Genomic DNA, 57671 nt, shown 5'->3' with positions numbered 1-57671 from the left:
GACAGGTCTTGCCGCCGTATTCCCATGAAACGGGGGAGGTCTCAACTGTCGGGATCCAGGGAACGCGCTGGGCCGAAACGGGCCGTTGTCAGGGCCTATAATAACAAGGCCTATAATAAGGTGTGGCAGGCCCGCAGCCGGCGGCTGTGGTATTTTGCCCCTCCAGGCGGTTGAAATGCCGCTTCGCTCCCTATAGACCGGCTGCGACCAACGGGAATCTGCGGTAGCCAGTTCTTCCGCCCCGTTCCGTTGGTCATCCTGTTGGGGCGTAGCCAAGTGGTAAGGCAGCGGATTTTGATTCCGCCATTCGGAGGTTCGATCCCTCCCGCCCCAGCCAGCCAGTCCCGCGGCTAGCTAAACTTTGCAACCTGCGCCTCACGAGCCCGGAAATCCGGGCTTCTTTTGCATTCCACTTCGGTCTCCAGGCTCCTGGTCACGCAATCTTCGGGGCTGAATGGCGGAAAGTCTCCGGCTGTTTCCCGAAAAACTCCCGTTTCGCAGAGACTATCGGCGGAGACTGGTTCGACCGCCACTGCCACCCGGCGTACCAGGAGTTCGAATCCCTCTCGCTCCGCCAGCCATCAAAATCACTTCGTACTTTGTAGTGAAGATAGACCGAAAATCCGGCCGTTTTCCTGCACGGCGTGCCGTGGATCCCGTAGCCATCTGCCGAGAGATTGATCCACATTGAACCGACCGGATTGTTCGGGCCCGGCTTGATGACGAACGGCTTGCGCGAATGGACGCCCTTGAAGTGGTAGGCCGGGTTATAGCGGTAGATCGGATTGCCATCGATCTCCGTCACCTTCAATGTGCCCGAGGGAGATGGCTTCTCCTCACTGCCGATCGTCGCGGGATAGAATCCAATCAGGGCGTTCGACTTGTCGAACAGTTTCACCGTCTGGCGAGACTTGTCGACTTCGACCTTGGCCGCCTTCTCGGAGCTCTGCTCGGTCCCGGTGTCGATCACGACGATTGACTCGCCGGCCCGGTCGAGGTTGCGCCCCGGATTCAAGGCGGACAGCAGGTCCTCGCTCATATGAAACTTCTCGGCCAAACCTTCGCGCGGGCTGGCGTAGGACAGCTTCGGGATGTCCTTCATGTCCTCCATCTTCGTGGGAAGCTTCTTGAGGAACGGTCCTGCGACGTCCTGGTCCGCGATGGTGTAGTTCATCGTCACGGGACGACCGTCCGCCGCGAGCTTCCCCCAAACCTCGGGACTGACGTCGTCCGAGGCCGGCAATTGCTGCGCCTCCTCATAGGCGCATAGGGCCTTCTTCGCATTCTCTCCGAACCTGCCATCAACCTCGCCGGGGGAGAAGTGCGCCCGATCTAGCAGAACCTGCAGCCTCACCCCCGCCGGGGTCGGCTTCTCGCTCGAGAGCGTCTTCCTCGATGGCTCCGCCGTGTCGATCGCCGCAGCCTTCATTTCCTTGCCGAATGCGGAGCTCGTCGCCAGCGCTAGGCAAATAAAGATACCTCCGAAAGCCGCGCTCCGACCCGGCGCGCGAAGACGCAAGCCCATCACTTCCGATCCACAGGCGCCTGAGCGTTTGCCTTGTTGGCGTCGGCCTTGTTCGCTTCGTGGTGACCAATGGCGCAACCCGCGGCGGCGCCAAGCTTGCCATGTCCGGCCATGTGGCCAGCGACGCCACCGACGATGGCGCCTTTGATGCAGCCCTTGGCGTCGGCGGCGGGTGCTAAGACGAACGAAATCGCGACCACTAAGGCCACCGACATGAGACATTTCATTTGCATTCTCCGAATCTGGATCACTGCCTGGTCAACGCGTCCCGTACAAATTCCGTTCCGACGCATATTTCCCGCCACTCCTTCCGGGCCAGGCGGAGAAGCATCTGTGCCGGCGGCCCAGGTCTCCAGCGCCGCCTTGATCGAGGGGGCCGCGATGGCGAGGTCGTAAATGCCAACCGATGTCCGGTAAGTCTTCAGCTTTCGTGGCATGGAGACTGCCGCGGCCGCGACGTTGATCTCAACGCCGCCGAGCGAACCAGACTCCCAATACGAAGGCCGCCAACAGCGAGCGCAGCGGCGCCTCCACCGTCGCCTTTCGGAGCCGCTCGGCCAATTCATTCACGGACTGCCGGAGGTCCGTTTGCTTCCTCATCCCCGACGTTTCCCGAGGAGGATTCTCAAAGCCGCCCTGATCCTTCGTCAGCCCGGAGGCTTCCGTCATCTCCGAGGTTTCGCGCTCATCCATGCGGTCCTCCTACGTTTGCTGAAGCAAGCGCCATCGAGACCCCCAGGTTCCTATGCCGACCTGCGCCGCGCTCCTGACGCGGGCTTCTTCACTGCAGTTTCCTTGGCCGGCTTCTTGCCGGCGATCGGCATCAGCATCTCCTTCTGGCCGGCCGCTGCCTTCTTGGCCTTCTTGACCGGCTTCTTGGCAGCCTTCGTCTCGGCCGCCGCGCCGCCGACGCTCTTGCGTAGCGCGTCCATCAGATCGACGACGTTCTCGCCTTTCGGCCGGTCCTTCGGCACGATCGGCTTGCCGGCCCGCTTCTGGTTGATGAGCTCGATCAGCGCCGCCTCGTAATGGTCCTCGAACTTCTCCGGCTCGAAGCTGCCCGCCTTCTGGTTCACGATGTGCCTGGCCAGATCGAGCATGTCCTTGGTGACTTTGACGTCCTGGATCTCGTCGAAGTATTCGTGTTCGCTGCGCACTTCGTACGGATAGCGCAGCAGCGTGCGACGAGACCCTTGTCCATCGGCTCGAGCGCGATGATGTGTTCGCGGTTGGTCAGCACCACCCGCCCGATCGCCACCTTGTTCATCTCGCGGATGGTCTCGCGGATGACCGCGAAGGCGTCGTGGCCGACCTTGCCGTCGGGGCGGATATAGTAGGGGCGGATCAGATAGCGCGGGTCGATGTCAGTCTTGTCGACGAACTCGTCGATCTCGATGGTTCGCGTCGATTCCAGCGCGACGTTCTCGAGCTCCTCTTTGGTGACCTCGATGAACGTGTCGGTGTCCACCTTGTAGCCCTTGACGATGTCCTCGTTGGGCACCTCGTCGCCGGTGTCGGCGTCGACTTTGAGGTACTTGATGCGGCGGCCGGTCTGACGGTTGAGCTGGTTGAAGGAGATCTTTTCGCTCTCCGACGTCGCCGGGTAGAGCGCGACGGGGCAGGTGACGAGCGACAGACGCAGGAAGCCTTTCCAGTTCGCGCGGGGGGCCATGTGTACGCAACGCTCCAGGTACGGGGACATGGACTCAAGACGAACGGGGCGACACAGTTCCGACAATGCCCGAGGTGTCCACCGCACATTGAGGCCACACCCGGCGGCGCCTTGTCCGCGCGGTCCTCGAGCATCGTTCGCAGGCAACGCCTCGATGGGCCGCGGATGATGTCTTTGGACGAGGACGACGTCCGGATCAAGTGCCCTCGGACGCTTGCTCCTCCCCCAGCGGCCACGGTCCGTCACTAGGGGGAAAAGGTAACGACCTCGACCGGGGTCGAGGTCGCCAACCTATTGGCTAGGTTTCGCTCCCGGCTGGGGCTTGGGGGGCAAGGGGTGCCGAGAGCAAGGATTCGACGCGGCAGAGTGCCGATCGTTCCCTTGCGGAGCGAAGCAGCGCTGGCAGCAGCCCTTCGTACGCGTGATGAGCGGGAGCGCCGCGCGAGTCTGGGCGCGGCAGGACTGGCCTAGTCGATTAAATCCGAAAGGCGCCGCCCCGAAGGGCGGCGCCTGAAGCATCAATCACCAGCGGCCGGTGCCGAAGCTGAAGCCGATGCTCGGCCCGCCTCCGTAATAGCCGTACCCGCGATCGTAGTAGCCCGGACCGCCGTAGGAGCCGTAGCTTCTGCGCACCACGTAGCCGTCGTCGCCGCCGTAATAGCGCTGCACGTATCGTGGGCCACGGGTCCGGTAGCAGCGGCCATACTCGCTGCAGACCAGGCGGACCTGATCGATGTTTGCCGCCTCTGTGGATCCGACCGGGCTTGGGTTGAGCGGCGCTGCCGAGGCCGCCGACGCCAGCATGGCGGTGGCGACAAACGCTCCGAGAGCAATAGTTCTCATGTTCGTTCTCCTTGGTGTGACAAGATCAATCGATCTCTTCGATGACGCGACGTTCCCCTGGTTCGACGATGTAGGTGCGGCTATCCCGGTTGATGTACCGGTACTCCCGCAGGCTCGGCGCCTCGCGGTAAACCTCCTCGGGGAAAGTCTCGACTTCCACGCCTTCCGGCAGGCGCTCCCCCCTGCGGATCTCGGTGCGCACGGTGCTGCCGGTGGTCTGCCGCTCGCGCTCGACAGGGCGAACCTTGGCGTGCTTCCGGATCACCTCGCGATCACGATCGCTGAACGTCGCCTTGCGCTGCTCCGTCCTCGCCGGCGCAGCGGCCGTCGAGCGGCCGGAGTACGGCAGGACCGTCACGATCTTGTAGGTCGACGGTTCGACGATCACGATCTCGTCCTTGACCAGGACGAAGTTGTAACCGCGGTACTGCGGGACGATCTCGACGACCTCGGCCGGCAGCGGCTGCAAGCGGATATCGCGCGGCACGGCCGTGCCCACCGACAACGAGAAGTTCACGTTGTTGAGGGGCTGCACGTTCAGATGCGAAATCGACGTGCTGATCCGGGTTCGCTGCTGGTCGTTGATGTTCACCGACGCGTTCACGTTGGTGTTCGAGGAACGATCGGCCGTGTTCTGCTGATTGTTCGGCTGCTGCGCCGTGTTCGTCGAACCGCTACCCGTCGGCGACTGCGCCTGGTTGGTGCCTGAGGCGGGCGGATTGGCGCTCTGCGTCTGGGTATTCGTGTTCGAAGGAGAATTGGTCTGCGCCTGGTTGGGAGGCGTCGTGGTCTGATTGGACGGCTGATTGGTCTGAGCCTGGTTGGTCGAGTTGTTCGAGGCCGGCGCCTGCGTGGTGTTGGTACCCGTGCCCGAATTGGACGACTGGCCTGCAGCGGTCTGACCGGTCGAGGACGGAGACTGCGTCTGGGCCGAATTCGCCGAAGGATTGGCGGACTGTGCGGATCCCGAAGATGACGACGGCGTCGAAGAGGACGGCGTCGTGGATGTGGAATCCTGCTGACGCGTCGGCAGATTGGAATTCGACGTGCTCGGAGAAGACTGGGCAAAAGCGGAAGTCGCGATCGCGACTGCAGCGGTGGTAGCCAAGAATAATCGCTTGTTCATCTGAACCTCCTTAATGCGGACGTCGAACAACCTCGGGCGGGACGCTGGGTTCCATTGCGGGAAAACTTGGCAATTCCGCGGGAAGCGCGGTTTCTGTTGTCCCGAAATGGTGCAGATCGCGAGAGTGGGAACTTCGGTCGCGCGGCGTCGTTGGCGATGACTACTTACGAGTCATTTTTCGCTTTGAGGAGGACATCATGAAGAAGCTTATCGTGTGCGGCGCTCTCGCCGCCTTCGCCCTCGGCACGCAGGCCGCCAGCGCCGCCGAGTTCTACATCGTGCGCGACGCCACCACCAAGAAGTGCACAATCGTCGACAGCAAGCCGACCACCACCACCACGACGGTCGTGGGCGACGGCGTCTACAAGACCAAGGTCGAGGCGGAGTCCGCGGTCAAGACCACGAAGGTCTGCACCGAGCAGTAATAGCCGCGGCGGCGTCAAGAGCCGTCTGAAGCGTTCTGACAGCGATTGGAGGAGAAATGCCCGTACTGATTTTGTGGGCCGTTCCCGCCGTCCTGGTTGTTGGCGGCGTCGGCTATTTCCTGGTTCACATGCACTGAGCGGATACACCGCACGGATGAACGGCCCGCCCAATGATCTGGGCGGGCCGTTTTGCGTTGCAGTCAGTACACTGGCTCCCAAGGGCACAAAAAAAGGGCCCCGTAGTTGGGGCCCTAATTCGCCGAGAGCACGCGTCGCGCTAGTTGTAGTCCGAGTATTTGAACTGCGGAAGCGCCTTCAATTGCTCCTTGTTGCCACTCATGACGGCGTGGTCGGGGATCCAATCGTTCGTGGTGCGGTTCGTCGTGGTTGTCGACGCGGTCCCGGTCGTGGTCGTGTCGCGCGACGTGGTCGACGTGCCGCTCGAGCTGGTCCGGACCGGCTCTTCAACGAACTTCAGCTTGTCCATCGAGACGGCGATGTCGTGCTCGCCCATGCCGAGGAAGCCGCCGACTCCGATGACCACCGCGTGGATCTTGCCGTTCTTGTCGACGAGCAATTCGTTGATGTCGCCGAGCTTCTCGTTGGCCTCGTTGTAGACGTTCAGGCCCATCAGCTTCGAGGCGCGCCAATTTCCCTTGAGCGCCATCTTCGCATCGGCCGGCTGGGCGGTCGCCGCCGTCGCGGCGCGATCCACGGGCTGAGTAGATTGCGCGAAAGCAGCGCCGCCGATCACGGCAGTTCCAAGCAAGGCGACGGCAAGAAAGCTTTTCATAGATTTTCTCCTCCAACGTGAGCCGCACCCGTCCGGATGCCGGCCTCAACGCCGCCAATTACCGCTTGTTCCCGACCCGGAACGGATCGCCAAGGATTCGATAGGTAGCCGGCTTTTCTAGCGCCCCCAGCGAGCCGCGGAATAGATCTCTCACGTAAAGCGCGCTCCGCGGGCGACCAGCTCGCGATATCGGGTCTCGTAATCGTTCGCCATCCGGCTTGCGACGAAGCGCTCCTCGAACCGGGCGCGGACCACTCGTCTGTCCAGCCGGCGCAGTTCTTTCACCACTCTGATCGCCTGCTCCTCACCGTCGACGATGAAGCCGGTGACGCCGTCCTCCACGACTTCCGGCACCGAACCTGATCGATAGGCGATCACGGGCGTCCCGCACGCCATCGCCTCGATCATCACCAGACCGAATGGCTCGGGCCAATTGATCGGAAACAGCAGGCCCGCTGCGTTGGCGAGGAAAGGCTGCTTCTTCGCATCGTCGACCTCGCCGACGAGCTGGACCTGCCGGCCATCGATGTTCGGCTCGAGCTTGTTCTTGAAGTAGGCCGTTTCCGCGCGAGGGATCTTGGCGGCGATCCGCAGCGGCATCCGCGCCGCACGTGCGATGCGTATGGCGTCCTCCGGTCCCTTGTCCGCCGTCAGCCGCCCCAGAAAGGCCAGGTACGAACCCGGTTCGTAGGAGGGCCTAAACATATCCTTGGGCAGTCCGTGCTGGATCGTCGCGATCCAGTTCGCCTCCGGAAGCGGCCGACGCTGGTCGGCGGAAATCGAGACGAATGGAGCGTCCGCAAAGGCACCGATTACCTGGGGCAGACCGGGAAGATCGAGCCGGCCGTGCATCGTCGTCAGGAAAGGCACGCCGGTCCGGCTCAGCACCGGAAGGGGCAACCAGTCGACGTGTGAGTGGATCACGTCGAAGTCGCGCGAGCGCTCGGCAATGGCCTCGATCAGAAGCGCGCAGGCGGCGTTCGGATCCGCACCCTTCCGCCCCAGGCGCAGCGCGCGCGGCCACACCGCGTGGAGCTTTCCCTTCGTCATCGAGTCACCGCTTGCGAACAGGGTGACCTCGTGTCCGAATTCGACCAGTTCGTTCACCAGCCAGTCGATTACACGCTCGGTGCCGCCGTAGAGCTTTGGAGGAACGCTCTCGGCCAACGGAGCAAGCTGGGCAATCCGCATCGGCTAGGCCCCGAACACGAACTGCAGGACTGTCACGATCCCAGCGGAAATGAGGGACGAAATCGCGAGCAGCGTCCAATTGGGCCTCGTACTTCCGCGGGCCAAGCGCGCTGCGAGCGTCTTCACGACCGTCAACATTCGTCTCGAGGAAGCCGCTGCAGGTAGGCTATCCCGAAGCCAGCGAGTTCTTCGGTATCGCTCTCTCGCGCTTCCGACCTCCTGTGGAGGTGGCGCTCCAGCAGGCAGCGCCGGGTGTCGTGCGCATCGACCTCGGGGTGCCGCGCCCGATACGCCGTCCAGGCGGTCTCCGTGGCGTTCTTCAAGACGACGTCGTCGACCATACTTACTCTCTCCGGAGACCGAACCCAGTCGCTGCCAACTCAAGGCACTCTGGAAAGTTTCCGGTTTTTCCCGGAAGTAGACGAAGGGAGGAGAGTCAGGATGCTTTGGCACGCGCCCGCGCACGTGCCGCACGGCGGCGCTGCAGGCGTTGGCTTCGGCCTGACCTTCTGGTTGCGAGGGGTGCTGGCGTCGGCCCTGCGGCCGTCGACTCCGCCGCTGGCGCTTCGCGTGCCGTCTCCGGCTCGGGGCGCTTGGCTTCCATGAACTCGAGGACCGAGCGCCCTTTGTCGGTGATGCGCCAGCCGCCGTTCAGCCGCTCGATCAGCGCCTGCGAGAAGATGTCAAGATCGGCGACTCGCGCAGCCAAGCGCTTGGTCCGCTCGGCCCAATCCGGTCCGCTCGTCGCCAGGATAGCCATGTCGCGCTTGAGGTCCGCCATGACGGCGAATCCGTCGGGATAACTCACCAGGATCTTGAGCACTGTGACCTGGAAATTCACTCCAACGCTCCGCTATCACCCCATGCTCGGGGCTTGATGGAGCGCCTCGCGACCGACCTGCTTCAGGCTCTCCGGCGTGATGTTGCCCTTCGCGGCGGCTTCCAGAATCCTCGAAGCGACATGGGTGCGAGCACCAGTTTCGAAACCCGAAACCTCTTCGCAGACCTCGTCGAGTACGGCGCGCAAAAGCGCCGTCGTGACCGGATCGAACATGGGAACCCCCAGCGCTAGAAAAGATAGCCTACCGCAAAGACGTATCCCGGCGGAATCAACATTGTTAATGCCCGCAGACATCAGGCGGATGTTCGGGGCGAACTCCCGAAAGCTTTTGCGCCGCAGCGTGGGCCGCGGCCTCGCGTGTTGTGGTCCGAACTCGAAGCTGTCGAGCGACGCTGCCCCGGCGGCGAGGATCCATTGCCCTTCGCCGCCGGGGTCAGCAGCAACCATTGCCTATTTTTCCCGTTATCGGCAGGGCGCGAGCAATGTGAAAGGAATCTCGATGAAGAAGATCGCGATGTCGGCGCTGCTGGTCGGCGCTCTTGGTCTGTCCTCGGTGGCCGCCACGTCTCCTGCCGAGGCTCATTGGCGAGGTGGCTGGGGACCGGGCATCGCCGGCGGCCTGTTGGCCGGCGCTGTGATCGGTGGGCTTGCCTCATCGGCGTATGGATGGGGACCTGGTTATGGCTACTACGGTGGCCCCGGCTACTATGGAGCGGGCTATTACGGCGGACCCTATGCCTACGACGACGGGTATGACGAGCCGTATCGCTGGGGTGGCGGGTACGCAACCACGACCTACTACACGGCGCCCGTGTCCTACGGCTACCGCTACCGTCGAGTCGTGCGACCTGCATACGCCTATTACCGCGGATCCTACCCGGTCGTTCGGCACCGCTGGCATCACCACCACTGGTGAGAGCGGTCCATCTGATCGCAACGAAGGCCGCGCACCCGAAGGCGCGGCCTTTTCTTTTCCGCTTACCACAATCCACCCGAAAACGGGTCGTGCCGTTCGAAGGCAAGGCGTCGTTCGGGCGCTCTCATCGCCGGCTTCGTCGAGCGCTTTGGATGCGGGCGCGCCTGTGAGGCGATGCGTCCGGGCGGTTCTTTCTTGACCTCGGCGGAAGGTGCTGCAGGCATGGCGGCCATAGCCTGGCGCACCTGCTCCTGCGGATCTTCGGGGATCGGATCGGCCTGCGCGACATTCGGCACCTGGGGTCGCGGTCGCGTGTCGAACACGATCTTCTCCGGAAGGCTTCTCGCCGAGCTGATCCGGATGGTCGTCCTGTCGGGATCGGTTGCTGCCGCCCGCTCGACGGGGGCAGGTAGGTATCGGTCCGCCGCGAAGAGCATGGCCAGCAGCAGCCCGCCCACGAATATGAAGTATCTGATGATCGGCATGGATCGCCGCTCGCGAATGAGAAACTGGAAATTAGGCGGGGCCCGACGTGAGATGAGGCGGGCCGCTTTCTCGGCGACCCGCCTCGCAGGACTTAGTCCACCTCTTGGACCACGGTGCGCGTCGACGGATCGACCAGCATCACGCGCTCGCCGGAGTAGACGTACCGATACTTCGTCAGCGAGGGGCCCCACTCAGCGGGCACCGCCTCGAGTTCGACCTCGCGCGGCACTGGCGAGCCGACCACGATCTTCTCGCGGCTCTCGATGGGACGGACCTTGTGTTCGGTCACGTAGGTGCGGATCTTCGTGCGGTATTCCGGCTCGATCTGCACGGCGGCGGCATGACCGTTGCCGGTCGTGGTGACGACCGTAGACTGCGCCATCGCGCCGGTCGAAATCAGCGCGGCGGCCGCGCAGGTCAGCATCAGCTTTTTCATGGAAATCTCCTGCCCGCAGGATGCGGCCTGCGAGAACCCGCCAATGATGGCAAGGTTCCGGATGTGCGGCAGGATGATTGCCAATTTTTCCCGACTTGGTGAACGTCGGGCCGCCCCGCCGAGAAGGCCCTCGGCAGAGAACGGCATGCTCTTCACGATGCCGGCGTGTTCATCCCTTCTGCAGCGCCGCCGACAACGCTGGACCATCGTTCAGGATCGAAAAGATCTCTCGAGACGACAGATGGGCAGCCGCCTGCTCGAGACTATCGCTCGCGTCGACCTTGGCGCGGCCGACCGCCAGATTTGCGTCGATCGTGTCGGGCCGGACGGCGCGGGAAGGCGGCAACTGCGCGAGGTGGAAGGCCAGGAGCGCGGCGTCTTCGCGCAGCTCCGTCAAGGCCGGTTTGCTCCCTGCGCCCGCGGACGCGCTCAATTCGTTCGCTCGACGCAAGACTGATGGCGGTTCTCGATCTTCCGGGGTGGAGAACAATTTGCCGGGCGCGGGTTTGGCAGTCAGGGCGCCTATCGGAACGGCGAACAGAAGCCCTACGATGACCGGCGACATCCAGAGCAGAAGCGGCAGCGAAACGGCGTAGGCGCTTGCGGCCATCACAACTCCGCACAAGGTCGGGACGCCGTACTTCCGATAGAGCTCCCGGCGCTCCACCGTGCCGTCGTCGCGCCTTTGCGTCTGCCAGCCCGCGTCGCGGCCGGCCAGAATCTCGACGACCGCGATCGACTGGAAGATCATTATCACGGGCGCCATGAGCGCGGACACGACAATCTCGGCGAGAACTCCGGCCGAGGTACGCAAGGCGCCGCCGAATTGCCTGCGCACCGACCGTCGCGTCCAGACGAGGATCAGGCTGAGCAGCTTCGGCAACAGCAACAGGCCCATGGTGGCGACGAACACCCAGATGGCGAGCACGGGATCCTGGGCCGGCCAGGTCGGAAACAACGAGAAGCCCTTTGGGAAATATTCCGGACGCACGAAGCGGGCCTGCAGCGAGGTCAGCATTCCCAGCAGCAGGAACAGCAGCCATAGCGGCGCCGTCAGATAGGCCCCGATGCCCACCATGAAATGCAGGCGCGACAACCAGTGGAGACCCCGCGTAGGAACCACGGCCAGATGCTGAAGATTGCCCTGACACCAGCGTCGGTCGCGCGCCGCGAAATCGAGCAGCGAGGGTGGCACCTCTTCGTAGCTGCCCCCAAGCATCGGCAGCATGTAGATGCCCCACCCAGCCCGCCGCATCAGAGCAGCCTCGACGAAATCGTGACTCAAGATGTGCCCGCCAAACGGCTTGCGCCCGCGCAGCTGCGGCAGCGCGGCCGCTTCGGCGAACGCCCTCACCCGGATGATCGCGTTGTGTCCCCAGTAGTTGCCTTCGGAGCCATGCCACCAGGCCACACCCGCGGCGATCAGCGGACCGTACAGGCGGCCGGCGAATTGCTGAACGCGGCTGAAAAGGCTCCGCGCGTTGACGATCATGGGAAGCGTTTGGACCAGCCCGGCGGTGGGGTTTGTCTCCATGGCGTGGACCAACCGGACAATGGTATCCCCGCCCATGAGACTGTCGGCGTCGAGCACGATCATGAAATCGTAGACGGCGCCGAACCGGGTGATCCACTCGGAGATGTTGCCGGCCTTGCGCGCCCTGTTGTCGGCCCGGTGGCGATAATATAGCCGCGTTGTTCCGACGGCCTGTCGCAACGCCAGCAGCGCCTTTTCTTCGGCGACCCAGATGTCCGGATCGGTGCTGTCGCTCAGAACGAACCAGTCGAACAGCTCTCCGTGCGAGGTCGCCTCCAAGGATTCGATGATCGCCCGAAGCCGGGCCGTCAATCGGTGCGGGTCTTCGTTGTAAGTGGGAAGCAGCATGGCCGTGCGGGTTGCGATGACAGGCAGTTCCACACCTGTTGCGAAGGCGTCCCGGTCCGGACCGTGCGCCAGCAGCACGAAGAAGCCTGACACCGCGGAGGCAAAGGAAAAGGCCACCCAGGCGAGCAGGATGAGGAATAGCGCCAGCACCATGGCTTCGAGAACGGTGACGCCGCCGACCTGCAGCACGCGATACATCTCGTACCCGCCGGCCCCCGTGAGCGCGGCCGTCGAGAGGAGGATGAGGCCTCGGCGCCAAGCCATCGTGGTGGCGACGGGCGCAGGAACACGGTCCGGTACGCGGTTCTTCCCGAGATCGCCCGGCGCCATCGGGAGCGGGGTCTCGCGCGGCAGCAGGCGTTGAGTCGCGATATCTCCGGCGATCGATCGAGGGTTCAAGGTGCCCATCGATAGACCCAGACTTCCGACAAGGGCTTGTCGCTTTCGGCCAGAAACGCGCGCAGTTCGATCGGCTCGCCCTTGACCTGACATTGGAAGCTCAGCCGCCAACCACCGGTGTAGGGATTGGGCTGCGTGACGATGTTCTTCGCTTCCGCCTTCTCAGCCGTCACCACGCCTTTGACGCCCACAGGATCGATGCCCTTCAGGTTGTCGCCGACCAAATCAAGGACGAAAAGCCGGGCGTCTTCGCCCTTGGCCCCGATGCCGCTGCGTGTGAAGCGAGCAAGCGAGTGCGGCTTCGGGCTGTCCGGACCCCAATGCAGCCGATAGGTGTAGTTGTGTTCGCCCTTGGCCTGCAGAGGGCTTTTGGGCCGCCAGAAAGCGGCGATGTTGTCGTGAACCTCCTCCTTGGTTGGGATCTCGAACAGCATGACCCCACCCTCGCCCCAGTCTCCGATCGGCTCCATCCAGAGACTTGGGCGTTTTTCGAAGCTGGATTCGATGTCCTGATAGGCGAAGAAATTTCTCTCCCGCTGCATCAAGCCGAACCCGCGCGGATTGAGATCCTGGAAGGTGCTGATCTGGAGGTCACGAGGATTGCTAAGGGGGCGCCATAGGCTTTCGCCCTTGCCGTTGAAGATCGCGAGCCCGTCGGAATCGTGGACGGAGGGGCGGAAATCGTCAACGTCGTTGCGATCGTTCGGACCGTAGAAGAACATGCTGGTCATGGGCGCAAGCCCGGCCCGCTGCATCTCGACGCGCGGGTAGACCGACATCTCAACGTCGAACACCGTCGTGTCCCCTGGCCGTAAGGTGAATCGGTAGCTCGCCGCGCAGCTTTTGCTGTCGAGCAGAGCGTGGACCACCAGCGAGGTCGCTCCGGGCGCCGGCCGCTCGAGCCAGAAGGCCTTGAACAGCGGAAATTCCTCGCCCTTGGGTTCGCCTGTATCGATCGAAAGTCCCCGGGCGGAGAGGCCGTACGTCTGCCCCTTGGCGACGGCGCGGAAATAGCTCGCGCCAAGGAATACGCAGACCTCGTCGTAGTAGCCGGCGCGGTTCATGGGCGCGTGGATGCGGAAGCCGGCAAACCCGAGATCGGTCTCCTCGAACGCCGGGACCTTCTCGCCGAAGGAGAAGTCCTCCTTGCGGTATTTGATTTCGGTGGCCTTTCCGTCCGCGACCTCGAAGATGTTCACGCGGTTCTTGTAGAAGAAGCCGCGATGGAAGAACTGCGCTTCGAACGGGAGATTCTTGCCCCGCCAGAGGGCACGCTCGGGCAGGAAGCGGATCGAGCGGTACCGATCGTAGTCGAGGTCGTTCAATCCGCTCGGCAGCTTCTCGTCCGGAGCCTCGTACGGTTTGCCCGCCAGCATACGGGCCAAGTCCCGCATCGTGGACGGCCCGAACGCGCCGTCGGAAGGACGGGCTGCGGCGAAACCGCTCTGGGGTGCGATCAGCAATGCCGGCAGTAACGCCGAACCTTGAACAAGCTGGCGTCGGTTCACGTGCCCTCCTATGCTGCTGCTGCTGCGCCAAGCAACGACCGCCGCGCCCGCGAGTTCCATCGCCGCGGATCACTGGCGCGAAGACCCGCCATCACAAGGCAAGTGCGGGCGCTGGCCTGTTTCCGACCTCAGTGGCCTAAGTTGATTTTCGCAGTGGCCTGATTTGAAAAGAGGCCCCAGCTCTGGGGGCAAAAGGGAACGAAGGAGCTGGGGCCAATCGGGGTCGCCCTCAAGGAAAGGGCACCGGGAAAACTTGGCAACAGCAGCAACGTTCCTATGCAAAGCGCCGCCGTCTAAGACAGCGGCCCCCTCACGCTTCCGGTTACAATGATTTCGAAATGAAATGGCTCCGCTAGACCCGGGTTGCCAGTTTTCCCGGTTAACAAATCCCCGCCATCACAAATGTGAATCGGGCTCCTAAATTCCGGAAAGAATTTGGAGTCGTTGCGTTGAATCAATCCTTGCCCGGCTGCGCCAGATGGATTGAGCCAATGAGCAAGAGAGCGCCACCGCCCCAAAGAAACCCACCGACGAGGAGCGCACGGAAGGACTGCGCGAGGTCGTCGGGGAGGACATCAAGGAACAGCGCGAGCTTATCGAAAAGCTACGGCGCAAGATGAACTAAGGCCGCCTCAGTGGGCGGCCTCTTCCCTCTTTTTCAGAAAAACCTTCATCGCGCTGACCATTTGAATCATCAGTACCCAAGTGCGCAATCGCAGACAGGAAATTCGGAGCCTCCGTGGCGACGTTGTACTAAATGTGTTAGACCTTGCTCCGCGGCGCCCCTCAAAGGTGCCACACAAAAATAGATCGCCGGGCCGAAAACTCCAATAAAATCAATAGCTGACGGGATTGTTATAACAGTTCAATCCCCTCTGGCAATTGCTACTTCTCAACCGTGCTCTTCGTCCCCCTTTGGGCGAGCTTTCCAAGCGGAAGTTTATGGGCGGGGCGCAGGCTTGTTGATCGCAGCAACCCGCCACAGCATCTGATTTGGCTGCAAGGATAGGATTTGAACAAACCCTATCGATTTTCGTAGCGATCGGGGCTATCGCCCTCGCGCGGCAGTCTAGCCGACGTATTCCCAAGTTTTCCTAGTCGATGCGGGAGAGCCGCTTCGTGGCCCTTTGTCGAGACCCAATAGTACGCAACGATCACACCTTCGACCATGTCGTTACATCCGAATGAAATGAACGTTTACTAAGTCGTAAGGTGTCCGCGGCGCTGAAACAAAAACATGAAAGCCGACTGACAGCGTGATGGTCAGGTCGGCTTATGGCTACCGACACGACGGATAGCATCTGTGTCGCAGATGCGGCTGGTCAAAAATCGGACGATCGTTTTCCACCGCAAGCTCCGAAGTTGCTACCAAAATTCCATAACACTCGATAGCCGAATTTAGCGGATCGAGCCGTGCTGCTCTCGCCAGGCGAGAGGCAGGGATTTTGGGATATGTTTCAGCTCGACAGTGGTTTCTCCGTCCAGGACTGCTCTGGTCAGATCCGGTGACAGAAATGCCAGCCGCAATCCTTGCCGGATGACTTTCGGATGTAGATCCGCTGCTGCGGCAAGAGCTTCGATCGAAGGATGGCGTCCGCTCGACAAGGCCTCGAGCCAGGCATGGGCTCGGACAATGGCCTTAACGAGCTTATGATCCACCATCGCGTCTGCCGCGGCGATTACACGCAGGCTGCCCTTAGGCTTTACGAACCAGGGGATCTCAATCGAACTGCTACGTTTTCCCTTCGCGGGTGCTAGCGTCAACCGAAGCCGTCCGTCCGACACGGTGATTGTTTGGACGTGAGCAAGAGCTTTGACCTTAGGTAGCTGAAGCTTTTCGACAAGCGCGGCCTCTACCAGACTTTCGATCTCCGGGGCTGAGATTCGCGTGACAGATCCAGCTAAGCGCTTTCGCCCACGCAGCGCTGCGCTCACGTAGAAGCGATAGCGAACGCCATTTTTGCTGGAAAAGCTTGGCCCCATACGGTTGCCCTTGTCGTCGAATAGTTTGCCTTGCAGCAGGGCACCGCTTTCCGAGAATTTGACTTTGCGTTTCACGGTGTTGGATTTGAGCAGTTCCTGCACGCGGTCGAATGTTGGGCGGTCCAGGATTGCTGGATGCTCTCCCTTGAACCATTTGCCGGCGTAATGAGTTTCCCCAAGGTAGATACGGTTCTTGAGGAAGTATGCGAGTGGACCATAGGTGAACGGAATCCCGCCTCGAAACTTCGGGACTTTGGTATTGCGACGCTTGGTTACAATCTTCCGACAGTCAAGTTCGTTGACGAGCTTGCTGAACGATCCTAGCTCTAGGTAGAGACGAAAAATCGTCCGGACGGTCTCAGCCTCCGATTTGCTGATGACCAGCTTCTTGTCCCTGGCCTCGTAGCCCAACGGAACGCTGCCACCGGTCCATTTACCCTTGCGTCGGCTGGCGGCGACTTTGTCCCGGACCCGCTCGGCTGACAGCTCCCTCTCAAACTGAGCAAAGGACAGCAGCACGTTCAATGTCAGTCGGCCCATGGATGTCGTGGTATTAAACTGCTGGGTGACAGCGACGAATGAGACGGATCGGGCGTCAAAGGCTTCAACCAGCTTTGCGAAGTCGGCAAGCGAGCGGGTGAGGCGGTCGATCTTGTAGACCACGATCACATCGACCTTGCCGGATTCAATGTCCGCCAGAAGCCTCTTCAAGGCAGGGCGGTCGAGGTTACCCCCGGAAAAAGCCGGGTCGTTATATTGCTGAGGGAGGGCCTTCCAACCCTGAAAAGCTTGGCTCTTGATGTAGGCCTCACAGGCCTCCCGCTGGGCATCCAGCGAGTTGAATTCCTGGTCGAGACCATGTTCGGTGGACTTGCGGGTATAGATGGCGCACCGAAGCATTTTGGAGGATTCAGTTACCAACGTTGCCTCCATCTTCGGAGGTCGATGCTCTCAGACCGAAGAACCGGGGCCCATTCCATCTCGTTCCGGTGATTTTGGTTGCGATCTCCGAGAGAGTATCAAAGGTCTTGCCGTCGTAGGCGAACCCGGTCTGGAGCACCGTCACCCGGTAGGTCTTTCGATTCCAGGTTCGGACCAATTCGGAGCCCGGCTTTATGCGCCGAGGCAGTTCCAGGCGCCCGTCGGGTTTGGCGGCTGCAGCCTTTACAAGCCGGTCCAAAAGCCGCTGGGTGGCAGCGGGAAGGCCGCCATAGGCTTTTTCCTGGATGCGCTGGGCAACGCTGCGGCGAAGTAAGTCCGGGCCGAAGGCTTTGGGTGGGGCAGTCCGGAATAGCTCCCTGTAACGCGTGCGGAGTTGTGCGACCGGGAGTGCTGCGAGCCGATCCAGTTCGGCCTCAACGGCTGGATCGGTCTTCAACGCCTGCGAACCGGACGTCACGCCATGGCCCCCGGCCTGGCAATCCGGTAGACGCGGGCGCCGTCGGTCTTCTCGGACACCAGGGGTAGCTTCAGCTTCTTCTTGACGACGCCGGCAAGGAATCCTCGCACTGAGTGCTGCTGCCAGGCCGTCGCCTTCATGATCGCCGCGATCGTCGTACCTTTGGGCTGGCGGAGCATGCCCAGCACCGTTTCCTGTTTGGAAGACCGGGCCGTGGCCGGGGTAGCCTTCGAGACAGCCATCTTCGCCGGGTTCGGCTTCGCGGGCTGGGTCTTCTTTGCAGTGCCCGATCGGTTCGTAGGGCGCTTTGCGGATTTCGATTTCGATTTGGACTTGCGGGTGGCCATCATTCTCCCCATCGTTGCAACGACAGCATCCTGTGCTGCCACTGATACGAGCCCGGCTTTGGGCCGGGCGAGACTGACCAAATGGGGACCTTTTAGTGTTGCGAGAGCCTGTTCAGCAGCGAAGCGGCATCGTGAAGGCGGCCGGCTTCGTAGATCAATTGCTCAATGTCCATCGAAATCGTAACAGCCTCCGACACGCTGCCGGCCTCCGCGCAGACTTGGGCAGCTTTCGCGATCCGGGCGGCCTCGGACAACCGCCCATGGATCTCGCCTAGGCAGGCGACAACAGCATCATTGAAAAGCGGCTTGGCCATCACGTCCCTCCAAAGTAACGAGGACAGTGACGCTCTGGTGGCTGCTGAAGTCGAGCGAATTCGGAGCAATCTTGTTGCTCGTTTTGCGGACTAACTTGACGAGCGAAGATTAGCTGGCCGACTTCTTTCGGCCTGTTCGTGCCGGGCGTCCGGTCAGGAACGCCTTAAATTGCTTAAGCGGATCGGCGCCAAGCGCCTCGACGATAGCCACGAACTCGATAAGGTCGATGCGGCGCTCGCCACCCTCGTACTTTGCTACAAACGACTGTGGCTTCCCAATCTTTTTTGCCAAGGCTTGCTGGCGGACGCCTGCTTCCTTCCGCACTGCGACAAGAGTCGCAATGAGCCGGGCATATTCGGCTGATTTCAGGGACTTTTGCATGCACCGCCACGGCCAAGGATTTGGCGGCAGGCAATTTGATCCCGGAACAGGATTATCCCAAAACTGGATACTTCAGGAGTTGTGAGCTATTTTCCGCGCTACCTTAGCAGGCAAGGGGTCGGAGATGGATTGGCGAGTCAAAAAAGGCAACTACCTAAAAGTCTCTGGTAGGTCTCCGCTTCGAGACCAATGGCCCGCTGGGCAGACTTTACTTCCGGAGCCCGCAAGACCGCCCATCTCGCCGGTATTGCTCACGTGCATCTTGACGATAGTTACAATCTTCTCGCCCACGGTTGGGAGATGTGGCGACGATCGAGCACTTCACCAGGTGGACGCTGCGCAATCCGAGGCATTTCTCAATTGCGACAGGAGAGCGGAGGCAGAAGCTGCTGAAGCTTCCAAACTGACGCCGGTCGCGCCGGTGTCGGTATTGAATCCAGTATTGCTTCTAAACGACCTGCACCGACGTAAGCAGGAGGAAGAGAACCAGCCAAGAATTCTCGAACAGATCGAGTTGAAGAGACAGCAGTGCCGGAGAGACGTCGTAGCTGCGGTTACGTATCGAGCGCAGGAAGCGCTTGATCAAAAAGCGGATGCGGCGCGGGGTTATCGGCCCATCACATTTGAAGCGTTTGCGCTCGACGCCAAAAGCTGGGCAGCGGCAGAGACCCGAGTTTCTGTGAGGGGCGCCTATCTGCCAGACGGCAATCTTGAATGGCTCTTTCCCGGTCAGACCGAAGCAATCCAAGCGAGAAGTGGAGCACGCAACATCTCGAGGATTCCACTAGTCACCGAGGATGCATCCCGTGAATTTAGAAAAACCCTTCTGCGGTGCAAATCGATGCCTGGTTCGGACCATATCGGCTGCCGAACATTAGTCACAGGTCACGTAAGCCTCTGCTCCATCACAACGCCCCTTGGAGCAAACAACGACATTCCATGCATCGTCGTCGACAATGGTCGGGAAATCAGGTGAACTATGGCTAGACGATCGTTGAGCTTACTGTTGGCCGCGTCACTTTCGATGCTCGGCGCGGTGGCCGCCCACGCAGATGATGCGCGCTGTGCCGTCCCACCCTACGGAGCTTCGGTCCATTCATTTCAGGCCTTCGCGAAGAACTTCGGACATCTCGTCACGCCGTCGAAATTCTTGCCGAGCATGTGCCAGATTAAATATGGCGGAGCTGACCGGACGTCCATGTACAACTTGGGCTTCACCGACCAGGACATCGATGGGAAGCCACTGGAAGACCTTTGGGTCGAAGTATTGACTGAGCTGCACCGACTGGCACGCCAAACGAAATAGCGATGAGCCGTTCCCGCCTCGGTCGGTTAAAAGCCTTCACTATTTCCGAGTGCGATCGAAATCCCATAGCAAAAAGTATCCAGGAGATCGTCTTCGCGGTCGCTGTCCTTGTCTCCGATGCGAAAGCTCTCGACTTGGTCGACCAAATGGTTGCGCGAGTTTCGCTTGTAGATCGAAATTTTATTGAAGGCATGCTCGGAGTATTTCACCTGTTCCTTGTAAACGTAGCCAGACACCGAGAGAGCGCGCTCGTCTTTACCCATCGCTGTAAGCTTGGTGTCGATGGCGTGGACTGGCATATTTCGTCGCAGGGCCTGTTGTATGAGGACGGTCCCTGAATTCTTGTCTTCGATAAAAGCGCCGACCGCGCCATTCCTAGCTCGGGAGACCCGGGCCAGTTCCTCAAGTCTGGTAAAGACGGATGGAAGCCATGTTTCCAAGGTCGCGCCCTCGATCTGAGCGATGTCCCAATCGAGGATCGTCAGAGGGGCGTTGCCTGTATGGTGGCCGATAGCAAAATATGTCACGGCCGTTGCGTCGTGCTCCGTACCCGTCTTTGACGCGGTATCGATCACTGCGAATACGCCGTCACAGAAAGCAGGGTAGGGCACTGGCTGGCCCTGATTGAGCAGCTTCTCACGACTAAAGAACGCAACGCCAGACCAATCCACGAACTCCGCAAGATACTCCTGGGCATAGACGAGTGGATCGTTGTTCTTCATGAGATCAGCTTGGAACATCTCCTTGCGAGTTAGCCACTCGTCGATGCTTTCATCCTGCAGGCGCTTCGGCAGCAGGGGGTTATCCATCGTCCGGGCATGGAATTCCCTGAAGCCATACTGGGCGTCGGTACAGATATTGTAGAAGAAGTTATCGGGGTTCTTGCCGGCCGAATTTGAACAGACCAACGCCTCTCCGCCATAGTCGTAAAGGGTCGGCTTCACGGACTTTTCCCAAATCTCCATGGCGGAGCCATCGGTCTTATTGTCACCGCTCTTCCCGAATGCGGCCTCATCGATCACGATCCGATGATATCGGCGTCCACGGCCTGCGATCGAATTCTCTAGCGACCAAAAGTCTAACCGGCCACCGGTCTTCAGTCGCATCACACCGGCAGTTTTGGAGGTGTGTTCAATCAGGCCAGCCATCGCCGACGCCGTTTCTGAGTAGACCTCTGCCCAGGTCTTATGTTGTGGCGCGAACCAAGCGCACTCGAACCCTTGCACAAGACCTTCCTTGATCCAGGTTTTGGCAAAGTCGGTCTTTCCAAAGCGTCTGCCACAGCGAAGCGCTTTGAAACGGTGCCCGCGGAGCGCCAGAAATGCTTTGACTTGCCCGGCATGAAGGGTTCCGAGCGAAAGGTTTTGAGAAGGGGACAGAATCCGTCGTGTCATGTTGAGCCTTAGTCGTTCTTAAAAGGAGTCGTTCCAGCCTGCGACCACCATTCGATCGTGGCGGCGCTCCGTTTTCGTGCGAAGTCGCGGGTTTTCTGCTCGGCGGTCTGGCCTGGATAGTCGGGAAGCCAGTCTTCGACGACCACGCGCTGCTTCCCAGATTTGGTGCGCTGGGCCTGGGCCAAGAACTTTAGTACCGCCATCGCAGCGTCAACGTCACCACGGACAGCGCTACGAACAAGCAGTTTTAGATTGAGTTCCCACGCAGGGGTTATCTGTTCTTGACCGTCTTCACGATGGCGAACAGAAGAGTGCATGACGCGATGAATTACGCTCGCTAAATCAGATTTGTGACGCTTCGGACGCCCCTTCCGGTTTCCGGAGACTCCGGGTTTGAACTGTGAAGCTCTGGGGGGCTTACCGTATCCAACCTCGTACTCAGGCATCTTTCGGCTCCGGGGAGGCTGCGAAGGCCCGGGTGTAGTCATTGTCGACGAACACGAGCTGCAACTCGGAAACACTGTTCCGATCAGCAAAATCTGTGAACTTCTGCAGCGCGCGATCGGCCCTTTTGTCGCCGGCTAACGATTTTTGGAGGAGTTGAAATACAATTGCCTCCAGTGCAGACATTTTCGTGGGCTGTCCGTCCTTCACAGTGTCGACCGGCTTGTGCAATAGGCGCTCGACCACCTCAAGCGGGCTGTCAATCTGTTTAGTTCGTGCCTTGGGGCGTCGATTGGGCTTCAGTTTCCGTGGGAGTACGGCCCCGCTGTCCTTTGGGTCAGTCATTGGCCCTGCGCCTAGACTTAAGGAAATCGAAGCTCTCACCCAAATGGTTATGAGCCTTGCGGCCGGTCATCTGCTGCCAGCGTTCAATGGTGGTGTCGACGTACAAGGGGTCCAGTTCAACGCCATAGCAGCGCCGTCCCACACGCTCCGCCGCAAGAAGCGTCGTTCCGCTTCCTAGAAACGGATCGAGGACGATATCGCCGCGGTTAGTCGAATCCTGAATAGCATCTGCCACCAACAAGAGCGGCTTGACGGTCGGATGCAGCTCGAGATTGCGCTTCGAGCCTTTCCGCGCAAATGCATTGCTGCCGGCATAATTCCAGACGTTCTGGCGGTTGCGCCCAAACTTTCCAAGCTGGATATTGTTCAGATGTGGTTCCGGTCCGTTCCTAAAGACGAAGACGAGTTCATGGCGGGACCGATAGAGCGAACCCATCCCGGCGTTGCTCTTGACCCAAACGCAGAGGTTCATATGCTCGCAGCCGGCCGAACGACCTGCGGCAAGCGTTTCCGACATATGCCGCCAGTCCATGAATGTGTAAATGAGGGCGCCAAGGACAGTGTTCTGGCAAATGCATGACAGGGCCGAACTCAGGAACGCCGTGAATTCAGCCTCCGACATCTCACCCGAGCCCATTGGAAACTCGCGATGGTGCACGGCTCCTTTGCCGCTCACGTGCCCGTCAATCTTGACGTTGTACGGAGGATCGGTGAACGCCGCTGCGGCCTTTTGGCCGCCGAAAAGTTTGGAAATAGCGACTTGATCGAGAGCGTTACCGCAAAGGAGTTTATGCTCTCCGAGATGCCAAATATCGCCCAAAGCTGACACGGGTTGGCCACCGGCAACTTGGAAGTCGTCGGCCCGGTCGATCGATTCAATGTCGTCAAGAGATTGAATGCGGAAATCGATCTCGGGTAGGTCGAAACCAGTGGCTTCGATTTCGAAGTTGAGGGCCATCTCAGACATGTCTTTGAGCTGAATGGCAAGTTTGTTGTCATCCCAGCTCGACAAGTCGGTGAGCTTATTGTCTGCCAGCATATAAGCTTTGGCTTGTTCCTCGGTCAGGTGCTGCAAATAGACCACCGGGACCTGAGTCATTCCCAGCTCTTGTGCGGCCAAAAGTCGCCCGTGGCCGGCCAGAATGTTCCCACCTTTGTCTGCGAGCACCGGAGCATTGAAGCCGAAGGTTTCAATGCTTGCCTTCAGCTTCCTTATTTGTGCGCGGCTGTGCTTACGAGCATTATGCGGGGATGGATGCAGGTCGGTCAGGTTCACAAGCCCAAAATGACTTGTAACATCACGATGGGTCTCAGAAGGGGGACTCAAGTCGCGCATAGGGATCTCGCCTTTAGCTCCCCACCGAATTCCGGCTAAGGGGCAGACGAATCCTAAGGACTTCTATTGCTAGCGAGCAGAGCGCCTTTTCTGCAGCTTTGGCTCCGTTAAGGCGGATCGTGATGTGCGTGGGGTCGTTTCGACATCCAACGCCACGCTCGTCAAGGTCGCTGCGGTCCCGTCGAGGCGCTCCCCAAACTGTTCCGCAAGCTTAACGCCGATCATAATCTGGACACCCCGCACGATCGGGTCGCCGCGATGTCTGTCGACCATCAGTGGATCGTCGGGACGACGAAGTCCCGACTTGAGATGCTCAAGCCATTTGGCGACTCGTAGAAGTGCCAACACATCGCGTGAAGACAGAGCCGGAGTCGCGGGATCGTCAAGTTCGAGCATTCCCAATTCGGCTTCCAGTGCCATATCGTGGGCAATAATCCGAAGCTGTGCGGCTTGGTCACTCCATCGCTGGCCGGCTTCGTCAATCTGTTCGGTCTTTGAAACTGAAATGCGATCGCTGGCGGCGCTGATCGCCAGCTGGAGTACTTCCCGAATTGCTGCAACCTGAGCATCTTCCGATGACTGGTTACTGTTCCGAAACTTCGCCGGGTACAGGAAGTCGCCCGTTTCGCGATCTCGTCGAAGAAATTCATTAAAGACCGGTTGCATCCTTGGGTCTTCTAGCAGTCGATCAAAAACAGGGCGTCGTTGTCCAGTACAAGCCGGATTAGCGCTCATCAGCTCTAGGATGGGTCTTACAAGTTCGGGAATCCAGCCGGGGACGTTCATCTTTGGAAGCGCCTAAGTGAAGGACGAGTTCGGTGAGATCGAAAATCTAAAGCAACCCTGTGCCCACGGCCATCCGCGAGCAAGGGCTTCCCGGAAAATTCACACAACTAGTTCTGAAGGGTAACAAGCCGGGAAGGGTAACAAGCGAGTCCGAGCCGATTTCGCGTAATGAACGATTATGGAACAGAGTGTCCTGGGAGAAGCGGTTTTGCCAGCTCGCCGTCGGTCCGAAATCGTAGGTTCACACGTCCCTGATCATACCCACAGGCTCGACGGTCCGAGGTCCGCTTCTGGATAAGAATCGGACCTTGGCACCTCAGCCATCCAAGTTTCAGCTTGTGACCTGAACTGACATCGGATCGGCTCGTTCATTTGCTCCAATTTTTTGGAGTTCTGCCCTTCCGGGATACCGCCTCAAAGCAATAGAATGCCTTGAGATCAGAGGCTATATATGACCCAACGGTCCCCGGAACGGAGCAGTGCCCAAAAGTCGGGTAAAAAGGCTCCTAAGGCGAAGCGCAAGAGCCAAGCGAAAATCCGGGACCCGAGTGGTCCGTCGGCTGCCGATCTGCGGACGGAACTTAGCCGCCTTACCTTCGGACTGGCTGAGGCACGTGAACGGCAGGCGGCAACCGCTGAGGTTCTTCAAATTATATCTTCCGCTCGCGGTGAACTCGGACCGGTGTTCGAGGCGATGCTCGCCAATGCCATGCGCATTTGCGCGGCGCAATGCGGCTTCATCTATAAGATGGAAGAAGGCGCTATGCGGGCCATGGCGGAAATCGGTGTCCCTCCTGCACTGGCCGAGTATCGTCAGCAGCATCTCCATACAGGCGGTGCAACGACCCCGGTTGATCTCATGCGAGCGACCAGGAAACCAGCGCATATACCTGATGCCCGTGAGAGCGACGCTTATCGGATGGGCAATCCCAACGCGGTTGCAGGCGTCGAACTCGGCGGTGCGCGGACGGTGCTGTACGTTCCGATGATCAGGGACGACAATATTGTTGGAGTCATCAACTTGTACCGGCAAGAGGTTCAACCTTTCACCCCGGAGCAAATCTCATTCGTGGAAAGCTTTGCCAGTCAGGCCTTTATTGCAATTGAGAATGCCGGCCTGTTCGAGGAGGTCCAGAGACAATCGCGCGAACTTTCCGAATCTTTACAGCAACAGACCGCGACCGCCGAAGTTCTCGGCGTAATCAGCGGTTCTTTCGGCGACTTAGGACTCGTCTTCGATGCGATGCTCGATAAGGCGATGGACCTTTGCGCTGCCGATTTCGGTGTGCTCAATACATTCGACGGCGAGCTGTTTCATACCGCTGCCACGCGTGGGCTCCCTTCAGCCTATGATGAATACCGGCGTAACCGGCCGTTGGAGTACGGACCCGGCACGGCGCCGGCCCGCCTCTTGCGTGGCGAACCGATTGTAGAAATTTCCGATCTTCGCGAGTCCGATGCCTATCTCAGAGGCGAACCCAACCGGCGAGCGCTGGTCGATCTAGGAGGGGCGCGAAGTGTTCTTGCCGTTCCGCTCCTAAAGAACGATCAGCTGGTCGGTAACTTCATGATCTTCCGCCAGGAGCCGACGCGTTTCTCGGAGAAGCAGATATCGCTCCTGAAACAGTTCGCGGCTCAAGCAGTGATCGCTATCGAAAACACGAGGTTGCTTCGTGAGCTGCGCGCGAGCACCGAGGATCTGCGAGAGTCGCTCCAGCAGCAGACTGCGACCGCCGATGTGCTCAAGGTCATCAGCCGCTCTGCCTTTGACCTGCAAACCGTCCTGGACACGCTCGTCGAGTCTGCGGCTCGATTGTGCGAGGCGGATATGGCCGCGATCACGCGCCAGAAAGGGGACGAATATTTCCGCGCCGGATCATACGGCTTTACGCCGGAGTTCATGGATTATGTGAAAGACATCCCTGTCAAGCCGGAACGCGCGACCATTACGGGCCGAACCCTGCTTGAAGGAAAGGTGATTCATGTGCCAGACGTGCTTGCCGATCCCGATTACGCGTTCTCGGAGGCGCAGAAACTAAGCGGTAATCCGCGAACATTTCTCGGAGTACCCCTTCTCCGAGAAGGCAACCCGGTTGGCGCACTCGTGCTGCTGCGCCGAACAATGCAACCTTTTACAGACAAGCAGGTCGAATTGGTCACAACCTTTGCCGATCAGGCCGTGATTGCTATCGAAAACGTGCGGCTGTTCGACGAAGTTCAGGCGCGAACCAAAGAACTCGCGGCTTCCCTGAACGATCTGCGAACCGCGCAGAATCGTCTAGTGCAGACCGAGAAGCTGGCCTCGCTCGGCCAGCTTACCGCCGGTATCGCACACGAGATCAAGAACCCTCTCAACTTCGTCAACAATTTCTCGGCCCTTTCGGCGGAGCTGACCGACGAGTTGAATGACGTGCTCAAATCCGCCACTTTGACCGACAACATCCGTGCGGAAGTTGAGGAACTGACCAAGACGCTGAAAGACAACCTCGGAAAGGTTGTTCAGCACGGCAAACGCGCCGACTCCATCGTGAAAAACATGCTGCAGCACTCCCGTGAAGGCTCCGGCGAGCATCGTCCTACGGACATCAATGCGATAGTCGAGGAGAGCTTCAACCTGGCTTATCACGGTGCTAGAGCAGAAAAGGCAGGCTTCAGCATCGCTTTGCATCGCGATCTCGACCCTTCCGTTGGTGTGGCTGACGTGTATCCACAAGAGATCACGCGGGTTATGCTCAATCTGATATCGAACGGTTTGTACGCCACCACGAAACGGAAAGTGGAAGCTGGTGAAGGCTTCGAACCCATGCTTTCCGCTTCGACAAGGAACTTGGGAGACAAGGTCGAAATACGTGTTCGCGATAACGGCACCGGAATCCCGGAAGGAATCAAAGAGCAAATATTCAACCCGTTCTTCACTACGAAGCCTTCCGGGGAAGGTACTGGGCTGGGCCTGTCGATGAGCCATGACATTATCGTAAAGCAACACGGCGGCAGCATCGAGGTCGAGACGGAGCTTGGGCTGTTCACTGAGTTCAAGGTCGTATTGCCGCGGACAAACCGAAGTTAGCTTGCCAAACGCCTTCGTCGGCGCGTCCAATTGTGATGCGGGCATGAGTTGGGGTGTGACCCCGTAGTGCGTGGCCGGCGTCGGCGCGCTCCGCTTCTTGCGATCAAATGCGAAGTCCCGACGTCGAGATGCGATCCGGGGACAAAAAATGCAAGGCCCGCACGGTATGCGAGCCTCGGAAGGAGAATGGGATCAGGGTCAGGCGGCCTTCTTAAGAAGACCGAGCTGCGTGAGTGCGGTCTCTCCGTCGTTCAATCGATCCCTTCGCCTCCCAAACAATATACCAAACTTGGATTTATTGAACGTTGTCGGATATTGTCGTCCAAGCACCGTTCGCCGGAGTGACATGAAATGAATGCTTTGAGCAAGTCCGATCAGCGCATGCGAGAAGTTGAGAACGAAAACGACGTGCTACGCGACCTCCTTTTGAAAGCAGGCGTTGAAGCGAACGCCCACGTCGCTGCCGCAAAACTACAAACCGTTCTTATCGGGGAACTCCACCATCGCGTAAAGAACATGCTCGCGATTGCATCCGCAATTGCGGCTCAAAGCCTACGCGATGCTTCATCTATTGACGCGGCGGCCAAGACCATCGCCGAGCGGATGAGCGCGCTCGGCGTATCTCATGATCTCTTGATTCAAGAAAGCTGGACCGGGGCGGGTTGCCGAACGCTGATCGAGAACGCGATCAAAGCATTTCAGACCAAAGGCTTCGAGCAATTCACTATTGAGGGGAACAACGTCGCCGTGTCTTCCGGACCTGCGGTCGCGTTGTCTATGATAATTCACGAGCTAAGCACCAATGCGTTGAAGTATGGCGCGCTATCAGTTGCTGAGGGACGGGTCGCCATCACTTGGTCGATCGACGCGGAGAATCAACGCTTTCATCTCGAATGGCGCGAACGCGGTGGCCCGCGGGTTGTCGAACCAACCAAAAAGAATTTTGGTAGCCGCTTCATTCAGACGGCTTTGCCCGGTCAGCTTAAAGGGGAGGCTCGATTGCTGTTCGAGTCGACCGGAGTCGTTTGCGACATCAACATTCCCCTAAGCTCGCTTCAAGAAACGATTATAGCGGCAGTCGACTAGAGCGTGGTTGGATCGCTCGGCTCGTCCCCAAACGCTCGCAGCGAAACAGCGTCGGTGAAGTCGCCCAGCATCCATCAGGTTGCCCGTGGGCTGAAGCCGCGTCGATCGTGCCTTCCCCAGGGTGCGCGCATCCACATGTCACGCGAACACGGAGCTGGCACCCAACTTCATTTGTACTTCAATAACGCCGTCCCGCCCTCTCTGGAACGACGCACCCTAACCGATTGTATTTACTAATTGAACTCTTACCTCGCATTCTACTCACACCCCCGAGTGCCTCAGCTTTCAACGTATTGCTACGATCTCCCTCGCCGTCCCAGGGGGCCGCCATTTGGAACCATTTCCCCTCCTAGCCGTTAACGACCGTTCACGTTTTTGGGGGGTGTTATGAGGGCATCGGTAGTTTCAACCGATTTGCGAGATAGCGCGAGTGCAGGCCAGTACTTGGCTGCTGAAGTGCAAAAATCCCTAACTAAATCGCCCGACGCTTTGGTCGTATTTGCAGCTCCCCAGCATGATCACCAAGCGATGCTTTCGGCCATCAAAAGGGAGTTGCCCGAAACGATAGTTGTCGGTGCCTCGTCTGCAGGTGAGTTTACGAATGTGACGAGCGGGCAAGGCTTAGCCTGCGCAATGGGACTGGTAGGAGAGGACGTAGTCTTTTCACACAGTATCGGGCGTAATCTCGCGCGGGATGCCGCTTCGGCCGCGCAAGAGATAGTTTCCAGGTTTACACCCACACCACCCGGCCAGTTTCCGTTTCGATCCGCTCTCGTTTTGGCTGACGCTCTAGCCGGACACGCTGATATCTTGGTGGATCAGCTGACATTAGCTACAGCCGGTCAATATCAATTCTTTGGTGGAGGCGCGGGGGACAACGCTCAATTCCAAAAGACAACGGTATTTTGTGGTGACGAAGTCTTGTCCGACGCCGCGGTCGCCCTGGAAATTCTTTCTTCGAAGCCATTGGGGGTAGGCGTTAGTCACGGCTGGAGACCCGCTTCAAAAGCCTATCGCGTAACGGCAAGCGACGGAATGCGGGTGATCAGTCTCGATGGCTTCCCTGCTATCGAAGCGTTCGAAGAACACGCCAAGGAAACCGCTCAGAACTTGGATCGGAAAGAACCGTTACCATTCTTCCTGCATAATATCATTGGAGTGGAGACAGGGGTCGAGCATCGCTTGCGGGTGCCCCTTGCGGTCGACCCAGGGGGCGCAGTTATATGCGCCGCTGAGGTCCCCACTGGGTCAGTTGTAAGAATCATGAGGACTAGTACAGAATCAGCGGTCGCTGCCGCGAAGGTGGCTTCAAATGCTGCCCTGTCTGCATTAGGCGGGCGTCCAGCCGCAGCCCTTTTCTTTGATTGCGTCGCTACCAGGCTGCGGATGGGGGACGAGTTCGGCTCAGAGCTCGCCAGCTTGCAGGAGAGATTTTCCGATGTTCCACTGACGGGATGTAATACCCACGGTCAGATCGCGCGGGCGGAAGGCCAGTTCAGTGGCTTTCACAATTGCACCGCGGTGGTCTGCGTATTTCCCGAGTAGATCACTTGAACGATGATGGGGCGTGCCTTCTGAATGGATTTGCCAACGCCACCGGTAGGCAGGAAGCCTCGGCCCGCTTGGCCAGGGAAATGGGAGGCGAAGCATTTCTTGTTTTCCTGAAAGATGAGGAAACGGGCAGTTTTGCGCCAGCTCAGGGATTTCATCAGCGTCTGCCTGGCGGCCCGTCTTGGCGCTCATTTTTAAACCAGGCGTCGCGCGGCTGCGAGTTCTCTGGAGAGGTGGCGTTTCCTGGTCCAAACACACTCGTTCCCGCCGTGTCTCGTGCAGCCCCTGCGGCAATTTTGATGTTTGTCGGCAGGAATTTGTGTGTCCGTTGGAATGAAATCGAGCCGGGACTTCCGCTACTGATCGAATTACTTAAAACCGAGGCAAGGGTTCATATAGCGCTGGCACGCGAACGTTCCGCCAGGGAGGCGGCGACTCATGCGACGCACCTCGCTAAAGCGCTTGATGGCGCGCGTAAAGATGTATCGGCGACATCCCTGAGACTTCAGCAGCTGAATGCCACGCTTGAACAGCGTGTAGCGGAAGAAATTGCGCGTCGGAATGAGGCGGAAGCAGCGCTGCGTCAGGCGCAGAAGCTCGAAGCTATCGGTCAGCTTACCGGTGGGGTTGCACATGACTTTAACAACTTGCTCACAGTGATAATGGGAGGCCTTGAGACGATCGGCCGGCAAATTGCAAGTATGTCCGATGCACCACAGCTTGCGCGGATCATGCGTGCCCAAGCAATGGCGCATCACGCATCCCAGCGAGCGGCGACGCTCACCGCGCGATTGTTGGCATTTTCGCGCCGCCAACCGCTCGATCCAAGGTCAATTGATGTCGACCGCTTGCTCGCGGGAATGACGGAATTGCTTAGCAGCACATTGGGAGAACAGGTCCGGCTTGAAATCGTAGGCAACGCCGGTTTGTGGAGCGCCTTGGCTGACGCGTCAGAGCTGGAACATGCGATCCTTAATCTTGCTGTCAATGCCCGAGATGCAATGCCCGGCGGCGGACGACTTACAATCGAGACCGGCAATACATGGTTGGACGATGAGTATGTTACTGCACTGCCAGAACCCGTCCCTTCCGGCCAATACGTTTTGGTGGCCGTTACAGACACTGGAAGCGGAATGGATAAGGCTACCGTAGACCGCGTATTCGAGCCATTTTTCACCACAAAGGAGGTCGGCAAAGGCACCGGCCTAGGCTTGAGCCAAGTCTACGGTTTCGTGCGACAAACGGGTGGGCACATCAGGATCTATAGCGAACTAGGTCATGGCACGACAGTCAAAATCTATCTTCCTCGATCCCAGACAGGCCCCGACGACCAGGTAAATCGCATCCCGCCAACTGCAACAATGTTACGGGGGAACGAGGCTATCTTAGTTGTGGAAGATCATGATGATTTGCGTGCCTATTCATCCGGAGTTCTCCGTGACCTCGGATATCAAGTCTTTGAAGCGGCGGATGCAGCATCGGCAATCGGCTTTCTTGAATCGTCTCGGACCATCGATTTACTTTTCACCGATGTGGTGCTGCCGGATAATCTTCACGGAAAAAATATCGCAGATCACGCTAGAAGGCTGCATCCGACGATCAAGGTGTTGTTCACTACGGGTTACACGCGCAATGCAATAGTCCACAACGGCCGACTTGATGCGGGGGTCAACTTGTTGAGCAAGCCGTTTACGTTTCGCGCGCTGGCCGAGAAAGTACGGAAAATTCTCGATGAGACATGACGCTAGGCGGGCAGGTACTTAAGTACTACTGCTGTTGGGGACTGACCAGAAAGAGCGAGGCCGGTACGGTCCGCGTCAGCACGATTGCGGCTAGCGTAGTAAGTTGCTTCAACAGCGAACCCGCTTGCACGTGCTCCCTGACGCTGGCCGAGAGCGCGCGATCCTGGCGTCGTGGGGTTCCGACGCCTCTGGGATTCAATCTTGCCTGTCCATGCGCGCACCAGCCGGATTTAAGAAGCCGGTATCGCTTGACGAGATCCTGGACGCGTTGTGTGCCCTGGACGGGGGCCCTCGAACGCCGCCCGGTGGGAAGCCTTGTCGCCTTGGATTACCGAGCGTGCGCTCGGCCTGAAGTTCGGAGCCTCAGATGACAATGGACGAAAAACTCGCGCGGCTTCGCTTCCATCGCAACAATGTCCACCGCTACCGCCGTCTGCTGAGCACTCGTCTCTCAGATCTTGAACGTGAGTTCTTGAGCCGGCGACTCTCGGAGGAGTAAATTGCAAATGATGCGCAATGGGCGGCAACTTTCCCAATATGATTGTCTCTTTATGCTAAACCCTCTGGTGGGTGCCCGGCGGCGACGTGCCCGCCAGACGGCGCTTTTCCGCCAAACAATCGGGGCGGGCCACCATGAAGTTCCCAATCGTAAGGAGGTGAGCGGCCTCAATTGCCTGGGACTCCTCCGCTCCTTGATGTTGATCGAAGTCGCCTGTTGTTTGGCACGTCTGAGGCCAGCCCGCATTCCTGAGACTTCAGTTCACCGATTAGTGGGGAGTCAGCGCGATCCGGGCAAACCGACGCGATTGCGCGAAGAGGACATGGCGTTGGCGCAGCCGCGTTCGTGATCCGTTCTGGGCTGCCGAGTTGTTCGTATGCGATGCCCCGGTGCTGGCCTGCCGACCTCGACGCCTGCTTTGATTTGAGCCGCGGACCTAATTCAGCCCTGCCAAAGTGTTGCATTGGATGGAACAGTGGGTAAATTATTGCGCATCACAGTAGCGCCCATGAGTGCTGGCTATGGCGGAGTATCGCCTCTATCGCTTTGATAAAGAAGGGCACATTCAGGAGCCCCCCGTGATCGTCGAGTGCGAAGACGATGACGCTGCCATTGCCCAAGCCAAGCAATATGTGGACGGCGTCGCAATTCAAGTGTGGGACCGCGCCCGTCGAGTAGCCGTATTGCCGTCCGTAGATTGAGGCCGCCTCAATTTGCGGGCCGCTTTTTCTCAGATGTGACGGTGACTTGCCGGCCCTTCCGCGGAACCAAATGGCGCGCCATACGTTAGGGTGGGTTCGGCGGACCGCAGGGGCGTCCGCCCATGTTCATTTCAAATAGGCGAGGCCCGCATCGGGCCGTCGCTCCTCTCGCCCCCGAGAGCCGAGCGCCTCTCATGTCAAACGTCGAAGAATTCCCGCTCTCCCCCCGCCAAAGGCCCACAGAGTTCGAAGCGCTGGTCGCGGCCGGCCACGCCGCGCTCGATGCCATTCCCGGCGCTGTCTATCTTTGTGACGCGGAGGGACTGCTCGTCGCCTACAACACCGAGGCCGTGGAATCGTGGGGGCGAACACCTGACCCTGCCAAGAAGGAGCGCTTCTGCGGTTCGCATCAGCTCTACCTGCCCGATGGAACTCCGCTTGCCCATGCCGACAGTCCCATGGCCGCGGCGGTTCGTCTGGGAGCGCCCACGTGCAATGCCGAAGTCATAATGGCACGGCCGGATGGCTCCCGCTTTTCGGCCCTGGTCAACATCCGGGCGTTGCGCGATCATTCTGGCTGCATCCAAGGTGCCATCAATTGCTTCCAGGACATCACCGGACGCAAGCAGGTGGAGGAGGAAGTCCGCCGGAAGACGCAGGATCTGGAGGATTTTTTCGACAACAGCGCTGTTGGTCTCCATATCGTGAGCGGAGAGGGGATTATCCTTCGCGCCAATAAAGCCGAACTGGATCTGCTTGGTTACGGGCCCGAGGAGTACATCGGCCGCCACGTTGCCGAGTTTCATGCCGACGCGCCGGTGATCGGCCATATCCTTCAGCGCCTTTCATGCGGTGAGCCGCTCGATCGTTTTCCTGCGCGGCTGCGGGCAAGTGACGGCTCCATCAGGAATGTGCTGATTACGTCGAACAGCCGCATTGTGGACGGCAAGTTCGTCAACACGCGCTGCTTCACGACAGATGTCACTGAACTCCGTGTTGCCGAAGAGGCACGGAACGCTAGTGAAGCCAGGCTCGCAGCAACTTATGAGGCCGCCAGCGTCGGCATCGCCGAGACCGATGAGAACGGCCGCTTCTTGCGGGTGAACGATTCCCTCTGCCGCATCACCGCCCGGTCGCGCGACGAGCTGTTGCGGATGACCTTCATCGACTACACCCATCCTGATGACCAGACCGAGGATGCCGAGCTGTACGCGCGTCAAGTCCGCGTCGACATCGACAACTACACGGTTCGCAAGCGTGCACTGCGGCCCGACGGGTCGGTGCGCCATCTCGACATTTTCAGCTCGTCGGTGCGGGATTCGGCAGGGCGCTTCCTTTATGGCGTGCGCGTCGCCCAGGATGTCACCACCACCAAGCAGCTGGAGGACCGGCTGCGCGACGGCGAGCAGCGCATGCGCGATCTCCTCGAGGCGCTGCCGGCAGCTATTTACACGACGGATGCCGAGGGCCGCATCAATTTCTTCAATCGGGCGGCGGTCGAGATGGCGGGCAGAACGCCGCAGCCGGGCGACGAGTGGTGTGTGACCTGGAAGCTCTATTGGCCCGATGGCACGCCGTTGTCACACAACGAATGCCCGATGGCCGTCGCGCTGCGCGAAAACCGGCCGGTTCGCGGTGCCGAAGCGGTGGCGGAACGTCCAGACGGCAGACGCGTGCCGTTCATTCCTTATCCGAAGCCGCTGCGTGACGCGGCAGGCAATTTGATCGGCGCCATCAACATGCTGGTCGATATCAGCGAGCGCAAGCGCGCGGAGAACGCCCAAAAGGTCTTAATTGACGAGCTCAACCATCGTGTGAAGAACACTCTGGCCACCGTGCAGTCGCTCGCGAACCAGACCGCGCGCCACGCGGCCGACCTGCCAGAATTCCTGCCGACGTTCACTGGACGGTTGCTTGCGCTGGCCCGCGCGCACGACCTGCTCACCAAGCGAAGCTGGCAGGACGCACCTTTCGGACAGCTGGTCCACGATATCGTGGCTCCGGTGTCAGCCGGACGGGTTTTGGCAGAAGGGCCTCACGTCGATCTGGACGCGCGCACCGCACTGAGCATCACCATGGTGCTGAACGAGCTTCTGACCAACGCCGCGAAGTACGGCGCACTCTCGGTGCCCGATGGGACTGTGTCCTTCACTTGGCGGCTTGGCCCCAACAAACTGTCGCAAAGCGCGGTGGAATGCGAGTGGCGCGAACGCGGCGGGCCACTGGTTTCACCACCCAAGCGGCGCGGCTTCGGCACGCGACTGATGGAGCGGTGCCTAGAGCATGACCTCGCGGGCGAGTTCGATCTGGTGTTCGAGCCAGAGGGCACCCGCTGCCGTATGGTGTTCCCCCTAATGCTTGCAGCGTCCAATGGTTGAGCTGTCCGGCGCCAGGGTTCTCCTGGTCGAAGATGAGGGCTTGGTGGCCCTCATGATCGAAGACATGCTCGAGGAATTGGGATTGAAGGTGGTCGCCTCGGCCGCCCACGTGCCAAAGGCGTGCGAACTTGCCTCCAGGGCATCGTTCGATCTGGCGCTGCTTGACGTGAACCTGGCGGGTGAACGTGTCTTCCCGGTAGCGCGCATCTTGCGCGACCGGAAAATCCCTTTCCTGTTCAGCACCGGTTATGGCGGACCGCCGCTTGAGGAGGAGTTCAGCCATGCGCCCGCAATCGGCAAGCCGTTCTCTATCGAGCAATTAAAGGAGCAATTGCGGACGATTCTGGCGCTCCCGTAGAAGCGCGGCTATGCGCGCCCGCGTATGTCGCTCACGCATTCGATCTGAAATCTACCTTCGATTAGACCACCACACAAACCGACTTGCGTGAAGCTCTCGCGGATAGCCGTGGCAAGTTCTTCGTCGGTCACCGCTAAGCCGCCCGCGCTTCTCCAGCAACTTGGTGAAACAGAATGAAGCGGCATACGTCATCCGCAAGTTCCCAAGCGAAGGTTTCAGTTTCGACATCGGGATCACTTACAAGACTTCATTTCTGAAGCCGTTCTGCCCTAAGCCGAAGCGACTTTGTGCGTTCTAATTAGATGGACCGCAGCTATGGGTTACGATTTGACCGAGAGCATCAAACGTCAGGACTACACTGACGATCCCGTTTCTCGCGACGTAGGAGATTAGAGCTCCATCATCCGATGGCTGCAGGTTGTCCAGCTCCGAGGCTGGAAATTGCCAAAGCCGGTCCATCCAATAGGCGTGAAGGCCCTCTCGGCCAATGATGGCTTTCATGCCGCCACAGCCGCAATGGAGTGTCGCATCCTCAGCATACATTCCAAGGATAGTTTCAATATCGCCAGCGCGGTAGGCGTCGAGCCAATCAACCGCAGCGGCCATTGGGTCGAAGGACATATTCCTCACCTACATGCCGTGATCGACCGCAGATGTAGGATTGGCCTGATGAACGCAAGATCAAATTTAGGAGTTCCGCGTCCGTAGTTCTCCGGGCATCAACGAGTTTCGGTTGAGCAATAGCAATGGGAGTGCCGCTTTCATCCCGTCGAACCAGCAACTTCAGCTCATGGCCCGTCTCGGACCAACTGGGCCCGTTCCATTACGTCCGCTGTTCGGGGTGGATCGGAAGTGACAGGTAGAAGTCTGCATGGACGGCGAATCACCCGAAGCAGATGCGCCGTTCGCCTGGCCGTCGGGACAATGAAACGATCGTCTTCGTAACCTTCGAGTAGTCCGGAATGATAGGCCCCGCCGGCCACATCACGAGATTTCATGTAGACGAAAGCTTGAACTGGATTTCCTTTTGCGACTGGCTCGACGGCTATTTTTAGACGCAGGTTGCCCGGCTTTCCGATCGATTCTATCTGATCCAGCGCTGCAAGCTGAAACGCGTGGACCCGATAAAGTTCGCCTCGGACCTTATGGCCGTTCCCCGGCTCGTTAAACATCATCGGCGCGAACCACGGCCCAGCGATTACAAGCGGAAAGCGCTCTTGTGTGCAATAAAGGCCAATGAATTGGGCTCCACGAAGCCCTTCGTCGTGGAGTGGAAAACCTTTTTTCAAAGTGCCGAACACAAACAGATCCGTCTGCATCTCCCATTAATGCATGGGGCTCCCGCAAGTTCTGCTCCTGGCCCATGGCGACCGATCAAGCGGGCCTCGGTTGGTTTCCTATCCGAGGGAGAACCGACTTGATTTGCTCGCCGAGATTATGCCGGCTCGTGACCCAAACCGGTCATTAGTAGTGCCCTAGACATGTTGTCTCGGCTGGGGGATTATTGCGCGGTAGGCGAACCAGAGGCGCCGCTATGGATGATCTCGGAAGTTGGCTGCGGGAACTTGGTCTCGAACAATATGAGAAGGCCTTCCGCGAGAACGAGATCGACGACGTTGCGCTTCCGAACTTGACGGCAGACGATCTGAAGGATCTTGGTGTCCGAATTGTTGGACATCGCCGGAGGCTTCTCGACGCCATTGCCGCTTTGCGAGCTTCGAACCCTCTAGGGCCCCTTACCGCAGTTCCTCTGGAAGACGATCATATTGGAAAGGACGTTGCGGAGCGCCGCCAGGTCACCGTGATGTTCTCGGACCTTGTCGGTTCGACGGCGCTCTCGATCCGTCTGGACCCGGAAGACCTGCGCGAGATCATTTCGGCCTATCAGAGGTGCGTCGCTGATACCGTGCGCCGCTTCGGCGGCTTCCTCGCGAAATATATGGGCGATGGCGTGCTCATTTATTTCGGCTATCCCGCAGCACACGAGGATGACGCCGAGCGTGCCATTCGGGCCAGCCTGGCTCTGATCGATGCGGTAGCGTTACTCACGGCGCCTGAGCCCCTACAGGTACGGCTCGGGGTTGCCACCGGGACCGTAGTCATCGGAGACCTTGTCGGATCCGGAGAAGCGCAGGAGCGCGGCATCGTCGGCGAGACGCCGAACCTCGCCGCGCGCCTTCAAGGCATCGCCGAGCCGAACACCGTCGTCGTTGCCGAGACCACACGCAGGTTGCTGGGTAACCTTTTCGAACTGCGGGACCTTGGACCCAGGGAACTAAAGGGTATCGCTGGGTCGGTGAAAGCCTTCGCGGTAGTGCGGACGAGTTTTGTCGAGAGCCGCTTCGATGCGATGCATGCCAGCGGCCTCACTGCGCTCGTCGGACGAGAAGAAGAACTTGAGCTGCTTTTGCGCCGCTGGGCGAGAGCCAAGGCCGGCGAAGGCCGGGTAGTCTTGCTGTCCGGTGAGGCCGGAATCGGCAAATCCAGGCTCTCTGCCGCGCTCATGGAGGAAATCGCGGCCGAACCACACACGCGACTGCGTTATTTCTGCTCGCCGCAGCACACCGACAGCGCTCTTTACTCAATCATTGGGCAATTCGAACGGGCAGCCGTACTTGTGCACAGCGACACACCGCAAGCCAAGCTGGACAAGCTCGATGCGCTGCTGGCGCAGACTTCGACGTCCCGGCAGGACGCGGCGCTCCTGGCCGAGATGTTGTCGCTTCCTAATGATGGGCGCTATCCAGCTCTGGAGCCTATTCCCGAACAGCGCCGGCAGAAAACGCTGGCAGCACTCGGCCTCCAATTGGAAGCCCTTGCGCGCTCCAGTCCCGTGCTCATGATCGTCGAGGATGCGCACTGGGCCGATCCCACAAGCCTGGAAGTCTTCGGTCGTGCCATGGACCGAATCGCGAGTCTCCGCGTGCTCTTGATCGTGACGTTTCGACCTGAGTTCGACGCCCCGTGGGTCGGACAATCGCACGTTACGATGCTAACTATCAACCGCCTGGCTGAGCGCGACGTCGGCACCATGATCGACCGCATGGTCGGCAACAGGCTGCTGCCGGCCGATATCAGGAGGGAAATTGTCGAGCGCACCGATGGCGTCCCTCTGTTCGCGGAGGAGATGACGAAGGCGGTGCTGGAGGCTGAGAGCGAGACTGAAGCGATGCAGGCTGCGGCTGCGATCCCCTCGCCTGCGCTGGCTGTGCCCGCAAGCTTGCATGCTTCTCTGATGGCGCGGCTCGACCGGCTTGGCCCGGCTAAAGAGCTGGCTCAGATCGGGGCGGCGATAGGTCGTGAGTTCTCGCAGGTGCTGTTAGCCGCCGTGCTGCGGAAGTCAGAGCCGGAACTGGCCTCGGCGCTCGACCGCCTGATGCAAGCCGGGTTGCTGTTCCGAAATGGCATCCCGCCGCACGCGACCTATTTGTTCAAGCACGCTCTCGTTCAGGACACCGCCTACGGCTCATTGCTGCGCGATAGGCGGCACGCGCTGCACGCGCGCATTGCCCGGGCGCTCGAGGAGACGTTCCCGGACGTCGCGGCAATCCAGCCAGAGGTTCTCGCGCACCACTTTACCGAAGCTGAGCTTGCGGAAAAGGCCATTGCCTACTGGCTGGCGGCCGGCCAGCGCGCGGCTGAGCGCTCGGCGCACGCCGAGTCCGTTGCCCATCTCTACAAGGGGCTGGCCCTCGTAAAGCGGGTCGCCGATCCGGTGGAGCGTGCCCGTCGCGAACTCGCACTGCAGCTTGTCCTCGCGCCGGTGCTGTTCGCCACCAAGAGCTATTCGGCGCCGGAGGTCGAGCAAGCCTACCTGCGCGCACGCGACCTGTGTCAGCAAGCCGGCGATGGAGCGCAGCTCTTTGCCGTGAACTGGGGGCTTTGGCTTATTTATCAGCAGCGCTGCGAGTTCAAGAGGGCTCGCGGCCTATTAGACGGGCTGTTCGAGGTCGCTCGCCAAAGCGCCGATCGGGCCCTTCTCCTGCAGGCGCATCATGCTGCATGGACTACACTCGTCCATCTCCCGGAACTGACCGCGTGCCGGACGCACCTCGAAGCCGGCTTGGCGCTGTATCGGCCGGACGCGCACCGCGCCCATATGTTCTTGTATGGCGGCCACGACGCAGCCGTTTGCAATCGATACACCTCCGCGGCCGCCCTTTGGTCGCTTGGCTTCCCCGAGCAGGCGCGCGCCACGGCCCACGAGGCGGTGAGCATGGCTCGGGGGCTTTCGCATCCCTTCAGCCTTGTTCTCGCCCTGGTGTGGGCGGCAATGACCAACCAGCATTTGGGGGAAGTTGAACCTGCTCAGGAGCAAGCGGAGGCCGCAGTCGCGGTGTGCGCCGAGCATGGCATCGCGCCGCACTTGGCGGCGGCCGGGAGTATCTTGCGGGGCTGGGCAGTCGCGGCACGCGGGCAAACTATGGAAGGGATCGCGGAGATTCATCGCGGTCTCGCTGCCATCGAACTGACAGGCGTGCGAATTCGTCGGCCCTATCATCTTGCACTGCTGGCTGAAGCTTCGGCGTGGGCCGGAGAAATCGAGCACGGATTAACCGCGCTGGTCGAGGCTTCGCGCATTGTCGAGGAAACTGGCGAGCGGCGGTGGGAGGCGGAAATCTACCGGTTGACTGGGGAGTTGACGCTAGTCGGGCCGGGCGGCGGCAGGACCAAAGCAGAATTATGGTTTCAGCGTGCGCTCGACGTGGCTGGTTGCCAGAACTCTAAATGCCTGGAGCTGCGCGCCGCCATCAGCTTGGCCCGGCTCTGGCGCGACAGCGGCAAGCACAGAGAAGCCCGAGAGCTTCTCACTCCAGTCTACGTCTGGTTCACCGAGGGGTCCGATACGTTGGATTTGAAGAAGGGGAAAGCCCTGCTCGAGGAGCTGGCGGCATGATCGCTGACAGCGGCTCGTGGCCCATCGCTTCCGTTGGCGCGGTGTCGCTGCGTGTCGGCTCACAAGGTCAGACCGGAAGTTTGCAGCCGGTTGCCAGTTCGGCGGCTTGTGACCCTGGCTGTGTGAAAACGTCGGCGCTCTTAAGGCTCTACATTTACGGTTATCTTAACCGTGTGCACTCGAGCCGCCGGCTCGAGCGTGAAGCTGGCCGCAACGTCGAAGTGTCGATCACGCGAACCGGATTGTCATCTAAAATTCAGCATCCAGGCATTCCGGCAACAAAGTCGATTGCCCGCGATCAGCCCCTTGAACGAAGCGCCTCATGTGATGTTGCTGCTCGCCCGGCTTGCGCCCGATCACAAAACGATCGCCGATTTCCGCAAGGACAATGGTCCCGCATCAAAAGAGTCTGCGCGCGCTTCGTCGAGGTGTGTCGCAAGATGGGATTGCTCGCGACAGCCAGCGTCGCCATCGACGGCAGCAAATTCAAAGCAGTCAATAATCGCGATAAGAACTTCACGCGCGGCAAAGTCGAGCGGCGGCGCACGCAATTGGAGGAGAGTGTTGCGCGCTATCTCGCTCAGCTCGATCGCCGCCGACCGGCAGGAGCCGTCGGAAACGCGTGCTGAACATCGTCGGGATGAAACCGCTGCTGGCGGCGGTGAGGGCGGGATACGGGCGCCGGCGCGCGCCGTTGCGATTCATCGGGCGCGTGAAACAGCCCGACATTGCGTCAGGATGAGTTCTGGTGGCCGTAAAATTGTCCAAATTGATCGGATTGCGCTAGCCTGAGTCCAACCGCGCCAGTCTGCGTCATGCAATAGTGTTTTTACACGACCAAGACCCGAAGCGGACCTTCTCGCGAAAAAATAGCGCGGGCCGACACAGTTATCGCTCGACTGCAAATATGCGCCACTCGCCGGGAACACCCTTTAGCGATCGGGCACCACGGTCGCCGAACCGTAACGCTGACCCAGCCACCAGTTCTTTGACGGTACTCGATACTAGGACCTCGCCCGCGCCTGCGAGCGCTGCAACACGTGCACCGATGTGGACGGCGATGCCGCCCACATCGTCATCGCTAATTTCGCACTCGCCCGTGTGCAGTCCCGCGCGGATTTCGATGCCCAGCGATCGAACCTCTTCGGCAATTGCGCACGCGCAGCGTACCCCGCGTGCCGGCCCATCGAAAGTGGCCAGAACGCCGTCGCCAGTCGTCTTGACTTCGTGCCCGCGGAAGCGATCGAGGTTGCGTCGGATTGTAGCGTGATGGGCATCAAACAGATCGTGCCAACGGCGGTCGCCGAGTGCAGCCGCCTTCTCGGTCGATCCAACGATATCAGTAAAGAGAACCGTAGCGAGCACCCGATCGCCGGTGACCGGCGCGCGCACGCCGGTCAAGAATTCCTCGATCGTATCTGCAATTAGATCGGCGTTGTCGCCGAAAAAGGGAGGGTGGTCAATTCCAGGAAGCTCGACGTAACAAGCCGCGGGAATGTGCTCAGCCAGATAGCGGCCCCCCTCCACATTGATTGCCCTGTCGCCGGTGCGGTGAACGACAAGTGTGGGAATCCGGATCGTTGGCAGGATATTACTAATATCGATTTGACTATTCATGCGCATGAGTTCGGTCGCTGCAGCGGGGCTTGCGCCCAGCCGCTCAAATCTGCCCATCCACTGTTGGGCGGCTGGATCGTTGGCAAGGGAGGGAAAAAAGACGGCTATACTGCCGCCAGATCCCCAAGCCTGATCAATATATGCAAGGAACTCTGCCAGATCCTTCTCTGTTGGTAGCCAAGATGAAAATTGCGCAAAGCCGCCGTAGAGGATCAGCGCACGGGACCGTGCCGGATAGGTGGCAGCGAACAGTGCCGCCAAGGATGCGCCTTCCGATGCTCCAAGGAGCGCCGCCTGTTCCATATCTGCTGCGTCCATAACTGCCCGGAGGTCGTCCATACGTTGATCGAGGCCTGGAAGCTCCGGGACACGATCGGACATGCCTGTCCCACGCTTGTCAAACATTGCCACCCGAGCAAAGGATCCCAGCCGCAACAGCCACCGAGCGACTGCGGGATGCTCCCAGTAGACCTCAATGTTCGACACGAAATAGGGAGCGAGAACCAGATTAATCGGCCCGTCGCCAAATACCTGATAAGCGATATGGACGTCGCCGCTCTTCGCATAGCGAGTGACCGGCTGCATGGATGATCTCCCCGGCCACGGTCGTCGCAGTCCGCTCAGAGTGTAGCAGCAAGAAGGGTACCGGCATAGGTTGAATGTCTCCGGTTGACCCGCTGCCGACCTTTGCTTACAGGGCCGCTATGTCTGCCTTGAGGAGATAAGCCGATCCAGGCTCAAGTCGGTTCGGAAGTCGGCCTGTGACCCAAACCGGCCTTTTCGCGCGACGGCCCGGCCAAAGATAGCCCTGGGAAAACGCCCAGACCTCAATGAGCTTGGCGACACTGATCCTACGAGTCTCTCCAATTTGGAGCTTTGTTTTTCGCTGCAAACGTTCTCAAATGCCTGCGACCGTTAATGCTCATACGTGAATGGACGACACCAGCGCCTCGTCCGTGCGACCAAACACAAAGGAGGAAACGCTATGAGCGCGATCTCGCCGGAAATCCCTTCGAGGCGTGGCGCGAAACCTGTTCCGCGCTTCATTTGTATTGCCAAGTTGTCGGCAAGTATCGGCTCGCGAGGACGCCGTGGGTCAATCATTCATGGCACGCGACTTTCTACGTGAATGCTCGCGGGCTCACGACTTCACTGGTTCCAGACGCCTCAGGTATCGAGATCACCTTCGATCTCTCCCGTCATGTCGTGATCGGAGAGGCCTCTGATGGCCGCCGGGTTGAAATGGCGCTGGGGCCGATGTCCGTTGCCGACTTTCACGCCCGGTTCTGTGAGTTGGTGGGACGTCTCGGCGGTACACCGGAATTCGACGGTCGGCCCAATGAAGTCCCCGATCCGATCCCCTTCCAGGACGACCGTCAGATCCGACCCTATGATGCAGCCGCAGTGACGCGGTTTTTCAGGGCCCTGGTTGCGATCGACGGTGTGTTTCATCGGTTTCGGACGGGCTTCACCGGAAAGGTCAGTCCAGTCCATCTCTTCTGGGGCAGCTTCGATCTCGCGGTGACGCGCTTCTCCGGACGTCCTGCTCCGCTTCACCTGGGGGGCGTACCGGGTTTACCGGACGAAGTGACGCGCGAGGCCTACAGTGATGAAGTCTCGTCTGCCGGCTTCTGGCCGGGCGGAGGCGGCACAGACTTTGCGGCTTTCTACTCTTATGCCTATCCCACTCCGAACGGTTTTGCCGACGAACAGATTTTGCCGACGGGCGCATATTTCGATCAGAAGCTTGGGGAATATCTCCTGGCGTACGAGGTTGTGAGGAAGTCGAGCAATCCGGAGGCGACGCTCATGTCGTTTCTGGAAAGTACCTATCGGGCGGCAGCCGATGCCGGACGCTGGGATCGTGCCGCGCTCGAATGTCCGATTGGTCACCCCCTTCTGCCCCGCCCCCTGGATAGGAAGAGATGAAGTTCGACGAGCCTTCCCCTTGGTCAGGCAGAGCACCTCAATCGCGATGTCGAGCCACTACGCTGTGCCGGCGGGGCCGCTCGTCAAGCGCGAATATCTGTTGGCGATTGGCCATCGGCGGAAGCGCGGCCCGACTGGGACTCCCTAGACGTCCGCCTTCAACGCGCCGCTTTCGATCCAATCGGTCGGATCCACAACCGAAAAAGAATGCCGCCTAGCAAGGAGCAGAGCGCCGCCACCTGCAACACTATGCGTAGCGCGCGTTCGAACGCTGCCGTTGCGGCTTCGGTGATGCCGGCTTGTCCGGCCAGTATTGCATTCAGCGCTTCGTTGGCTTCTGCGCGCGGCGAACCGGCAAGATGATACGAAAAGCTGGCGAACAAAACGGCGCCGAGCGCCGCGACTGCAAAGAGACCTGCCACCCGGGCGACCGCGTTGTTGACGCCCGAAGCGACCCCGGCGTGGGCGTCGCCCACTGACGACATTACCATCGAGGTCAGCGGCGGGACGGTGATGGTCATGCCGATGCCAAATACGCAGATCGCCGGAAACGCTCCGGCCCAGTAGGATTGTCGAAAATCGGCAAAAGCCAGCAGCGCCAGACCGCAGCCTGCGATGACGGGTCCGAAGGTGAGCGACTGCTGCGGCCCGAAACGATCGGAAAGCCTGCCGGCGAATTGCGCGCCGAAACCCATGATGACAGCAAATGGAAGCAGCGCAGCGCCGGCCTGCGTCGCGGAGTAGCCGCCGAGCCGGATCAAGCCGAACGGCAGATAATACAGCGCGCCGCCTAGCGCGAAGTAAAGCAACAGCGTCAATACGTTGGCTGCGGAAAAACTGCGCGAACCGTACAGCGATAGCGGCATCATTGCTCGTGCACCGAGCCGAACTTCCATTGCGAGAAATAACAAGAACAATACAAATCCCAATCCGAGCGCGCCAATTACGGTTCTGTCAGAAAATCCCGACGCGGGAATAGCGCCAAGCCCCCAGCTGATCGCGGCGAGACCGGCGGCAACCGTGGCCGCTCCGGCCCAGTCCAGCGATTTTGCATTGTCATTTCGGCTTTCGCCCGCGAAGCTGCTCGCAAGTCCCGCCGCGACGGCCGCCAGCGGCAAATTGAGCAGAAAAATCGCACGCCACGACACCTGATCGACGAGCCAGCCGCCCAGTACCGGGCCGACGGCAGCGGTCAGCGCGCCGACACCAGCCCATACTCCGATCGCATGGTTGCGCTCGTGCTCGTCAAAAGTCGCTCCCAATAGCGCGAGGCTTGCCGGGATGAGGAGCGCGGCGCCAACCCCTTGGATTGCGCGGCTTGCGATTAACACGGTGATGTTCGGCGACAGGCCACACGTAATGGAGGCCATGGTGAATATCGTAATGCCGAAAACAAAGATGCGTCGACGGCCGTAAAGATCGGCAGCCGCCCCCCCAACCAGCACCATAGCGCTGAGCAGCAGCAGATAGGCACTAACGATCCATTGGGTCGCGGCCACCCCTGCATGCAGGGCGTGCTGAATCGCCGGCAGGGCGATATTCACGACCGAGCCGTCGACCAATGCCATGCTCGAACCGAATATGGTCGCCACCAGCGTCAGCCGCTTGCGCCTTTGCGGCAGTGCTGCGTCAAAAGCTGGTATGGCCCGGATAATGTTGGCTTCGCAGGGAGGTTGTGTGAAACCAACCATTTGGGGGCTCGAGAAGCGTGGCTGTCGCTATCAGCGTGCGCCTCGCGGGTACCGTTGGCAACCGTCGGTTCAGCCCGTTTCGCCGAGGTCGATCGCTCGGGTGGTCGGCAGATCCGGCAGGATGCCCGCTCAGGCCGATGTCTGCTTGTGGCCCTTCGGCGAAGCAGCAGCATCGCTCCACGAGGTCCGCTTATTGAGGAATGGCGGACAAGATTTGCTCAGGCTGAGTTCTTCGCATTTTGACCCTAAGCCGACCACGGCGACCCAAGAAAGCTAAATTAGTTCGGCCGAGGATTGTCTGGAATTGCAGACACGTCAGGTACTCGGTCATATCCGACCTAGCGCAGCGGTGATATGTTTATCGAGAGCGGGGCCTTTTCCCGCAATCACGCGGCCTGACGTTCGGCCCCCGAAGCAACCCTAAGGTTTCGAGGAGGTCCCGATGCATACAAACCGTCGCGACTTGCTGTTGGCGGGATGCTGCGCCGCCTCCACTCCGCTGCTTTGGAGCATTACCACTCGGCTCAGGGCCGAAGAGCCCGATCCGCCGCCAGAAACCACCACGATCCGCCTCGCAAAGAGCCCGAGTATCTGCATCGCGCCCGTGTACGTAGTAAGCGACCTGCTGAATGCCGAGGGATTTACAAATGTAGTTCACGTCGAAACCGGGTTCGTTGGTAGCGGCGCTGCACAAGACAAAGCTATCTGGAAAAACAGCGATGTCGACTTCAATCTGAATTTCTCTGGGCCACTTCTTCTCGAGATCGACCGAGGCTTGAGCACTACCATTCTGGCCGGGGTTCACGTCGGCTGCTTCGAGCTCTTCGCCAGGGAGGGCATACGCAGCGTCGCCGACCTGAAGGGGCGGACCGTCGGCATCCAATCGCTTGAATCGCCCCCGCATGTATTTCTGAGCGCGATGGCGACACTTGTTGGGCTCGATCCCGCTAAGGATATCGAGTGGGTGACGAGCGCGAAGGTCAGACCTATCGAATTGTTTGCGGAGGGCAAGATCGACGCCTTCCTTGGATTTCCCCCAGAACCTCAACGTTTGCGTGCGCAGAGCATCGGTCGCGTCATCGTCAACAGCGCACAGGATCGCCCATGGTCGCAGTACTTTTGTTGCATGTTGGCGGGCAATCGCGAATTCGTTCGAAAGAATCCTATCGCCACCAAGCGCGTGGTGCGCGCCATGCTCCGGGCCACGGATTTGTGCGTGAGCGCGCCGGCCCTCGTTGCACAGCGCATGGTGGATAGGGGTTTCGCGCCTCGCCTGGACTACGCGGCTCAGACTCTTGCGGATGTGCCGTACCATCGCTGGCGCGAGTACGATCCTGAGGACACAATCCGCTTTTACGCGCTTCGCCTGCGCGAAGCTGGGATGATTAAATCGAGCCCGGCGAAACTTATCGCGGATGGAGCTGACTGGGGGTTCCTTAACGCGGTTCGACCTGAACTGGGAGGCTGATTGATCTAAAGCGTTTTCGAGGAGGTCCCGATGAATACGAACCGTCGCGACTTGCTGTTGGCTGGGGCCTGTGCCGCTACCACTGCCCTGTTTGGGATCGCGGCGGCGCGCCTGAAGGCCGAAGAGTCCACTCCGCCGCCAGAGACCACGACAATCCGCCTTGCGAGGAACGCAAGCATTTGTATCGCTCCGCAGTACGTGGTGAGCGACCTCTTGAATGCCGAGGGGTTTACAAACGTCGTTTACGTCGAATCTGACGCCGGCGTGGAGCAAACCAGAGCAATCGCGAAGGGCGACATCGATTTCACCCTGCATTTCTCCGGCCCGCTTCTTCTTGAGATCGATCGAGGCGCGAGCATTACTGTTGTGGCTGGGGTTCATGTCGGCTGCTTCGAGCTGTTCGCCAGGGAAGGCATACGTAGCGTTGCCGATCTGAAGGGGCGAACCGTCGGCCAGCAGGGGGTTGGCAGTAGCCCGCACGTTTTCATCAGCGCGATGGCGACGCTTGTCGGACTTGATCCCGCCAAGGATATCGAGTGGGTGACCAGTGCGTCGGTCAAACCGATCGAGTTATTTGCTGAGGGTAAGATTGACGCGTTCCTTGGCTTCCCTCCGGAGCCACAGCGTCTGCGTGCCAAGAACATCGGGCATGTAATCGTCAACAGTGCGCAGGATCGCCCATGGTCGCAGTACTTTTGCTGCATGTTGGCGGGGAATCGGGAGTTCGTCAGAAAAAATCCCATCGCCACCAAACGTGTAGTTCGCGCCATGCTTCGGGCGACGGATTTGTGCGTAAGCGCGCCGGCCCTTGTTGCGCAGCGAATGGTTGATGGGGGTTTCACGCCTCGCCACGACTATGCGGCTCAGACGCTCGCGGATGTGCCGTACAACCGCTGGCGCGAGTTTGATCCCGAAGACACAATCCGCTTCTACGCTCTTCGCCTGCGCGAAGCGGGGATGCTGAAATCGAATCCTACAAAGATTATCGCGGACGCAGCCGACTGGCGGTTCCTGAACGAGGTTCGACGTGAACTTGGAAGCTGATTCGACGTCGTTTCTTGGTCAGCGCCCGCTCCCTGCAACGTCGCGAGGAAGTGGCGACGAGACGTCAGCGAAGAGCGGTCTTCTCGGGTTTGAGCTGCGCCCCTCGTTGCGCACGAAATTGCTGATGGCCTTCTTCGTCATCGAAATGCTCTTGGTCTCGGTTGGGCTAATCGGCCTCCTTTCGCTCCGCGAAGCGGACCAGCGGGCGAACCAGGTTGTTGGCCTGCAGCAGAAGATCGAGGCATATCGGCAGATGCAGCACAATACGCTTCGACAACTTTATGGCGTATCCACAGCGCTCGCCTTTCCGAACGAAACGACATTGGCAGTTGTGCTGCGGCAGATCAACCAGTTTGGGTACGACCTTGACCGTGTCTCGTTCGTCGCAAAGGACGAGGTGGCGCTGCTCAACCAGGTGCGCGAAGAATATGCGCGCTTTATTGCCGTCGTTTCACACATCGTCGATCTCATCCGCGGCGGGCGAGGGGCTGAGGCCAAACAGAGCGAACTCGCGGAGCTCGGGCCTCTCGCGGACAAGCTCGAACGACTGACCAATCAATTGGTCAACCGGGCTGAAGCGGACATGGTGGCCGGGATAGATGCGAGCCGACAAACCTACACCAAATCTCAGATACTTGTCGCTGGGGTCGCGCTCGCAAGCTTCGTGCTTACGCTGGTCCTGGGACATGCGATCTCCCGGTCTGTGATCGAACCAGTGCGCATCATTCATGACGGACTGAATCGGATAGCCGCTGGCGATTTCGCCCAGCGTATCGACCTTCCCAATCGGGACGAACTCGGGGAGCTTGCGGCGCACGTCAATTCGACCTGCGGAGAGCTGCAGCAGCTCTACCGAAGTCTTGAGGAGGCCAGCCGTCACAAATCGCAATTTCTCGCAAACATGAGTCATGAGTTGCGGACGCCACTGAACGCAGTACTCGGCTTTTCAGAGCTCATGCTCGACGGCATATACGGCAATCCTCCGGAGAAAATGCGATCCGCCGTCGAACGCATCCAACGAAACGGCAGACATCTGCTCGGGCTCATCAACGATGTCCTCGATCTCTCCAAGATTGAAGCCGGACAGCTTCGACTTTCTCTGACCGATTACTCGGTAGAGGAATTGATAAACGTTGTTCATACCTCCGTTGAGTCTCTCGCCGCGGAGAAGAAACTAAGTTTGAGAATTGCTGTTCCGCCTGGCTTGCCGCCGGCGCGAGGAGACGAACGCAGGCTCGCTCAGGCCCTGTTCAATCTCGTTGGTAACGCGATCAAATTCACAGACGCGGGAGAGGTCCGGATAGAAGTGGAAACGAGGGGAGATTCCTACGTCTTTTCCGTTCAGGACACGGGACCGGGCATCGACTCAGTCGACCAGGTCAGAATCTTCCAGGAATTCCAGCAGGTGGATAACTCGATCACCAAGACGAAAGGAGGCGCGGGATTGGGGCTCGCCATCGTAAAGCGCATTGTGGAGATGCATGGTGGTCGAATCTGGATAGAATCCCGCCTCGGCCACGGGGCGAGATTCTCTTTTCTGGTGCCGGCTCGGCTCGAGCAGCAGGCGATGCAGACATGAGCAAGCGCGTACTGGTGGTCGAGGATCAGGAGGACAATCGGCAGATTCTGCGCGATCTGCTTACAAGCGTCGGTTACGAAATGATCGAGGCGCACGACGGCGAAGGAGCGCTCGTGGCGGCGCGAACCCAAAGCCCGGACCTGATCCTTATGGATATCCAACTGCCTATTCTTGACGGATACGAGGCGACACGGCGCATAAAGGCGCAGTCGGATCTCCGCCATATTCCAATCATCGTCGTTACCTCCTATGCGCTTGGCGGCGATGAAGAAAAGGCACGCGCGGCAGGCTGCGATGCCTATGTCGCAAAGCCCTACAGCGCAAGAAAGCTACTTGAGACGATCAATCGATACCTGACATGAAGTTCCAGCGCATGCTGACGTGGAGCAGAGATGCATGTCCCACCCCGAATCTTGATCGTGGATGACAACGAAACGAACCGCTGCCTTCTTACAGCTCGCCTCGACGCCGAGGGTTATCAGACCATGGAGGCTGAAAACGGCGAGAGGGCGCTCGCGGTCGTGCGCGAAGTCGCGCCGGACGTTGTCCTCCTCGACGTCATGATGCCGAAGATCGATGGCTTTGAGGTCTGCCGGCGACTGAAGGTCGATACGACGCTTGGATTTGTTCCAATCATCATGGTGACGGCGCGAACCGACTCACAGGATGTCGTCACTGGACTTAACGCGGGTGCCGACGAATATCTGACCAAGCCAGTCGACCATGCCGCTCTCGTTGCGCGTGTTCGTTCCATGTTACGCATTAAGGAGTTACATGACCGAGTTGAAGCTCAGGCGATCGAACTCGCCGCGTGGAATAGAACGCTCGAGCAGCGTGTTGCGGAGCAGGTTGTGCAAATTGAACGGGTCAGCCGTCTAAAGCGCTTTCTCTCGCCGCAGATAGCGGAATTGATTCTTTCTTCATCGACATATGAGCCGTTAGCGAGCCACCGCAGACAGGTGACAATAGTCTTCGGTGACCTTCGAGGTTTCACGGCGTTCGCAGAGATTGCCGAGCCCGAAGAGGTGATGGCGGTGATGCAGGAATATCATGCCACCTTAGGCTCCCTTGTCCACGAGTTTGAAGGCACGTTGGAGAGGTTCCTGGGCGACGGAATCATGGTGATTTTCGGCGATCCGATTCCTTGTACAGATCCATGCAAGCGAGCTGTCCAAATGGCTATCGCGATGCGAAGCCGCCTGTTGGAATTATCGATGAAATGGCGGCGTGCAAGACACGAACTTGGATTTGGAGTCGGCATTGCATTTGGATATGCGACCCTCGGACCTATCGGTTTTGAGGGACGTTCTGAGTACAGCGCGATCGGAACCGTGGTAAATCTGGCTGCCCGTCTTTGCGCGGAGGCGCGCGACAGTCAGATTCTCGTCGATAGCAAGGTACGGGAAGCGCTTGACGCGAGGGTGACCGCGGAGCCCGTGGGTGAACTGACGCTCAAGGGGTTGCATCGTCCGATAGCGGCATACAACGTCCTTGAGATGACTTAGTCCGCTCGAATCGGCCCGGCTAGAGGTCCGGCTCTTGTCCGGCCGACCAGAGTTGATCCCGCTAACTACCTGAAAGGGCTACGCCCCCTGAGCTTCTTTGACCCGCGCGAAAGCGATCGAACGGATCAGCTTTGTCAGCTTGTGGCCCTAAGCCGGCCAATTGGGGGCATAGGCGCGTAGGCTGCTTTTTGACCCGGAGCGGAAGTCGCAGACCAAGACGGTCCGAACCTCTGGCACGGACACCAGCCTACGAATCCGGCGGTAGCGCAAATGCGAAGTGCCGCGGCGTCTACGAGGGCGACCTTCGCACAGACCAGAGGATAGCGTTCGTGAGGATTCGCTGGTAGCGGCCGTCCTGCCAAACTGACGGCTCGTGGCCTAGCGCCGAATAGAATACTCGTCCCTCGCCATAGAATCGGGTCCAGGTGAGAGGCCAGCCATAGAATCGTTGATGTACGCCGGCCTTGCCAAGGTCCACCGAGCTTGGGTCGAGGCGCAGGAGCACGCGTGATCCACGATAATCGAAGTCGCTGATTTGGTAGATCTCGTCCTCGACTTGCAACGAATTCCCGAGAAAAGCCACCAGGGGATCGCCAGGATCAACGACCTCGATGTTCACGGCCTGATGCCAAGGATGACCATTAAAGTAGCCGCCGACCAGATCGAGATAGTCTGGCCAAGTGTAGAATGTGTCCGTCGCCGAATGAACACCGAGGAACCCGCGGCCCGAGCGTACAAAGTTCAGAAGAGCTCTCTTTTGCGCGTCGCTCATCGGAAGTTCTCCGGTTGTGTAGAACATCACCGCTGCGTAGCGCGCGAGGTTTTCGGTAGAAAAGTCAGACGTGTTTTCCGTTGCAGTGACTTCAAAGACACCCGAATTGCTTCCGAGCTGGGTCAGGACTACCTTAGAAAGCGGTATGACATCGTGCGGGTAGCCGGCGGAGTATGTGAAATAGAGGATGCGCTCTGGCGGACGCTCCGCATGCGTGCCCAGTGGTCGGATTGCCGCCGCGCCGCCGAGGAGCGCGATGAAGTCACGTCGCCTCACAATCGCCTCCGCCAAAACCAACCATGTGTTGAAGAAGCCTAGCACAGATCACCCCAGCGCCGGCCCTGGGGCATCGCCCTCTGACGTCCTATGCAACGCTGCTGGCCCTAACCGAAAAGCGCTTAAGCCATCGTGACGTCGGCGTGTCGGCGATAAATCGGACGCTGAGCCGCGCAGCCAGGCAGAGATATCCATCGTATTCACACGCACACTTGGCCGCACCCATCCACTGGCTATAGCCACCGTCACGTCGGCCGCTACGTTAGCCGTGCGCCGTCGGTCGAGCCGTCCGCCGCACAAGATTGAGATAGGCAGTTTACTCCAACCCATGAGGCGAAACACGTTTTTCTCGCTCGTGAAGCACTGGAATCCGCGGAGCAACCCCGGAGCGAGCCCGTGAGAATTACCCAGAGAACGGCGCTCAGCCTTACGATCCCGCCGACGCTTCTCGCGCTCGCCGACAAGGTGATCGCGTAAGAAGGCTACTTCCGTTGTTGGCCCGTTGCCGACCTTCACTTACAGGGCCGCTATGTCTGCCTTCAGGATATAAGCCGACCCAGGCTCGAGTCGGTTCGGAAGTCGGCCTGTGACCCGGAACGGACATCGGGAATTCTGCAAGTGCTGCTCCTGTCGCATTCCGAGGATGACCTTGGAGGTTACAATGACTCATTCATGGTGCTTGGGGCGGACTTGAAGTTGCGCCCATTCATGCCTCTTGATGGCCGTGCATCTGATGGCGGTGCGGGTCCGTGAATGTGATCGGCGCAACGATGGGAGCGCCTCCGGAAAACGCCAATCCGCCGGACGCGACCAAGGTGTTGGCGGCTCTCAAAGGACCAGATCGTGTTGAAAGGGTAGGTGTCCGGCCTGGCCAGCAGCCTCCTGCTCGCCGAAATGCCAAGCCGCCGGCGCCGCATCGGCCGGATGGGGCCATGCGGCCGCGGCGGAATCGTGCTCCGGATTGAGCTCGGCGACGAGGACCGAGGAAACGACCGCCGGGGCCGTCGAGCTGGCATGCTGCTGTTCCGCACCCGCCTCGAAATGGAACGCGGGCTCGGCCCGGTTGTGAAAGCCTTCGTCGTCGGCGCCTTGGATGACCACGGTCACGATCTGCGGCGTGCCGTCGATCGTGGTCACGGTGAAGGTATCGGTCAGCGCGTCGCAAGGCCTCAAGGCCTGGACCTCGGGGTTCTCGGGGTTGAGCACGTATGTCCACGTGCCGCAGGTCGTCATCGTGAAACTGCCGTAGCCGTGGTCGCTCGCCTGCGGACATGTCGTCGCCGTGAAGGTGTCGTCGGGATTGTCGACGTCCCTCTCGGACAAGGTGCCGCTGGCACGTGGCGGGGGGTCGCAGGAATTGCTTGGCTCGGTCACGCGTCCGCAAATATCGCCGTAGACGACCGCGGCGTCGTTGGCGCCCTCAATGGTGACCGTCACCGTCTGTGCCGTACCGTCCGCGGCCCTCACGGTGAAATCGTCAGTCAGCGACTGACCTGCGTTCAGCGCCTGCACAGCGCAATTGCCATTGTCGAGCGCGAAGGTCCAGTGCCCGTCCGCGGTCATGGTGAAGCTGCCGTAACCATGGTCGCTCGGCTCTGGACATTTGACGGGATCGAACGCGTTCGACGGGCCGTCGACGTCGGTGGCGGTCAGAAGGCCGCACGCGGTTGGGACGCCCTGCGCGGAATTGTGGACTCCGCCTGCTTCGACCACGCGACCATGCGTGTCCCCGGAGATGACGGCCGGATCGTCGGCGCCTTGGATGGTCACCATGACGACCTGCGGCGTGCCGCCGATCGTGGTCACGGTGAAGGTGTCGGTCAGGGTCTGGTACGCCGTAAGCGCGAGCACTGCGGCGCTGGCGGGATCCAGCGCGTAGGTCCAGTGCCCGTCGGACGTCATCGTGAAGCTGCCATAGCCTTTGTCGCTGGCATGCGGAGAGCTCACGGCCGTGAACGTGTTGGCCGGATCGTCGACATCTGTATCGGTGAGCTTGCCGCTCGCGGTCGGGGGGTCGTACGCCTTGGACGCCGCCGCAATCGTGGCGGCGTCCATGGTAACCGCAGCGACTGATCCACCGGTCCCGCCGCTTATCGCCGCCGCGTCGTCGGTGCCGGCGATGTCGATCGTGAAGGTCTGGCTCGCCGAGGCGAAGCCGTCGGACGCCGTGATCGTGAAGCTGTCGGCGTTCGGCGCCTTCAGCGCGTTGATGGCATCGTTGTTCGGTACGTAGGCGTAGGCGCCGGTCGCGCTGTTCAAGTACAGGATTCCGAAGGAGCCGGCCTTCTCGACGTCGTAGCTTGCGCCCGCTACGGCGAAAGGGCCGATCGCGCCGCCCGCGATGCCAAAGGTCGCGGTCGTGCCGGAGCCGAAGCTCGTGGCCGAGAAGCTGCCGCTGCTGGCCGAGAACTCATCGAACGCGACTGTGTCGATCTCGACCGGGCCCGACCCGAGCGTCAGTGTCGGTGGCGAATGGATCAATGGCCTATCCGGGGCGAAGCTGGCCGGCACCACCAGCCCGGGAAGGGCATGTTGTGGACTGGGCCCGTCCGGCGCCTGGAAATCGATCGGCTGAAGCGTCTGATCGACCGCTTCGCCCGGAGGCGTACCGGATCCGGACGGCCCATGGTCCTTCGCGTAGTTGTCGAGCACGTCCTGCTGCTGGCTCCGCAGGTCGTCCATCCGCGAAGCGTTGTTGGCCACCTGCGCGAAGGTGACGGACGATCCGGTCTTGCTCAGGATGACCGTCTGTCCGGGATCGTCCACGATGATGTGGCGCGGCACCGGCTCCTTCGTGATGAGTTCGAAGGTGCCATGCTCGAAGTCCTTGTAGGTGATGGAGGCGTCGTCGAACAAGGCGAGATCGGGATCGGCGGCCCACGCTTCTTTCAGAGCCGAAAGGATCAACGCGACGAAGGACAGCCCTCCGGCCCATCCGAGTCTCGCGACGACCGCCGACTCTACAGCGCGCCCGCCGCGGACGGACGGCGGACTGCGTTGGTTCTGCGCCGGCCAAAGACCGGTGAAGACACGTGCGAGCGACATCCTGAACGCCTCGCATGCTGCCCGCTTCCGCCGAAGCGGCCGGACCCATGGTCGGGTGTGAGTCCACCGCCGGGGTGTCCGGTTCCGCGCACCAGACTACGCTTTGTCGTCCCGAGACCCCTTCACGAAATGTTGAGTGGGTGCGCGCAAATGCGCTCTTTTGTTGGCGCGGAGCGGTCGGGACCATCGTCCGCTGCAACTAAAACGTGGCAGTGGCAACATGCGGTATGGTGTGCCGGGCGCGGCTCTGCCATCATTCCGCCGAAGCGGGCTCTTCACGGATGGGAGCGGACGCATGCGCGGACAAAGGACGGTCGCAGGACTTCTCGGCCTTTTGCTCGTGGCGGTGGCGTGTCCGCCTGCGCCGGTTCGGGCGCAGGACGTCAAGCCGATCGGCAAGGTCGTGACCGTCGCTGGCAAGGCAGCGATCGAGCATATCGATGCCGCGGTTGTGCAGGCGAGACTGTCCGATGACGGGGCCGGCGCGAAGGTTGGCGATCCAGTCTATCGGGGCGACGTCGTCAGGACCGGCGCCGACGGCCGCCTCGGCATCAATTTTGCCGACGGCAGTTCCTTCAGCCTGTCGAGCAACGCCAGCATGGAAATGAACGAGTTCGTCTACGATCCGGACGGCAAGGACAATTCAACCCTGATCAGCCTGACCAGAGGCACCTTCACCTTCGTCGCCGGCAGCATCGCCAAGACCGGGAGCATGAAGGTGGACACGCCGGTGGCGACGTTGGGGATCCGGGGCACCACGCCCCACATCGAGATCTCGGACGACGGCACGGTCAAGTTCGCCACGCTGATCGAGGAGGGCAAGGACGCCGTCATGAAGCGGAAGACCGGTCCGGTCGTTGCGCCGCCCCGGCAGCGGAGGGCCGACCGCGCTCTCGGCATTTGCCGGGGATGTTGAAGGTCTTCGGGACGGCGCCCGTTATGATTCTGCTGCTGGCCGTCCCCGGATCGGCGCAGACGCCGGAAAGTCAATTCCGGAACGTCGAGCTCTGCAATGCCGCCTCGTCGCCCGACCGAAGGATCGAGGCCTGCTCTGCCTTCATCGCAGCCGGCCGTGGCGGCCCACAGGCCTTGGCCATCGCCTACAACAACCGCGGTATCGCCTACGCGGCGAAGGTCGACTACGACCGCGCCCTCGCCGACTTCGACGCCGCCATCGGCATCGATCCGACCTTCGCCAAGCCTGTCAACAACCGCGGCGCGGCGAGACTGAGAACGGGCGACTACGATGCCGCGATGGAGGATTTCGACCGTGCCATCGTCCTCCAGCCGGCCTACCCCGGCGCCTTCGTCAACCGCGCCGAGGTCTGGCTGAAGAAGGGCGATCTTGTACGCGCCGAAAGCGACTACGCCTCGGCGACTCGTCTGAACGCCGACATGGAAGGTGCTTGGAGCGGCCTTTGCTGGATCCGGGCGAGTACGGGCGATCCGCAAGGCGCGGTGGAAGCCTGCGACAGGGCGATCGGGTCGGGCGCGCATACGGCCGCGACCTACGATTCCCGCGCGCTCGCCCACCTCAAGGCCGGACGGACCGACGCGGCCATCGTCGACTACGACGCCGCACTGCGCATCGACCCCGCGTTTGCCGCAGCGCTATATGGCCGTGGCCTGGCGAAGATCCGCAGAGGCGAGACGGTTTCGGGAGAAGCCGATGTCGCGGCCGCGAAAGCTGTCCGGAGCGACATCGCCGAGGAATTCGCGCGTTACGGCGTACGGTAATCCGTCCTCAACGCGTGCCCGTCGGAGAATGCCATCGCCGCCGCGACGCTCGCGCTGTGGCTCATAGCTACAGGCGATGCACAACGCGCTGCACTTGAATCGCGGCCATTTACCCTTTCGTGGAGTTGGAATGCCAAACTCGTTAAGAGCTGCTGCAAGCTCCCTCAGCGTACCCAGCGAGCCTTAGCTCCGCTAATCGGGGCTACGTCGAAAGCGATGTCCTTAGCGCGATTTTGCGGGCTTCTCACGCCCATTCCCGTGTTTTGCTCCCAGCACGACAACTCGATCACGACCCAGTTTTATGCCTCATCCTTGGTGCGATTGCTGATCATCTCGCCCGCGAAAAATAGTTTAGTGATCGCAAGACTTCGCCACAAAGGAGCGATCCATCTCGAACGTTCAATGCACAACGTCCGCTCTTGGCCGATTCCGTTGAAAAAGGCCCGAAGTAGTTCGCTGTAATGGTACGAGTTGCGATGCGGACGAAGGGCTCACCAGTTCTTATGAGAGCCTTGGGGTTGGCATTGGGATCAGCTTGGCCATTTTGCGGAGGTTCTGGGCGGTGGCTGCGAGGGTGAACTCGTCGCGCGCGCCGTTCGGACCCCTTAGTCGCAGGCGATCGAGCTTGAGAATGCGCTTGAGGTGCGCGA

51 protein-coding genes, 1 tRNA gene and 2 pseudogenes (1 of these 54 running past the window's edge) are annotated in these 57671 nt (G+C 60.0%); 22 read left to right on the top strand and 32 right to left on the bottom strand.

Annotated elements, in window-relative coordinates; genetic code table 11:
• Window positions 1-262 precede the first annotated feature (262 nt).
• Window positions 263-337: transfer RNA gene (locus ABIB00_RS16795), tRNA-Gln, on the top strand.
• Window positions 338-433: 96 nt separating this feature from the next.
• Here the strand turns inward: ABIB00_RS16795 and ABIB00_RS16790 are convergent.
• The 6 genes and pseudogenes from ABIB00_RS16790 to ABIB00_RS16765 form a co-directional block, all read right to left on the bottom strand.
• Window positions 434-1429, bottom strand: coding sequence for a L,D-transpeptidase family protein (locus ABIB00_RS16790; RefSeq protein ID WP_354105103.1), 996 nt, complete (start codon window positions 1427-1429; stop codon window positions 434-436).
• 95 nt (window positions 1430-1524) lie between these two features.
• Window positions 1525-1752: a hypothetical protein gene (locus tag ABIB00_RS16785; protein WP_354105150.1), complete on the bottom strand. Its 228-nt coding sequence runs from the start codon at window positions 1750-1752 to the stop codon at window positions 1525-1527.
• A gap of 238 nt (window positions 1753-1990) precedes the next feature.
• The gene (locus tag ABIB00_RS16780; RefSeq protein WP_354105102.1) at window positions 1991-2218 is read right to left on the bottom strand and encodes a hypothetical protein; all 228 of its coding nucleotides are present in this window, start codon (window positions 2216-2218) and stop codon (window positions 1991-1993) included.
• Window positions 2219-2268: 50 nt separating this feature from the next.
• Window positions 2269-3197: pseudogene (ku, locus tag ABIB00_RS16775) on the bottom strand (non-homologous end joining protein Ku).
• 522 nt (window positions 3198-3719) lie between these two features.
• Window positions 3720-4040 carry a hypothetical protein gene (locus ABIB00_RS16770; protein ID WP_247444686.1) on the bottom strand — a complete coding sequence of 107 codons (321 nt, stop codon included), beginning with the start codon at window positions 4038-4040 and terminating at the stop codon, window positions 3720-3722.
• 25 nt (window positions 4041-4065) lie between these two features.
• Window positions 4066-5166, bottom strand: a complete 1101-nt coding sequence (locus tag ABIB00_RS16765) for a DUF1236 domain-containing protein (RefSeq protein WP_247444685.1) — start codon at window positions 5164-5166, stop codon at window positions 4066-4068.
• A 197-nt stretch (window positions 5167-5363) separates the two neighbouring features.
• Here ABIB00_RS16765 and ABIB00_RS16760 point away from each other — a divergent pair, with 197 nt between their 5' ends.
• A complete protein-coding gene (locus ABIB00_RS16760; protein ID WP_063994963.1) occupies window positions 5364-5591 on the top strand; it encodes a hypothetical protein in 228 nt (75 codons plus the stop codon).
• Window positions 5592-5868: 277 nt separating this feature from the next.
• Here the strand turns inward: ABIB00_RS16760 and ABIB00_RS16755 are convergent, their stop codons facing one another.
• From ABIB00_RS16755 to ABIB00_RS16735, 5 genes are all read right to left on the bottom strand, one after another.
• Entirely contained in the window at window positions 5869-6384 is a 516-nt protein-coding gene (locus ABIB00_RS16755; protein WP_354105101.1) for a PRC-barrel domain-containing protein, read from the bottom strand.
• A gap of 150 nt (window positions 6385-6534) precedes the next feature.
• Window positions 6535-7575 (bottom strand): glycosyltransferase family 4 protein, encoded by a 1041-nt coding sequence (locus ABIB00_RS16750; protein WP_354105100.1) that lies wholly within the window; start codon window positions 7573-7575, stop codon window positions 6535-6537.
• A 131-nt stretch (window positions 7576-7706) separates the two neighbouring features.
• Window positions 7707-7916 carry a hypothetical protein gene (locus ABIB00_RS16745; protein ID WP_247773198.1) on the bottom strand — a complete coding sequence of 70 codons (210 nt, stop codon included), beginning with the start codon at window positions 7914-7916 and terminating at the stop codon, window positions 7707-7709.
• A 95-nt stretch (window positions 7917-8011) separates the two neighbouring features.
• Window positions 8012-8416, bottom strand: coding sequence for a hypothetical protein (locus tag ABIB00_RS16740; protein ID WP_354105099.1), 405 nt, complete (start codon window positions 8414-8416; stop codon window positions 8012-8014).
• Window positions 8417-8431: 15 nt separating this feature from the next.
• The gene (locus ABIB00_RS16735) at window positions 8432-8629 is read right to left on the bottom strand and encodes a hypothetical protein (protein WP_354105149.1); all 198 of its coding nucleotides are present in this window, start codon (window positions 8627-8629) and stop codon (window positions 8432-8434) included.
• A 271-nt stretch (window positions 8630-8900) separates the two neighbouring features.
• On the opposite strand from ABIB00_RS16735, the gene ABIB00_RS16730 reads away from it, so the two are divergent.
• Window positions 8901-9332, top strand: coding sequence for a hypothetical protein (locus ABIB00_RS16730; protein ID WP_354105098.1), 432 nt, complete (start codon window positions 8901-8903; stop codon window positions 9330-9332).
• A gap of 62 nt (window positions 9333-9394) precedes the next feature.
• On the opposite strand, the gene ABIB00_RS16725 is transcribed toward ABIB00_RS16730, so the two are convergent.
• The 9 genes from ABIB00_RS16725 to ABIB00_RS16685 all read right to left on the bottom strand — a co-directional run bounded on the left by ABIB00_RS16725 (window position 9395) and on the right by ABIB00_RS16685 (window position 18468).
• Window positions 9395-9817 carry a hypothetical protein gene (locus ABIB00_RS16725; protein ID WP_354105097.1) on the bottom strand — a complete coding sequence of 141 codons (423 nt, stop codon included), beginning with the start codon at window positions 9815-9817 and terminating at the stop codon, window positions 9395-9397.
• Window positions 9818-9909: 92 nt separating this feature from the next.
• Window positions 9910-10254: a DUF1236 domain-containing protein gene (locus ABIB00_RS16720; protein ID WP_247773195.1), complete on the bottom strand. Its 345-nt coding sequence runs from the start codon at window positions 10252-10254 to the stop codon at window positions 9910-9912.
• A 169-nt stretch (window positions 10255-10423) separates the two neighbouring features.
• Window positions 10424-12544, bottom strand: coding sequence for a glucans biosynthesis glucosyltransferase MdoH (gene mdoH, locus ABIB00_RS16715; protein ID WP_354105096.1), 2121 nt, complete (start codon window positions 12542-12544; stop codon window positions 10424-10426).
• Window positions 12532-13929: a glucan biosynthesis protein G gene (locus ABIB00_RS16710; RefSeq protein ID WP_502917834.1), complete on the bottom strand. Its 1398-nt coding sequence runs from the start codon at window positions 13927-13929 to the stop codon at window positions 12532-12534. The genes mdoH and ABIB00_RS16710 overlap by 13 nt, the downstream gene beginning before the upstream one ends.
• A gap of 1512 nt (window positions 13930-15441) precedes the next feature.
• Complete coding sequence (locus ABIB00_RS16705) at window positions 15442-16947, bottom strand: recombinase family protein (protein ID WP_354105095.1); 1506 nt, start codon at window positions 16945-16947, stop codon at window positions 15442-15444.
• Entirely contained in the window at window positions 16937-17425 is a 489-nt protein-coding gene (locus tag ABIB00_RS16700) for a DUF2924 domain-containing protein (protein WP_354105094.1), read from the bottom strand. The genes ABIB00_RS16705 and ABIB00_RS16700 overlap by 11 nt, the downstream gene beginning before the upstream one ends.
• Complete coding sequence (locus tag ABIB00_RS16695; protein WP_354105093.1) at window positions 17422-17775, bottom strand: DUF3489 domain-containing protein; 354 nt, start codon at window positions 17773-17775, stop codon at window positions 17422-17424. The genes ABIB00_RS16700 and ABIB00_RS16695 overlap by 4 nt, the downstream gene beginning before the upstream one ends.
• An 89-nt stretch (window positions 17776-17864) precedes the next feature.
• Window positions 17865-18086 carry a hypothetical protein gene (locus ABIB00_RS16690; protein WP_354105092.1) on the bottom strand — a complete coding sequence of 74 codons (222 nt, stop codon included), beginning with the start codon at window positions 18084-18086 and terminating at the stop codon, window positions 17865-17867.
• Window positions 18087-18195: 109 nt separating this feature from the next.
• Window positions 18196-18468 carry a helix-turn-helix domain-containing protein gene (locus tag ABIB00_RS16685; protein WP_247441820.1) on the bottom strand — a complete coding sequence of 91 codons (273 nt, stop codon included), beginning with the start codon at window positions 18466-18468 and terminating at the stop codon, window positions 18196-18198.
• A gap of 328 nt (window positions 18469-18796) precedes the next feature.
• On the opposite strand from ABIB00_RS16685, the gene ABIB00_RS16680 reads away from it, so the two are divergent.
• Both ABIB00_RS16680 and ABIB00_RS16675 read left to right on the top strand, forming a co-directional pair.
• Complete coding sequence (locus ABIB00_RS16680) at window positions 18797-19444, top strand: hypothetical protein (RefSeq protein ID WP_354105091.1); 648 nt, start codon at window positions 18797-18799, stop codon at window positions 19442-19444.
• A gap of 30 nt (window positions 19445-19474) precedes the next feature.
• The gene (locus tag ABIB00_RS16675; RefSeq protein ID WP_354105090.1) at window positions 19475-19774 is read left to right on the top strand and encodes a hypothetical protein; all 300 of its coding nucleotides are present in this window, start codon (window positions 19475-19477) and stop codon (window positions 19772-19774) included.
• 26 nt (window positions 19775-19800) lie between these two features.
• On the opposite strand, the gene ABIB00_RS16670 is transcribed toward ABIB00_RS16675, so the two are convergent.
• The 5 genes from ABIB00_RS16670 to ABIB00_RS16650 all read right to left on the bottom strand — a co-directional run bounded on the left by ABIB00_RS16670 (window position 19801) and on the right by ABIB00_RS16650 (window position 24079).
• On the bottom strand, window positions 19801-21168 hold the full coding sequence (locus ABIB00_RS16670; RefSeq protein ID WP_354105089.1) for a hypothetical protein: 1368 nt from the start codon (window positions 21166-21168) through the stop codon (window positions 19801-19803).
• A gap of 8 nt (window positions 21169-21176) precedes the next feature.
• The gene (locus tag ABIB00_RS16665) at window positions 21177-21614 is read right to left on the bottom strand and encodes a DUF5681 domain-containing protein (protein ID WP_354105088.1); all 438 of its coding nucleotides are present in this window, start codon (window positions 21612-21614) and stop codon (window positions 21177-21179) included.
• Window positions 21607-21957, bottom strand: a complete 351-nt coding sequence (locus tag ABIB00_RS16660; RefSeq protein ID WP_354105087.1) for a DUF5681 domain-containing protein — start codon at window positions 21955-21957, stop codon at window positions 21607-21609. Before ABIB00_RS16660 ends, ABIB00_RS16665 begins: the two co-directional genes overlap by 8 nt.
• Window positions 21950-23293, bottom strand: a complete 1344-nt coding sequence (locus tag ABIB00_RS16655; protein ID WP_354105086.1) for a site-specific DNA-methyltransferase — start codon at window positions 23291-23293, stop codon at window positions 21950-21952. The genes ABIB00_RS16660 and ABIB00_RS16655 overlap by 8 nt, the downstream gene beginning before the upstream one ends.
• A gap of 69 nt (window positions 23294-23362) precedes the next feature.
• On the bottom strand, window positions 23363-24079 hold the full coding sequence (locus ABIB00_RS16650; protein WP_354105085.1) for a hypothetical protein: 717 nt from the start codon (window positions 24077-24079) through the stop codon (window positions 23363-23365).
• Between the two features lie 451 nt (window positions 24080-24530).
• On the opposite strand from ABIB00_RS16650, the gene ABIB00_RS16645 reads away from it, so the two are divergent.
• The 7 genes from ABIB00_RS16645 (at window position 24531) to ABIB00_RS16615 (ending at window position 35461) form a co-directional block, all read left to right on the top strand.
• On the top strand, window positions 24531-27146 hold the full coding sequence (locus ABIB00_RS16645) for a GAF domain-containing protein (RefSeq protein WP_354105084.1): 2616 nt from the start codon (window positions 24531-24533) through the stop codon (window positions 27144-27146).
• 351 nt (window positions 27147-27497) lie between these two features.
• On the top strand, window positions 27498-28232 hold the full coding sequence (locus ABIB00_RS16640) for a sensor histidine kinase (RefSeq protein ID WP_354105083.1): 735 nt from the start codon (window positions 27498-27500) through the stop codon (window positions 28230-28232).
• A gap of 444 nt (window positions 28233-28676) precedes the next feature.
• Window positions 28677-29777 carry an FIST signal transduction protein gene (locus ABIB00_RS16635; RefSeq protein ID WP_354105082.1) on the top strand — a complete coding sequence of 367 codons (1101 nt, stop codon included), beginning with the start codon at window positions 28677-28679 and terminating at the stop codon, window positions 29775-29777.
• Window positions 29778-29782: 5 nt separating this feature from the next.
• A complete protein-coding gene (locus tag ABIB00_RS16630) occupies window positions 29783-31525 on the top strand; it encodes an ATP-binding protein (RefSeq protein ID WP_354105081.1) in 1743 nt (580 codons plus the stop codon).
• A 1020-nt stretch (window positions 31526-32545) separates the two neighbouring features.
• Complete coding sequence (locus ABIB00_RS16625; protein WP_247445849.1) at window positions 32546-32725, top strand: hypothetical protein; 180 nt, start codon at window positions 32546-32548, stop codon at window positions 32723-32725.
• A gap of 194 nt (window positions 32726-32919) precedes the next feature.
• Window positions 32920-35103 (top strand): PAS domain-containing sensor histidine kinase, encoded by a 2184-nt coding sequence (locus ABIB00_RS16620; RefSeq protein ID WP_354105080.1) that lies wholly within the window; start codon window positions 32920-32922, stop codon window positions 35101-35103.
• Window positions 35096-35461, top strand: coding sequence for a response regulator (locus tag ABIB00_RS16615; protein ID WP_247445851.1), 366 nt, complete (start codon window positions 35096-35098; stop codon window positions 35459-35461). Before ABIB00_RS16620 ends, ABIB00_RS16615 begins: the two co-directional genes overlap by 8 nt.
• Before the next feature lie 294 nt (window positions 35462-35755).
• Here the strand turns inward: ABIB00_RS16615 and ABIB00_RS16610 are convergent, their stop codons facing one another.
• Both ABIB00_RS16610 and ABIB00_RS16605 read right to left on the bottom strand, forming a co-directional pair.
• On the bottom strand, window positions 35756-36082 hold the full coding sequence (locus ABIB00_RS16610) for a nuclear transport factor 2 family protein (protein WP_247446255.1): 327 nt from the start codon (window positions 36080-36082) through the stop codon (window positions 35756-35758).
• A 167-nt stretch (window positions 36083-36249) separates the two neighbouring features.
• The gene (locus tag ABIB00_RS16605) at window positions 36250-36780 is read right to left on the bottom strand and encodes a gamma-glutamylcyclotransferase family protein (RefSeq protein WP_354105079.1); all 531 of its coding nucleotides are present in this window, start codon (window positions 36778-36780) and stop codon (window positions 36250-36252) included.
• A gap of 215 nt (window positions 36781-36995) precedes the next feature.
• Between ABIB00_RS16605 and ABIB00_RS16600 the strand changes: the two genes are divergently transcribed.
• On the top strand, window positions 36996-40358 hold the full coding sequence (locus ABIB00_RS16600) for an AAA family ATPase (protein WP_354105078.1): 3363 nt from the start codon (window positions 36996-36998) through the stop codon (window positions 40356-40358).
• Between the two features lie 324 nt (window positions 40359-40682).
• Window positions 40683-40973 (top strand): annotated as a pseudogene (locus ABIB00_RS39090) (transposase); the annotation flags it as partial.
• A gap of 273 nt (window positions 40974-41246) precedes the next feature.
• Here the strand turns inward: ABIB00_RS39090 and ABIB00_RS16590 are convergent.
• Window positions 41247-42560, bottom strand: a complete 1314-nt coding sequence (locus ABIB00_RS16590) for an adenylate/guanylate cyclase domain-containing protein (protein ID WP_247441980.1) — start codon at window positions 42558-42560, stop codon at window positions 41247-41249.
• 333 nt (window positions 42561-42893) lie between these two features.
• Between ABIB00_RS16590 and ABIB00_RS16585 the strand changes: the two genes are divergently transcribed.
• Window positions 42894-43904 (top strand): DUF5996 family protein, encoded by a 1011-nt coding sequence (locus ABIB00_RS16585; protein ID WP_354105077.1) that lies wholly within the window; start codon window positions 42894-42896, stop codon window positions 43902-43904.
• A 158-nt stretch (window positions 43905-44062) separates the two neighbouring features.
• Here ABIB00_RS16585 and ABIB00_RS16580 read toward each other — a convergent pair whose 3' ends face one another.
• A complete protein-coding gene (locus tag ABIB00_RS16580) occupies window positions 44063-45595 on the bottom strand; it encodes an MFS transporter (protein WP_354105076.1) in 1533 nt (510 codons plus the stop codon).
• A gap of 442 nt (window positions 45596-46037) precedes the next feature.
• Here ABIB00_RS16580 and ABIB00_RS16575 point away from each other — a divergent pair, with 442 nt between their 5' ends.
• The 5 genes from ABIB00_RS16575 to ABIB00_RS16555 are packed head-to-tail and all read left to right on the top strand — an operon-like array spanning window position 46038 to window position 51191.
• Window positions 46038-47063 (top strand): ABC transporter substrate-binding protein, encoded by a 1026-nt coding sequence (locus ABIB00_RS16575; protein ID WP_354105075.1) that lies wholly within the window; start codon window positions 46038-46040, stop codon window positions 47061-47063.
• 30 nt (window positions 47064-47093) lie between these two features.
• Complete coding sequence (locus ABIB00_RS16570) at window positions 47094-48107, top strand: ABC transporter substrate-binding protein (RefSeq protein WP_354105074.1); 1014 nt, start codon at window positions 47094-47096, stop codon at window positions 48105-48107.
• Window positions 48091-49686: a HAMP domain-containing sensor histidine kinase gene (locus tag ABIB00_RS16565; protein ID WP_247442218.1), complete on the top strand. Its 1596-nt coding sequence runs from the start codon at window positions 48091-48093 to the stop codon at window positions 49684-49686. Before ABIB00_RS16570 ends, ABIB00_RS16565 begins: the two co-directional genes overlap by 17 nt.
• Window positions 49683-50048, top strand: coding sequence for a response regulator (locus ABIB00_RS16560; protein WP_085394089.1), 366 nt, complete (start codon window positions 49683-49685; stop codon window positions 50046-50048). Before ABIB00_RS16565 ends, ABIB00_RS16560 begins: the two co-directional genes overlap by 4 nt.
• A gap of 57 nt (window positions 50049-50105) precedes the next feature.
• Window positions 50106-51191 carry a response regulator gene (locus tag ABIB00_RS16555; protein ID WP_354105073.1) on the top strand — a complete coding sequence of 362 codons (1086 nt, stop codon included), beginning with the start codon at window positions 50106-50108 and terminating at the stop codon, window positions 51189-51191.
• A 289-nt stretch (window positions 51192-51480) separates the two neighbouring features.
• On the opposite strand, the gene ABIB00_RS16550 is transcribed toward ABIB00_RS16555, so the two are convergent.
• Both ABIB00_RS16550 and ABIB00_RS16545 read right to left on the bottom strand, forming a co-directional pair.
• On the bottom strand, window positions 51481-52284 hold the full coding sequence (locus ABIB00_RS16550) for a ThuA domain-containing protein (protein ID WP_354105072.1): 804 nt from the start codon (window positions 52282-52284) through the stop codon (window positions 51481-51483).
• A gap of 783 nt (window positions 52285-53067) precedes the next feature.
• Window positions 53068-55284 carry a VCBS domain-containing protein gene (locus ABIB00_RS16545; RefSeq protein WP_354105071.1) on the bottom strand — a complete coding sequence of 739 codons (2217 nt, stop codon included), beginning with the start codon at window positions 55282-55284 and terminating at the stop codon, window positions 53068-53070.
• Between the two features lie 295 nt (window positions 55285-55579).
• On the opposite strand from ABIB00_RS16545, the gene ABIB00_RS16540 reads away from it, so the two are divergent.
• Both ABIB00_RS16540 and ABIB00_RS16535 read left to right on the top strand, forming a co-directional pair.
• Window positions 55580-56200, top strand: a complete 621-nt coding sequence (locus ABIB00_RS16540; protein WP_247442212.1) for a FecR family protein — start codon at window positions 55580-55582, stop codon at window positions 56198-56200.
• 173 nt (window positions 56201-56373) lie between these two features.
• Entirely contained in the window at window positions 56374-57021 is a 648-nt protein-coding gene (locus ABIB00_RS16535) for a tetratricopeptide repeat protein (protein ID WP_502917831.1), read from the top strand.
• Window positions 57022-57522: 501 nt separating this feature from the next.
• Here the strand turns inward: ABIB00_RS16535 and ABIB00_RS16530 are convergent.
• Window positions 57523-57671 carry the final stretch of a transposase gene (locus tag ABIB00_RS16530; protein WP_354105069.1) on the bottom strand. It continues 1015 nt past the right edge of the window, so the window shows 149 of its 1164 coding nt (coding positions 1016-1164); its start codon lies off the right edge, out of view; it ends in the stop codon at window positions 57523-57525.

The sequence above is a fragment of the Bradyrhizobium sp. LB14.3 genome (assembly GCF_040547985.1).
GTDB lineage: Bacteria > Pseudomonadota > Alphaproteobacteria > Rhizobiales > Xanthobacteraceae > Bradyrhizobium.
This window is presented reverse-complemented; position numbering and strand designations above follow the sequence as displayed.

Bases quoted from the DNA above. Each gene is read 5' to 3' on its own strand.
- ABIB00_RS16790 (WP_354105103.1), bottom strand. From the start codon at position 1,429: ATGAAGGCTGCGGCGATCGACACGGCGGAGCCATCGAGGAAGACGCTC.
- ABIB00_RS16785 (WP_354105150.1), bottom strand. From the start codon at position 1,752: ATGAAATGTCTCATGTCGGTGGCCTTAGTGGTCGCGATTTCGTTCGTC.
- ABIB00_RS16780 (WP_354105102.1), bottom strand. From the start codon at position 2,218: ATGGATGAGCGCGAAACCTCGGAGATGACGGAAGCCTCCGGGCTGACG.
- ABIB00_RS16770 (WP_247444686.1), bottom strand. From the start codon at position 4,040: ATGAGAACTATTGCTCTCGGAGCGTTTGTCGCCACCGCCATGCTGGCG.
- ABIB00_RS16765 (WP_247444685.1), bottom strand. From the start codon at position 5,166: ATGAACAAGCGATTATTCTTGGCTACCACCGCTGCAGTCGCGATCGCG.
- ABIB00_RS16760 (WP_063994963.1), top strand. From the start codon at position 5,364: ATGAAGAAGCTTATCGTGTGCGGCGCTCTCGCCGCCTTCGCCCTCGGC.
- ABIB00_RS16755 (WP_354105101.1), bottom strand. From the start codon at position 6,384: ATGAAAAGCTTTCTTGCCGTCGCCTTGCTTGGAACTGCCGTGATCGGC.
- ABIB00_RS16750 (WP_354105100.1), bottom strand. From the start codon at position 7,575: ATGCGGATTGCCCAGCTTGCTCCGTTGGCCGAGAGCGTTCCTCCAAAG.
- ABIB00_RS16745 (WP_247773198.1), bottom strand. From the start codon at position 7,916: ATGGTCGACGACGTCGTCTTGAAGAACGCCACGGAGACCGCCTGGACG.
- ABIB00_RS16735 (WP_354105149.1), bottom strand. From the start codon at position 8,629: ATGTTCGATCCGGTCACGACGGCGCTTTTGCGCGCCGTACTCGACGAG.
- ABIB00_RS16725 (WP_354105097.1), bottom strand. From the start codon at position 9,817: ATGCCGATCATCAGATACTTCATATTCGTGGGCGGGCTGCTGCTGGCC.
- ABIB00_RS16720 (WP_247773195.1), bottom strand. From the start codon at position 10,254: ATGAAAAAGCTGATGCTGACCTGCGCGGCCGCCGCGCTGATTTCGACC.
- mdoH (WP_354105096.1), bottom strand. From the start codon at position 12,544: ATGGGCACCTTGAACCCTCGATCGATCGCCGGAGATATCGCGACTCAA.
- ABIB00_RS16710 (WP_502917834.1), bottom strand. From the start codon at position 13,929: ATGCGGGACTTGGCCCGTATGCTGGCGGGCAAACCGTACGAGGCTCCG.
- ABIB00_RS16695 (WP_354105093.1), bottom strand. From the start codon at position 17,775: ATGATGGCCACCCGCAAGTCCAAATCGAAATCGAAATCCGCAAAGCGC.
- ABIB00_RS16690 (WP_354105092.1), bottom strand. From the start codon at position 18,086: ATGGCCAAGCCGCTTTTCAATGATGCTGTTGTCGCCTGCCTAGGCGAG.
- ABIB00_RS16685 (WP_247441820.1), bottom strand. From the start codon at position 18,468: ATGCAAAAGTCCCTGAAATCAGCCGAATATGCCCGGCTCATTGCGACT.
- ABIB00_RS16670 (WP_354105089.1), bottom strand. From the start codon at position 21,168: ATGACACGACGGATTCTGTCCCCTTCTCAAAACCTTTCGCTCGGAACC.
- ABIB00_RS16665 (WP_354105088.1), bottom strand. From the start codon at position 21,614: ATGCCTGAGTACGAGGTTGGATACGGTAAGCCCCCCAGAGCTTCACAG.
- ABIB00_RS16660 (WP_354105087.1), bottom strand. From the start codon at position 21,957: ATGACTGACCCAAAGGACAGCGGGGCCGTACTCCCACGGAAACTGAAG.
- ABIB00_RS16655 (WP_354105086.1), bottom strand. From the start codon at position 23,293: ATGCGCGACTTGAGTCCCCCTTCTGAGACCCATCGTGATGTTACAAGT.
- ABIB00_RS16650 (WP_354105085.1), bottom strand. From the start codon at position 24,079: ATGAACGTCCCCGGCTGGATTCCCGAACTTGTAAGACCCATCCTAGAG.
- ABIB00_RS16645 (WP_354105084.1), top strand. From the start codon at position 24,531: ATGACCCAACGGTCCCCGGAACGGAGCAGTGCCCAAAAGTCGGGTAAA.
- ABIB00_RS16640 (WP_354105083.1), top strand. From the start codon at position 27,498: ATGAATGCTTTGAGCAAGTCCGATCAGCGCATGCGAGAAGTTGAGAAC.
- ABIB00_RS16625 (WP_247445849.1), top strand. From the start codon at position 32,546: ATGGCGGAGTATCGCCTCTATCGCTTTGATAAAGAAGGGCACATTCAG.
- ABIB00_RS16620 (WP_354105080.1), top strand. From the start codon at position 32,920: ATGTCAAACGTCGAAGAATTCCCGCTCTCCCCCCGCCAAAGGCCCACA.
- ABIB00_RS16615 (WP_247445851.1), top strand. From the start codon at position 35,096: ATGGTTGAGCTGTCCGGCGCCAGGGTTCTCCTGGTCGAAGATGAGGGC.
- ABIB00_RS16610 (WP_247446255.1), bottom strand. From the start codon at position 36,082: ATGTCCTTCGACCCAATGGCCGCTGCGGTTGATTGGCTCGACGCCTAC.
- ABIB00_RS16605 (WP_354105079.1), bottom strand. From the start codon at position 36,780: ATGCAGACGGATCTGTTTGTGTTCGGCACTTTGAAAAAAGGTTTTCCA.
- ABIB00_RS16600 (WP_354105078.1), top strand. From the start codon at position 36,996: ATGGATGATCTCGGAAGTTGGCTGCGGGAACTTGGTCTCGAACAATAT.
- ABIB00_RS16590 (WP_247441980.1), bottom strand. From the start codon at position 42,560: ATGCAGCCGGTCACTCGCTATGCGAAGAGCGGCGACGTCCATATCGCT.
- ABIB00_RS16585 (WP_354105077.1), top strand. From the start codon at position 42,894: ATGCTCATACGTGAATGGACGACACCAGCGCCTCGTCCGTGCGACCAA.
- ABIB00_RS16580 (WP_354105076.1), bottom strand. From the start codon at position 45,595: ATGGTTGGTTTCACACAACCTCCCTGCGAAGCCAACATTATCCGGGCC.
- ABIB00_RS16575 (WP_354105075.1), top strand. From the start codon at position 46,038: ATGCATACAAACCGTCGCGACTTGCTGTTGGCGGGATGCTGCGCCGCC.
- ABIB00_RS16570 (WP_354105074.1), top strand. From the start codon at position 47,094: ATGAATACGAACCGTCGCGACTTGCTGTTGGCTGGGGCCTGTGCCGCT.
- ABIB00_RS16560 (WP_085394089.1), top strand. From the start codon at position 49,683: ATGAGCAAGCGCGTACTGGTGGTCGAGGATCAGGAGGACAATCGGCAG.
- ABIB00_RS16545 (WP_354105071.1), bottom strand. From the start codon at position 55,284: ATGTCGCTCGCACGTGTCTTCACCGGTCTTTGGCCGGCGCAGAACCAA.
- ABIB00_RS16540 (WP_247442212.1), top strand. From the start codon at position 55,580: ATGCGCGGACAAAGGACGGTCGCAGGACTTCTCGGCCTTTTGCTCGTG.